Annotated in this window: 51 protein-coding genes, 1 pseudogene and 1 riboswitch (1 of these 53 cut by a window edge); of the genes and pseudogenes, 22 read left to right on the top strand and 30 right to left on the bottom strand. The window is 61.8% G+C overall.

Annotated features, from left to right (window positions below; translation table 11 throughout):
• The 3 genes in view from CO655_RS18590 to CO655_RS18580 are tightly spaced (at most 9 nt apart) and all read right to left on the bottom strand, a layout consistent with a single transcriptional unit that may run on beyond the window.
• Positions 1–750 carry the 5' portion of an MlaD family protein gene (locus CO655_RS18590; RefSeq protein ID WP_097605179.1) on the bottom strand. Its footprint begins 621 nt before the window's first position, so 750 of the gene's 1,371 nt are visible here — the first part of the coding sequence; the start codon lies at positions 748–750; its stop codon lies beyond the left edge, outside the window.
• 9 nt (positions 751–759) lie between these two features.
• The gene (locus CO655_RS18585; protein ID WP_097605180.1) at positions 760–1,599 is read right to left on the bottom strand and encodes an ABC transporter ATP-binding protein; all 840 of its coding nucleotides are present in this window, start codon (positions 1,597–1,599) and stop codon (positions 760–762) included.
• Position 1,600: 1 nt separating this feature from the next.
• On the bottom strand, positions 1,601–2,770 hold the full coding sequence (locus CO655_RS18580) for an MlaE family lipid ABC transporter permease subunit (protein WP_170964933.1): 1,170 nt from the start codon (positions 2,768–2,770) through the stop codon (positions 1,601–1,603).
• Between the two features lie 98 nt (positions 2,771–2,868).
• Between CO655_RS18580 and dgcA the strand changes: the two genes are divergently transcribed.
• Positions 2,869–3,852, top strand: coding sequence for an N-acetyl-D-Glu racemase DgcA (gene dgcA / locus CO655_RS18575; protein WP_097665842.1), 984 nt, complete (start codon positions 2,869–2,871; stop codon positions 3,850–3,852).
• Here dgcA and CO655_RS18570 read toward each other — a convergent pair.
• From CO655_RS18570 to CO655_RS33895, 3 genes are all read right to left on the bottom strand, one after another.
• A complete protein-coding gene (locus tag CO655_RS18570) occupies positions 3,804–5,024 on the bottom strand; it encodes an MFS transporter (protein ID WP_097665840.1) in 1,221 nt (406 codons plus the stop codon). The genes dgcA and CO655_RS18570 overlap by 49 nt on opposite strands.
• Positions 5,025–5,199: 175 nt before the next feature.
• Positions 5,200–6,009 carry a UDP-2,3-diacylglucosamine diphosphatase gene (locus CO655_RS18565; RefSeq protein ID WP_097665838.1) on the bottom strand — a complete coding sequence of 270 codons (810 nt, stop codon included), beginning with the start codon at positions 6,007–6,009 and terminating at the stop codon, positions 5,200–5,202.
• A gap of 5 nt (positions 6,010–6,014) precedes the next feature.
• Positions 6,015–6,296 carry a hypothetical protein gene (locus CO655_RS33895; RefSeq protein WP_176539275.1) on the bottom strand — a complete coding sequence of 94 codons (282 nt, stop codon included), beginning with the start codon at positions 6,294–6,296 and terminating at the stop codon, positions 6,015–6,017.
• On the opposite strand from CO655_RS33895, the pseudogene CO655_RS18560 reads away from it, so the two are divergent.
• A pseudogene (locus CO655_RS18560) lies at positions 6,219–6,969 on the top strand (phosphoglycerate mutase family protein). The gene CO655_RS33895 and the pseudogene CO655_RS18560 sit on opposite strands and share 78 nt — an antisense overlap.
• A 300-nt stretch (positions 6,970–7,269) precedes the next feature.
• Here the strand turns inward: CO655_RS18560 and CO655_RS18555 are convergent.
• Both CO655_RS18555 and CO655_RS18550 read right to left on the bottom strand, forming a co-directional pair.
• Complete coding sequence (locus tag CO655_RS18555) at positions 7,270–10,422, bottom strand: efflux RND transporter permease subunit (protein WP_097665836.1); 3,153 nt, start codon at positions 10,420–10,422, stop codon at positions 7,270–7,272.
• Between the two features lie 5 nt (positions 10,423–10,427).
• Positions 10,428–11,606 (bottom strand): efflux RND transporter periplasmic adaptor subunit, encoded by a 1,179-nt coding sequence (locus tag CO655_RS18550; protein ID WP_170964934.1) that lies wholly within the window; start codon positions 11,604–11,606, stop codon positions 10,428–10,430.
• 217 nt (positions 11,607–11,823) lie between these two features.
• Here CO655_RS18550 and CO655_RS18545 point away from each other — a divergent pair, with 217 nt between their 5' ends.
• A complete protein-coding gene (locus CO655_RS18545) occupies positions 11,824–12,384 on the top strand; it encodes a TetR/AcrR family transcriptional regulator (RefSeq protein ID WP_097665834.1) in 561 nt (186 codons plus the stop codon).
• Positions 12,385–12,481: 97 nt separating this feature from the next.
• On the opposite strand, the gene CO655_RS18540 is transcribed toward CO655_RS18545, so the two are convergent.
• A complete protein-coding gene (locus tag CO655_RS18540) occupies positions 12,482–13,921 on the bottom strand; it encodes an FAD-binding oxidoreductase (protein WP_097665832.1) in 1,440 nt (479 codons plus the stop codon).
• Between the two features lie 256 nt (positions 13,922–14,177).
• Between CO655_RS18540 and CO655_RS18535 the strand changes: the two genes are divergently transcribed.
• The gene (locus tag CO655_RS18535) at positions 14,178–16,490 is read left to right on the top strand and encodes an NADP-dependent malic enzyme (RefSeq protein WP_097605187.1); all 2,313 of its coding nucleotides are present in this window, start codon (positions 14,178–14,180) and stop codon (positions 16,488–16,490) included.
• A 29-nt stretch (positions 16,491–16,519) separates the two neighbouring features.
• Here the strand turns inward: CO655_RS18535 and CO655_RS18530 are convergent, their stop codons facing one another.
• Positions 16,520–17,053, bottom strand: a complete 534-nt coding sequence (locus CO655_RS18530) for a ribonuclease H (protein WP_097605188.1) — start codon at positions 17,051–17,053, stop codon at positions 16,520–16,522.
• Positions 17,054–17,211: 158 nt separating this feature from the next.
• Here CO655_RS18530 and CO655_RS18525 point away from each other — a divergent pair, with 158 nt between their 5' ends.
• Together CO655_RS18525 and CO655_RS18520 are read left to right on the top strand one after the other, a co-directional pair.
• On the top strand, positions 17,212–17,808 hold the full coding sequence (locus CO655_RS18525; RefSeq protein ID WP_097605189.1) for a demethoxyubiquinone hydroxylase family protein: 597 nt from the start codon (positions 17,212–17,214) through the stop codon (positions 17,806–17,808).
• A gap of 204 nt (positions 17,809–18,012) precedes the next feature.
• The gene (locus CO655_RS18520) at positions 18,013–19,113 is read left to right on the top strand and encodes a DUF2865 domain-containing protein (RefSeq protein ID WP_097605190.1); all 1,101 of its coding nucleotides are present in this window, start codon (positions 18,013–18,015) and stop codon (positions 19,111–19,113) included.
• A gap of 3 nt (positions 19,114–19,116) precedes the next feature.
• Here CO655_RS18520 and bluB read toward each other — a convergent pair whose 3' ends face one another.
• Positions 19,117–19,806, bottom strand: coding sequence for a 5,6-dimethylbenzimidazole synthase (bluB, locus tag CO655_RS18515; RefSeq protein WP_097605191.1), 690 nt, complete (start codon positions 19,804–19,806; stop codon positions 19,117–19,119).
• Positions 19,807–19,847: 41 nt separating this feature from the next.
• Positions 19,848–20,035: riboswitch (cobalamin riboswitch) on the bottom strand.
• Between the two features lie 240 nt (positions 20,036–20,275).
• On the opposite strand from bluB, the gene CO655_RS18510 reads away from it, so the two are divergent.
• From CO655_RS18510 to CO655_RS18500, 3 genes are all read left to right on the top strand, one after another.
• Positions 20,276–22,153 (top strand): HAMP domain-containing methyl-accepting chemotaxis protein, encoded by a 1,878-nt coding sequence (locus CO655_RS18510; protein WP_097665830.1) that lies wholly within the window; start codon positions 20,276–20,278, stop codon positions 22,151–22,153.
• A gap of 58 nt (positions 22,154–22,211) precedes the next feature.
• Complete coding sequence (locus CO655_RS18505; RefSeq protein ID WP_097665828.1) at positions 22,212–22,793, top strand: hypothetical protein; 582 nt, start codon at positions 22,212–22,214, stop codon at positions 22,791–22,793.
• A gap of 342 nt (positions 22,794–23,135) precedes the next feature.
• Positions 23,136–24,203: a 3-deoxy-7-phosphoheptulonate synthase gene (locus CO655_RS18500; RefSeq protein WP_097665826.1), complete on the top strand. Its 1,068-nt coding sequence runs from the start codon at positions 23,136–23,138 to the stop codon at positions 24,201–24,203.
• A gap of 49 nt (positions 24,204–24,252) precedes the next feature.
• Here the strand turns inward: CO655_RS18500 and CO655_RS18495 are convergent, their stop codons facing one another.
• The 4 genes from CO655_RS18495 to CO655_RS18480 all read right to left on the bottom strand — a co-directional run bounded on the left by CO655_RS18495 (position 24,253) and on the right by CO655_RS18480 (position 27,904).
• The gene (locus tag CO655_RS18495) at positions 24,253–24,459 is read right to left on the bottom strand and encodes a hypothetical protein (RefSeq protein ID WP_097665824.1); all 207 of its coding nucleotides are present in this window, start codon (positions 24,457–24,459) and stop codon (positions 24,253–24,255) included.
• 110 nt (positions 24,460–24,569) lie between these two features.
• Positions 24,570–24,971: a hypothetical protein gene (locus CO655_RS18490; RefSeq protein WP_097665822.1), complete on the bottom strand. Its 402-nt coding sequence runs from the start codon at positions 24,969–24,971 to the stop codon at positions 24,570–24,572.
• Positions 24,972–25,348: 377 nt separating this feature from the next.
• Positions 25,349–26,179: a TolB family protein gene (locus tag CO655_RS18485; RefSeq protein WP_097665820.1), complete on the bottom strand. Its 831-nt coding sequence runs from the start codon at positions 26,177–26,179 to the stop codon at positions 25,349–25,351.
• Between the two features lie 45 nt (positions 26,180–26,224).
• Entirely contained in the window at positions 26,225–27,904 is a 1,680-nt protein-coding gene (locus tag CO655_RS18480) for an NAD+ synthase (RefSeq protein WP_097665818.1), read from the bottom strand.
• A gap of 190 nt (positions 27,905–28,094) precedes the next feature.
• Between CO655_RS18480 and CO655_RS18475 the strand changes: the two genes are divergently transcribed.
• A complete protein-coding gene (locus CO655_RS18475) occupies positions 28,095–28,625 on the top strand; it encodes a DUF1003 domain-containing protein (RefSeq protein WP_097665816.1) in 531 nt (176 codons plus the stop codon).
• Here the strand turns inward: CO655_RS18475 and CO655_RS18470 are convergent.
• The gene (locus CO655_RS18470) at positions 28,622–29,020 is read right to left on the bottom strand and encodes a GFA family protein (RefSeq protein ID WP_097665952.1); all 399 of its coding nucleotides are present in this window, start codon (positions 29,018–29,020) and stop codon (positions 28,622–28,624) included. The two genes, CO655_RS18475 and CO655_RS18470, sit on opposite strands and share 4 nt — an antisense overlap.
• A gap of 297 nt (positions 29,021–29,317) precedes the next feature.
• Here CO655_RS18470 and CO655_RS18465 point away from each other — a divergent pair, with 297 nt between their 5' ends.
• Positions 29,318–31,153 carry an ABC transporter ATP-binding protein gene (locus CO655_RS18465; RefSeq protein WP_097665814.1) on the top strand — a complete coding sequence of 612 codons (1,836 nt, stop codon included), beginning with the start codon at positions 29,318–29,320 and terminating at the stop codon, positions 31,151–31,153.
• Between the two features lie 438 nt (positions 31,154–31,591).
• On the opposite strand, the gene CO655_RS18460 is transcribed toward CO655_RS18465, so the two are convergent.
• Positions 31,592–32,965 (bottom strand): 3-deoxy-7-phosphoheptulonate synthase class II, encoded by a 1,374-nt coding sequence (locus CO655_RS18460; RefSeq protein ID WP_003579666.1) that lies wholly within the window; start codon positions 32,963–32,965, stop codon positions 31,592–31,594.
• Between the two features lie 227 nt (positions 32,966–33,192).
• On the opposite strand from CO655_RS18460, the gene CO655_RS18450 reads away from it, so the two are divergent.
• Positions 33,193–34,476, top strand: coding sequence for a pilus assembly protein TadG-related protein (locus CO655_RS18450; RefSeq protein ID WP_097605202.1), 1,284 nt, complete (start codon positions 33,193–33,195; stop codon positions 34,474–34,476).
• 11 nt (positions 34,477–34,487) lie between these two features.
• On the opposite strand, the gene gor is transcribed toward CO655_RS18450, so the two are convergent.
• Positions 34,488–35,873, bottom strand: coding sequence for a glutathione-disulfide reductase (gene gor / locus CO655_RS18445; RefSeq protein WP_097665812.1), 1,386 nt, complete (start codon positions 35,871–35,873; stop codon positions 34,488–34,490).
• A 235-nt stretch (positions 35,874–36,108) separates the two neighbouring features.
• Here gor and CO655_RS18440 point away from each other — a divergent pair, with 235 nt between their 5' ends.
• Positions 36,109–36,342, top strand: a complete 234-nt coding sequence (locus CO655_RS18440; protein ID WP_170964748.1) for a hypothetical protein — start codon at positions 36,109–36,111, stop codon at positions 36,340–36,342.
• A gap of 50 nt (positions 36,343–36,392) precedes the next feature.
• Here CO655_RS18440 and CO655_RS18435 read toward each other — a convergent pair whose 3' ends face one another.
• From CO655_RS18435 to rpiA, 3 genes are all read right to left on the bottom strand, one after another.
• Entirely contained in the window at positions 36,393–36,674 is a 282-nt protein-coding gene (locus CO655_RS18435) for an acylphosphatase (RefSeq protein ID WP_097605204.1), read from the bottom strand.
• Positions 36,675–36,764: 90 nt separating this feature from the next.
• Positions 36,765–37,322 (bottom strand): DUF2059 domain-containing protein, encoded by a 558-nt coding sequence (locus CO655_RS18430; protein ID WP_097605205.1) that lies wholly within the window; start codon positions 37,320–37,322, stop codon positions 36,765–36,767.
• A 15-nt stretch (positions 37,323–37,337) separates the two neighbouring features.
• Positions 37,338–38,036 carry a ribose-5-phosphate isomerase RpiA gene (gene rpiA, locus CO655_RS18425; RefSeq protein ID WP_012484046.1) on the bottom strand — a complete coding sequence of 233 codons (699 nt, stop codon included), beginning with the start codon at positions 38,034–38,036 and terminating at the stop codon, positions 37,338–37,340.
• A gap of 233 nt (positions 38,037–38,269) precedes the next feature.
• Between rpiA and CO655_RS18420 the strand changes: the two genes are divergently transcribed.
• Positions 38,270–38,980, top strand: coding sequence for an HAD family hydrolase (locus tag CO655_RS18420; protein WP_097665810.1), 711 nt, complete (start codon positions 38,270–38,272; stop codon positions 38,978–38,980).
• Between the two features lie 156 nt (positions 38,981–39,136).
• On the opposite strand, the gene CO655_RS18415 is transcribed toward CO655_RS18420, so the two are convergent.
• Both CO655_RS18415 and CO655_RS33450 read right to left on the bottom strand, forming a co-directional pair.
• The gene (locus CO655_RS18415; RefSeq protein WP_097605207.1) at positions 39,137–41,044 is read right to left on the bottom strand and encodes a murein L,D-transpeptidase; all 1,908 of its coding nucleotides are present in this window, start codon (positions 41,042–41,044) and stop codon (positions 39,137–39,139) included.
• A gap of 75 nt (positions 41,045–41,119) precedes the next feature.
• Positions 41,120–41,356, bottom strand: a complete 237-nt coding sequence (locus CO655_RS33450; protein WP_141514336.1) for a hypothetical protein — start codon at positions 41,354–41,356, stop codon at positions 41,120–41,122.
• Between the two features lie 91 nt (positions 41,357–41,447).
• On the opposite strand from CO655_RS33450, the gene fumC reads away from it, so the two are divergent.
• Positions 41,448–42,839, top strand: coding sequence for a class II fumarate hydratase (gene fumC / locus CO655_RS18410; protein ID WP_097605208.1), 1,392 nt, complete (start codon positions 41,448–41,450; stop codon positions 42,837–42,839).
• 347 nt (positions 42,840–43,186) lie between these two features.
• Here the strand turns inward: fumC and CO655_RS18400 are convergent, their stop codons facing one another.
• On the bottom strand, positions 43,187–44,014 hold the full coding sequence (locus CO655_RS18400; protein WP_097605210.1) for a VCBS domain-containing protein: 828 nt from the start codon (positions 44,012–44,014) through the stop codon (positions 43,187–43,189).
• 253 nt (positions 44,015–44,267) lie between these two features.
• Between CO655_RS18400 and CO655_RS18395 the strand changes: the two genes are divergently transcribed.
• The gene (locus CO655_RS18395; RefSeq protein ID WP_097605211.1) at positions 44,268–45,875 is read left to right on the top strand and encodes a fumarate hydratase; all 1,608 of its coding nucleotides are present in this window, start codon (positions 44,268–44,270) and stop codon (positions 45,873–45,875) included.
• Between the two features lie 33 nt (positions 45,876–45,908).
• On the opposite strand, the gene CO655_RS18390 is transcribed toward CO655_RS18395, so the two are convergent.
• Positions 45,909–46,088: a hypothetical protein gene (locus CO655_RS18390; RefSeq protein WP_097605212.1), complete on the bottom strand. Its 180-nt coding sequence runs from the start codon at positions 46,086–46,088 to the stop codon at positions 45,909–45,911.
• A 349-nt stretch (positions 46,089–46,437) separates the two neighbouring features.
• Here CO655_RS18390 and CO655_RS18385 point away from each other — a divergent pair, with 349 nt between their 5' ends.
• Positions 46,438–47,505, top strand: a complete 1,068-nt coding sequence (locus CO655_RS18385; RefSeq protein ID WP_097605213.1) for a GGDEF domain-containing protein — start codon at positions 46,438–46,440, stop codon at positions 47,503–47,505.
• A gap of 6 nt (positions 47,506–47,511) precedes the next feature.
• Here CO655_RS18385 and CO655_RS18380 read toward each other — a convergent pair whose 3' ends face one another.
• Positions 47,512–48,123 (bottom strand): pyridoxamine 5'-phosphate oxidase family protein, encoded by a 612-nt coding sequence (locus CO655_RS18380; RefSeq protein ID WP_010034875.1) that lies wholly within the window; start codon positions 48,121–48,123, stop codon positions 47,512–47,514.
• Between the two features lie 37 nt (positions 48,124–48,160).
• On the bottom strand, positions 48,161–49,132 hold the full coding sequence (locus CO655_RS18375; RefSeq protein WP_097605214.1) for an alpha/beta fold hydrolase: 972 nt from the start codon (positions 49,130–49,132) through the stop codon (positions 48,161–48,163).
• Between the two features lie 45 nt (positions 49,133–49,177).
• On the opposite strand from CO655_RS18375, the gene CO655_RS18370 reads away from it, so the two are divergent.
• Positions 49,178–49,648, top strand: a complete 471-nt coding sequence (locus CO655_RS18370; RefSeq protein WP_010034872.1) for a MarR family transcriptional regulator — start codon at positions 49,178–49,180, stop codon at positions 49,646–49,648.
• A gap of 2 nt (positions 49,649–49,650) precedes the next feature.
• On the opposite strand, the gene CO655_RS18365 is transcribed toward CO655_RS18370, so the two are convergent.
• Both CO655_RS18365 and CO655_RS18360 read right to left on the bottom strand, forming a co-directional pair.
• A complete protein-coding gene (locus tag CO655_RS18365; RefSeq protein WP_097605215.1) occupies positions 49,651–50,841 on the bottom strand; it encodes a low temperature requirement protein A in 1,191 nt (396 codons plus the stop codon).
• Between the two features lie 30 nt (positions 50,842–50,871).
• Positions 50,872–51,246, bottom strand: coding sequence for a DUF971 domain-containing protein (locus tag CO655_RS18360; RefSeq protein WP_010034859.1), 375 nt, complete (start codon positions 51,244–51,246; stop codon positions 50,872–50,874).
• Positions 51,247–51,425: 179 nt separating this feature from the next.
• Here CO655_RS18360 and moaA point away from each other — a divergent pair, with 179 nt between their 5' ends.
• Positions 51,426–52,472: a GTP 3',8-cyclase MoaA gene (gene moaA / locus CO655_RS18355; protein WP_097605216.1), complete on the top strand. Its 1,047-nt coding sequence runs from the start codon at positions 51,426–51,428 to the stop codon at positions 52,470–52,472.
• Positions 52,473–52,735: 263 nt separating this feature from the next.
• Here moaA and CO655_RS18350 read toward each other — a convergent pair whose 3' ends face one another.
• The gene (locus CO655_RS18350) at positions 52,736–53,521 is read right to left on the bottom strand and encodes a methyltransferase domain-containing protein (RefSeq protein ID WP_097605217.1); all 786 of its coding nucleotides are present in this window, start codon (positions 53,519–53,521) and stop codon (positions 52,736–52,738) included.
• Between the two features lie 115 nt (positions 53,522–53,636).
• Here CO655_RS18350 and CO655_RS18345 point away from each other — a divergent pair, with 115 nt between their 5' ends.
• From CO655_RS18345 to CO655_RS18335, 3 genes are read left to right on the top strand one after another with little or no spacing between them, the layout of a single operon-like run.
• Positions 53,637–54,773: an ABC transporter substrate-binding protein gene (locus CO655_RS18345; protein WP_097605218.1), complete on the top strand. Its 1,137-nt coding sequence runs from the start codon at positions 53,637–53,639 to the stop codon at positions 54,771–54,773.
• Between the two features lie 6 nt (positions 54,774–54,779).
• Complete coding sequence (locus CO655_RS18340) at positions 54,780–55,850, top strand: iron ABC transporter permease (RefSeq protein ID WP_097665808.1); 1,071 nt, start codon at positions 54,780–54,782, stop codon at positions 55,848–55,850.
• Positions 55,844–56,596 carry an ABC transporter ATP-binding protein gene (locus tag CO655_RS18335; RefSeq protein WP_097605220.1) on the top strand — a complete coding sequence of 251 codons (753 nt, stop codon included), beginning with the start codon at positions 55,844–55,846 and terminating at the stop codon, positions 56,594–56,596. The genes CO655_RS18340 and CO655_RS18335 overlap by 7 nt, the downstream gene beginning before the upstream one ends.
• Positions 56,597–56,668 lie beyond the last annotated feature (72 nt).

The raw sequence follows: 56,668 nt of genomic DNA, 5'->3' as shown, positions 1-56,668 counted from the left end.
GACGTTGGCGGTGATCCTTTCGGCATTCGAGACGATGCGGTCGATCTTCTGGGCGTCCACCGCCTTGACCAGCGATTCCACAGCTTGAAGCGTCGAATCGACCCGGCCCGAAACCGCCTTCACCGTATCGGAGAGCTCGCCGACGCTTTGCAGGAAGGCGTCGATATTGTCGGAATTCTTGGCAAGCGCATCCGAGAAGGTTTCGGCATTCTTGAAGGTCTGGGTCAGCGGCGCCCGCGAATCCTCGATGAACCCCTGAAGTTCGCCGACGGCATCGTTGGCACGGTCGAGGATCTTGTCTGCAGTGGCGAGAAGATTGGTGACGCTCGACTGGTCGGCGACTATGACGGCGCGTTTGTTATTCTCGATCGCATGTTTGAGGATGCTTTCCTCGCCCTTGCGGCCGCCCGACAGTTCGATATAGGCAGCCCCGGTGAGGCCCTGGATTTCGAGGGCGGCCTTGGTCGAGGGATAGATCGGCGCATCGGTGCGCACCTGGGTGAAAGCCAGCGAATATTGCGGATCGTCGGCATCGATCGACAATGTCTGCACCGAGCCGATCTGGATGCCGTTGAAGCGCACCGGCGAGCCGACGCTGAGGCCGTTCGCCGAACCGGGAATTCGCACGATCAGTTCGGTCATCGGGCCGCCGCGGCCATATTCGGCCATCCAGTAGACGAAGCCGAAGGCCGCCGCGATCACCAGCACCGTGAAAAAACCGACAATTGTGTAATTGGCTTTGGTTTCCATCTTATCCGGTCACTTCCCGCTGCTGCCGTGGCGTGCGCCTTCGTCCTGCGGCACGATCGACCGCGCCCGCTTACCTCTAAAATAGGCCTGTACCCACGGATCGTCATAGGCCAGCATGTCGTCGATCGTGCCTTCCACCATTACCCGCTTCTTTCCGAGCACGGCAATACGGTCGCAGACCGAAAACAGGCTGTCGAGATCGTGCGTCACCATATACACGGTCAGTCCCAGACTATCGCGCAGATTGGCGATCAGTTCGTCGAATTCGGCCGCCCCGATCGGATCGAGACCGGAAGTCGGTTCGTCCAGGAAGACGAGTTCGGGATCGAGCGCCAGGGCGCGTGCAAGGGCGGCGCGCTTGATCATGCCGCCCGAAAGCTCGGACGGATATTTGTCGGCGGCATCGGCCGCGAGCCCCACCATGCGGATCTTCAGATGCGCCAGTTCATCCATCAGCGAGCGCGGTAGATCGAGATATTCGCGCATCGGCACCTGGATGTTTTCCTTGACCGTCAGCGACGAGAACAGCGCCCCCTGCTGGAACAGCACGCCGAGCCGCATGTCGAGCGCGTTGCGCTGCGGTTCGTCGAGTTCGTCGAAGTCCTGGCCGAGGATCTTGATCGTGCCGGAGCGGCGCGGCAGCAGCCTCAGCACCGTGCGCATCAGCACCGATTTGCCGGTACCCGACGCGCCGACGAAGCCGAGGATCTCGCCGCGATAGATATTGAGGTTGAGATTGTCGAGCACCACCTTCGAGCCAAAGGCGACGGTGACGTCGCGCGCCGAAAGCACGACATCCCTGCCCTGTCCTTCGCTTTCGATCGCTTGCTCGTTCACGCGGTCCGCCATGCTAGAAGTTGATCGCTGCATAGAACATCGCAAAAAGCCCGTCCATCAGGATGACGACGAAAATCGCCTTCACCACCGAGGCCGTGACGTGCTGGCCGAGCGATTCGGCGCTGCCGCCGACTTTTAATCCTTCGACGGCGGCGACGATACCGATGACGAGCGCCATGAACGGCGCCTTGATCATGCCCGACAGCACGGTCGAAAGTGTCACCGCCTCGTGCAGGCGTGCCAGGAAGTTGGCGAAGGTGATGCCGGAATAGCCCCACGCGACGGCCGCCGCGCCGGCAAGCGAGGCGAAGTTCGCCAAGACCGTCAGCAGCGGCAGCGCGATGGTCAGCGCCACCAGTCGCGGGAAGATCAGCACACCGATCGGGTTCAGGCCCATCACCTTCAGCGCGTCGATCTCCTCGCGCATCTTCATCGAGCCGATTTCGGCGGTGATCGCGCTGCCGGAACGGCCGGCGATCATGATCGAGGTCAGCAGCACGCCGATTTCGCGCAATTGCAGGATGCCGACGAGATCGACGACGAAGACTTCCGCGCCGAAATAGCGCAGCTGGAAGGCGCCCTGCTGGGCGATGATCGCCCCGATCAGGAATGACATCAGCAGGATGATCGGAACGGCGCGAACGCCCATATGGTCGATCTGATTGACGATCGAGGCCGGCGAAACGCCGCTGCCGCGGCCGAACTTCATCTGCGCGCCGCGCACCGCCGAGCCGAGGATGTACATGGCGGCGGCGAGATTGTCCCAGACGTCGTAGGTCATCTTGCCGATCGGCGCGAGGATGCGCGCGGCCAGGGAGACCTTCTCCTTCGGCTCCGGCTCCGGTTTGGCCGGCTCCTCGGAAAACATCACCAGCATTTCGTCGATATGCGGATTGGTGCCTTCGAAGCGGACCGTCCGCCCGGCCGCCTCCGCTTCCTTTTTCAGCCGGCACAGCAGCCAGATGCCCGCCGTATCGATATCGGTGATCTCAGACAGATCGACCGTCAGGTTACCGGACTTCTGGTGCAGGAGTTTTTCGAAATCGCGCAGCACAAGATGCACATAGGCGCTGCGCCAGTTGCCGCTCAGACGCACATGCTGTCCCGAACCATCGGACTGGTCGTCCACGGCAAGCGAGGCAGCGTTGCGATTCTCGGCGTTCAAGATACTTGTGTCTTTCAAGGCTTACAGCGACAGTGCCGACTCGCGAAGCGGTTCGTCGCCCGGCGCGTCAATATACAGAAGCAACGTGCAATTTCCATGCTCGCAGGACAGCAATAATGCCGCGCATCCTTGATATCCAGATGAATTCCTTTCCGATTGCCGGAACCTTCACCATCGCGCGTGGCGCAAAGACGCAGGCCGAGGTCATCACCTGCGCGCTGACGGACGAAGGGGCTGAGGGGCATGGCGAATGTGTGCCCTATCGCCGCTACGGCGAGACGATGCAGAGCGTTCTTGCCCAGATCGAAGCCGCGCGTCCGCTGATCGAGGCAGGCATCTCGCGGCGCGACCTGTTGTCGGCGATGCCGCCCGGCGCTGCTCGCAACGCCGTCGATTGCGCCCTCTGGGATCTGGAAGCCAAACAGACGGGCCAAAGCGTCGCGTCTCGACTGGGCATTGCCGATCCGAAACCGCTGACGACAGCCTATACCATTTCGCTCGGCGAACCGGAGGTGATGGCGGCCCAGGCGCGCGAACATGCCGGCCGCGCCCTGCTGAAGGTCAAGGTCGGCACCGGCGACGATGAAAGCCGCATCCGCGCCGTCCGCGCCGCCGCGCCCGAGGCCGCAATCATCCTCGATGCCAATGAAGGCTGGCCGGAAGCGGCGCTGGAGCGTCACCTCAACATCGCCGCGGAGGCGGGTGTGGCGCTCGTCGAGCAGCCGCTGCCGGCCGGCCGCGACGCCTTGCTTGCCGAGATCCGCCGCCCGCTGCTCGTCTGCGCCGACGAGAGCGTCCACCATACCGGCGACCTCGCAAGCCTTGCCGACCGCTATGACGCGATCAACATCAAGCTCGACAAGTCAGGCGGCCTCACCGAAGCCCTGGCGATGAAGACGGAAGCCGAGCGGATCGGCTTCGCCATCATGGTCGGCTGCATGGTCGGCACCTCGCTTGCCATGGCGCCGGCGGTGCTGCTCGCCCAGAATGCCGATTTCGTCGATCTCGACGGCCCGCTGCTGCTCGCCCACGACCGCGAGCCCGGCCTGCGCTACGCCGCTTCCCTGGTTTTTCCGCCCGAAAGCAGCCTCTGGGGCTGAAGGTAATAGGCCGAGATGACGAGGCCGAGGCCACAGAGCGCGACCAGCGCCATGACGTAAAAGCTGACCACGCCGAGTAAGGCATAGAGATAACCTGCTGCGATGGTCATCAGCGCCATCGCCATGCCGACATAGAAGAAATAGGCGCCTTGAGCCGAGGATTCCTGCGTCTCCTGCACCGTCGCCACGATCCGCCGCTGCACGCCGGTATGCACGAAGGCGTAGGTAAAGCCGTGGAAGCATTGCAGCAGGAAGAAACCGGCTAAGCCCGTGTTCATGGGAAACAGGATCCAGCGGCAGACGCTGACGGCGCAGCCGAAGCGGATCAGCGTCCAGGCATTGAAGCGCCGGTTGAGGCGCTTCGACAGGAAGAATACCGTCACCTCCGAAGCGACACCGGCGCTCCAGAGCAGACCGACCTCAGCGCCGGAAAAGCCCAGCTGATGCCAGTAGATCGACGAGAAAGCGTTGAGCACGGCATGGCTTGACTGCTGGATGGCGACGCCGATCAGGAGCAGCAGCAGATGCGGCTCGCGCAGGCCGCTGCCGGTGGCGGCGGGAATGTTGATCGGCTGGCCACGCCGCCGCGTCGGCCCGATGCGCGGACAAAAGATCGCCATCACGACGGTCATGGCAAAGCCGAACACCATCACCGGCAGCACCATCTCGCCGCCCCACCGGCTGATCAGCTGACCGCCGACGAGCGTCGACACGATGAAGGCGATCGAGCCCCAGACGCGCATCGACCCGTAATCGAGCCCCCAGCGGCGCACGCCGGAGATGACGATCGATTCGACGACCGGCAGATAGGGCGCGAAGGTGGCACCCTGCAGCGTATAGACGATCGTCACCGGCCAGAAACTGGTCGTCCAGTAGAGCGCGATCGCCGTCAGCAGCGACAGGCCGCCCGACCAGAGCAGCACGTCGGCGCGTTCCTTCAAGCGGTCGGCGATCATGGCGACGACAGGCGCCACCAGCACGCGGACCACCATCGGTATGGCAAGGATGATGCCGATCTCATGGTCGCTGAAGCTGTGGGTCGCGAGCCAAACGGGGAAAAACGGCAGAACGATGCCGTTGACCAGCAGCGGCGCACAATAGGAAAGCGCGCTGAGCAGCCGGAAGCGCGGCGGCGCTCCCTCACCCGTCGGGGAATGTTGAGCGGGAATCATGGGTGGACCTGAAGGAAACTGGACGTTGTCCTAACACGCCACCCGGAAGGCGACTATTGCGAGAAATAGCCTCCTGAAACGTTTTAAAAAATAAATTGGGCCTGTCGCCTGACGGGAACGGCTAAATTTCTGTTGCGCGGACGCAGATGCGCCAACGCTGGATCAAACAGGCAAATCAGGCGGCCTGAGGCGCCAGTTCCGCCCCTTCGCGCTCGACCGCCGTCAGCGCCGGCACGGTGCTGGCGAGCGTCCGCCAGGTGATCAATTCGAACGTGCCGTCCTCGTGCTCGGCGACCGCCGTGCAGCTTTCCACCCAGTCGCCGGTATTGATGTAGCGAATGCCGTCCATGTCCTGGATGACCGCGTGGTGGATATGACCGCAGATCACGCCGTCGGCACCGCTCTTGCGCGCCTCTTCGGCGACGACGCGCTCGAATTCGCCGATGAAATTGACGGCATGCTTGACCTGCAGCTTGGCCCAGGCCGAGAAAGACCAGTAGGGCATGCCGAGGCGGCGGCGCACGGCCGCCAGCAGGATGTTGATGCGGATCGCCGTATCGTAGGCCCAGTCGCCGAGATAGGCGAGCAGGCGGGCATTGCGAACGACGACATCGAATTCGTCGCCATGCAGGATCAGGTATTTCTTGCCGTCGGCGCCTTCATGCATCATCCGCTCGACGACCTCGATGCCGCCGAAATGCATGCCCGGGAAATCGCGCAGGAATTCGTCGTGATTGCCGGGGATATAGACGACGCGCGTACCCTTACGCGCCTTGCGCAAGAGTTTCTGGACGACGTCGTTGCAGACCTGCGGCCAATACCAGCTGCGCTTCAGCCGCCAGCCGTCGACGATGTCGCCGACGAGAACGATCGTATCCGCCTCGTGGTAGCGCAGGAAATCCAGCAGGAAGTCGGCCTTCGCGGCCTTCGAGCCGAGATGGACATCGGAAATGAAGAGCGTGCGGAAATGTCTGGGTTCCATCATGTCTATCACGAGCTACGGCTCATGCCCCATCTTTCATATAGCCTTCCAAAACCAGACTCGTGTTTCAGGAAGATGACAGACTGGGGAAAAGCCCCGCAAAAGCCGTGCTGGCGGGACGCCCCGCCGCACGGCGCAGCGACAATCTTGCCCTGCCTGTTGTGCACGTTCATGATGACTGCGATTCCAGATCCGACACTGCGGGATGGCTGATGCGTCTCTTTCTCGTTCGCCACGGCGAATCCCTCGGCAACATCGACGAACGGGCCTACCGCCAATTCGGCGATCACAACGTGCCCCTGACGCAAATGGGGCTACCGGCAGGCGCTGGAGGCCGGCGGTGTGATCGCCGCCTATCTGCAGGCGGCGCCGAGTCCCGGTCTTGGCAAGCTGCACATCTGGTACTCGCCATTCCTGAGGACGCGGCAGAGCAAGGATGCCGTGCTCGAAGCCCTGCCGGCAAGCGTCGTCGGCGATATCAGGGAGGATTATCTGCTGCGTGAGCAGGATTTCGGCCTCTTCACCGAAATCTACGACCACGCCGAACGGAAACAGAAGTTTCCCGAGGAATTCGAAAAATGGGCGAGGCTGCGCAGCAATAGCGGCAAGTTCTACGCACGGCCGCCGGATGGCGAGAGCCGGGCGGATGTGGCCCAGCGGGTGCGCCTGTTTCTCCAGACGGTCATGCGAGACGCCGAAAATGACGATCACGACGTCGCCATCGTCGGCCACGGCGTCACCAACCGGGCAGTCGAAATGAACTTCCTGCACCGCCCTGTCGAGTGGTTCGAGCGCTCCGACAATCCCGGAAATGCCGATATCACCCTGATCGAGGGCACGCGCGCGCAAGGCTACGAATCCATCCTGCTGCACCAGGCCGCCGACCGGCAGCCGGGCCAGGAAGGTCAGTTGCGCGATGCCCATGGTGCCGACGTGACGATCACGCCAAAGCCCAATGGGTAGTGGGGACTCGTATCAGGCCCCTTACCAACAGTTCAATCGATGAGCACGACGTTGCTACATCCCCCTTCTCCCCAGCGGGGGTCCGAAGGACGGGTCGAGACGCGTGGCTCGACCCCGGCGGATGCCCGGCAGGCAGATGAGGGGGGCGAGCGGCAGGGCCGCGAGTGCCCGAGCGCAAGCGAAGGGCAATGAATGCTGTGCCAGGAGGCCCCTCTTCCGACCCTTCGGGCCACCTTCTCCCCACCGGGGAAAGCAAGCGTCAGTCTCGCCCGGCCACAAGCCTCCGCCTTCGCGGATACCCTACGTCGGCGATATCACCGTCGCCGGCGCCTGCCCGATCGGGGCCTCCTTGTTCGCCGTCGCCGGCCGTTTCGTCCTCAACAGACGCAGCACGTAGACGAAGAAGACGGGAACGAAGAAGATCGCCAGAACCGTTGCCGAAATCATGCCGCCAAGCACGCCGGTGCCGATCGCATTCTGGCTCGCCGCACTTGGGCCGGTGGCGATCGCCAGGGGCACCACGCCCAAGGTAAAGGCGAGCGAGGTCATGATGATCGGCCGGAAGCGGAGACGGGCGCCTTCGATTGCGGCGTCCATCAGCGATTTGCCCCCGGCAAAACCGTCCTTGGCGAATTCGACGATCAGGATGGCGTTCTTGGCCGACAGGCCGATGATCGCAATCAGGCCGACCTTGAAATAGATGTCATTGGACATGTCGCGGCTCATCACCGCGAGCACGCAGCCGAGCACGCCGAGCGGCACGACCAGCATCACCGACAGCGGGATGGACCAGCTCTCGTAAAGCCCCGACAGCAGCAGGAAGACGAAGAGGATGCTGAGGCCGAACAGGATAGGCGCCTGTGAGCCCGATTTGATTTCCTCCAGCGACTGGCCCGTCCATTCGAAACCGAAACCGTCGGGAAGTTCGGCTGCCAGCCGCTCCATTTCGGCGATCGCCGCGCCCGATGAATATCCGGGCGCCGGAGCGCCCGAGAGGCGCACAGCCGGATATCCGTTATAGCCGACGATCTGGGCCGGTCCTTTGCGCCATTCGGCGATGGCGAAGGACGACAGTGGCACCATGCCGCCGCTCGCATTGCGCACATTGAGTTTCATCAGGTCTTCAGCCTGAAGCCTGCTCTTGTCCTGCGCCTGAACGATGACGCGTTGCATGCGGCCGGAGTTCGGGAAGTCGTTGACATAGCTCGAACCGAGATTGGCGGTGATCGTGTTGTTGATGTCGGCGAAAGCGACGCCGAAGGTATTTGCCTTCTCGCGATCGATGACCAGAACGAGCTGCGCCGAATCCGGCATGCCCTCCGGCCGGACGCCTGCGATCACAGGGTTCTGTGATGCCTTGCCGAGGAGCATTGCCGCCGCCTCGTTAAGCGCTGCCTGGCCCTTTGCGCCACGATCCTGAAGGCGGAAGGTGAAGCCGTTGGTCGTGCCGAAGCCTTCGATCGGCGGCGGCGACAGGGCGAAGGATGTGGCATCCTTCAACGCGAACAGCTGCATATTGACCCGGTTGGAAATCTCCTGCACCGAATTGCCGGCGCCGCGTTCGGCCCAATCCTTGAGCGTGACGAAAACCAGGGCGGCATTCGGCCCCTGCCCCGAGAAACTGAAGCCCTGAATCGCGACGACATTCTCAACCGCCGGCTCGGTCTTGAAAATCGCCTCGATGCTTTCGAGCGAGGCCACCGTGCGGTTGCGGCTCGCTTCCGGCGGGCCCTGCACGTCGACGATCAGGAAGCCCTGGTCCTCATCCGGTACGAAGCTGCTCGGCAGGTTGACGAAGAGATAGCCGAGGCCGACGACCAGCGCGACATAGACCGCCATGACCCGCCAGGAGCGCTTGGCCAATCCCTCGACGGTGCGGGCATAACGGCCGGTCAGCCGGTCGAAGTTGCGGTTGAACCAGCCGGCAACGCCCTTCTTCTCGTGATGACCCTTGATCGGCTTCAGGAAGGTGGCGCAGAGCGCCGGCGTCAGCGACAGTGCCAGGAAGGCCGAAAACAGGATCGATACGACCATGGTCAGGCTGAACTGGCGGTAAATGATGCCGGTCGAGCCCGGGAAGAACGCCATCGGCACGAAGACGCAGGTAAGAACCAGCGTGATGCCGAGGATCGCCCCGGTGATCTGCCGCATCGCCTTCTTGGTCGCCTCCTTCGGCGACAGCCCTTCCACCGCCATCAGCCGCTCGACATTCTCGACGACGACGATGGCGTCGTCGACCAAAATGCCGATGGCCAGCACCATCGCGAACATCGTCAGTACGTTGATCGAGAAGCCGGCGGCAAACATCACCGCCAGCGTGCCGAGCAGCGCGACCGGCACGACCAGCGTCGGAATGATGGTGTAGCGGAAGCTCTGCAGGAAGACGAGCATGACGATGAAGACGAGCGCGACGGCCTCTGCGAGCGTATGCGCCACCTTCTCGATCGATGCCGAGACGAACGGGCTGGTATCGTAGGGAACGGAATATTCGACGCCCGCCGGGAAGAAGCGTGACAGCTCCTCCATCTTCGCCTTGACCAGATTGGACGTGTTGACGGCATTGCCCGTCGACGACAGCTGGATGGCGATGGCAGCGCTCGGCTGCCCGTTCAGGCGGGTGGAGAAGCTGTAGCTCTCGCTGCCCTCCTCGATGCGCGCAACGTCGCGCAACCGGACATTCGATCCGTCGGCATTGGCGCGCAGCACGATGTCGCCGAACTCCCGGGTGTCGGTCAGCTGCCCCTTGACCAGCACCGTCGCCGTCAGATCCTGCGAGATCGGATTGGGTGCTGCGCCGATCTGACCGGCCGCCACCTGGGCATTCTGCGCCGAGATCGCCGCGCTGATGTCGGATGCGGTGAGGTGCAGGCCGACCATCTTGTCGGGGTCGATCCAGATGCGCATCGCCCGCTGCGACGCGAAGAGCTGCGCGCGGCCGACGCCGTCGAGCCGGCGCAGTTCCCCGATGACGTTTCTGTTGAGATAGTCGCCGAGCGCCACCTCGTCGGTCCTCCCGTCGGTCGAGGTCAGCGAGATGAACATGAGGAAGCCCGACGAAGCCTCTTCGACCGTGATGCCCTGATCCCTGACCGTCTGCGGCAGCCGCGGCTCGACGCGGCGGATGGCGTTCTGGACGTCGACGGAAGCCTGGTCGACATCGGTGCCGGCCGCAAAGGTCGCGGTGATCGTCATCGCGCCTGACGTATCCGATGTCGATTCGAAATAGGAAAGCCCCTCGACGCCGTTCAGCTCCTCCTCGATTTGACGGGTGACGCCCTGATAGATGTCCTGCGGTGATGCGCCGGGATAGCTGGTGCTGATGCTGAGTTGCGGCGGAGCGACCTTCGGGTATTGGGCGACCGGCAGGAACGGAAGCGCGATCAGGCCGGCGATCGAGATGAAGATCGCAAAGACCCAGGCAAGGATCGGGCGATCGATAAAGAAGCGTGCCATTGATCTTACTCCGGCTTCGGGGCGTCGCCGGACGCCACCCGGCCATCGCGCAGCTCGTCCGGTGCAACCTTCGCGCCAGGCTGAAGCTTCTGGCCGCCGTCGACGACCAGGCGCTGTCCCGCGGACAAGCCGCTCTCGACCACCCATTCGTTGCCGGAGGATTGACCGAGCATCACGTCGCGCGGCTGGGCGACATCTCCCTCCTCGACGATATAGACCTGCGCCTTGCCGTCAGTCGTACGGATGACGGCGCGCTGAGGGATGACGATCGCATTCTCACGCACGGCCTGCTCGATGCGAACCCTGACATAGAGCCCCGGCAGCAGATCGCCCTTGGGATTCGGGAACTCGCCGCGAAGGGTAACCTGGCCCGTGGTCGTATCGACACTGGCGCTGCGGAAGAGAAGCTTTCCGGCTCCGCCATAGACCGTGCCGTCGTCGAAGACGAGCTTGATGGCGGCCTTGTCAGGCTCCGTCGATGCAAGGCTGCCGTTCTCGACGGCTCTCTTGAGCGCCAGCAACGCGCCCGAGGATTGCGTGAAGTCGGCATAGACGGGGTCGATCTGCTGGATCTGTGCCAGGGCGTCCCCGGCATCGGCCGTTACCAAAGCGCCTTCCGTCACCAGCGCACCGCCGATGATGCCCGTGATCGGCGCGCGGACTTCGGTATAGCCGAGATTGATCTTCGCTTCGTCGAGGGCTGCCTGCGCCAGCGCGACATCGGCATCGGCCTGGGCAAGAGCGACGGCGGCCGCATCATATTCGACACCGCTTGCGACATCGCGATCGCGCAGCGACTTCTGGCGCTCCAGCTGCTGGCGGGCATTCAGTTGCGTCGCCCTGGCGCGCTCGAGGCTTGCTTCGGCGCTTGCCACGCGGACCCGGAACAGCGCCGGATCGATCCGGTAAAGCACGTCGCCCTGGTGAACGAGGCTGCCCTGTTCGAACACCCGCTCCTGCAGGATGCCGGAAACCCTGGCCCGCACTTCCGAGACCCGGGTCGCGGCAATGCGCCCGGGCAGCTCGTTGACGACGGGAACCGCACGGGCTTTGAGCGTCAGGACGCTGACGGCGACAGGCGGCATCGCTCCGTCTTCCTGAGCGTGAGCCGCCGGGCCGGCGCCGAAGAAAAGCGCCAGAGACAGCACGTAACGCAATGATTTCCTATGAAGATGCATATCCATTAGCCTTCCGGATGGCCACTGCAGTCCAAAAAACACAGCCCGCCGAAATGACGTTCGGCGGGCCTCCTGAGCCGACAGATAGTCGATATTTTTTTGCTTTGCAAGATACCTACCGGTTGGTATGATAGCTTTATCATGTCACGAGTTCCCATGGAACCGTAAGCCCAGGAGTGCTACTGACAGCTGAAAGCTCTTCCTCACCAAGACGGGTCATGCCTTGATAGATAGCCCCCGCAACAGAAAGAAACAGCCTGACGTCGTCCGGCAGGCGCTTCTCGATTGCGCCACGAAACTGGCGCTCGAGCATGGTCTCGCCGCCGTCAGCCTGCAGGCGGTCGCCAGCGCGGCCGGCGTGACCAAAGGCGGACTGTTTCACCATTTTCCCAACAAGCAGGCTCTCGTGGAGGCGGTCTTCGACGGCATGATGGAAAGCTTCGACCGCGAGATCGATGAGGAACTAGACAAGGACAAGGGTGGACGCGGCACCTTCACCCGCGCCTACGTGCGCACGCTCTTTGCAGACCGCGCTCTCAACAGCAGCCCGTGGTCGGCGCAGACCATGACCGTACTCGCTGATCCCTATTCCAAGAGCCTCTGGTACAAATGGATCCATGATCGGCTCACCAGGCACGCCGCGACCGACGCGGGAAGCCGGCTCGAGATCGTTCGCCTGGCCGCTGACGGCGCGTGGCTTACCCATGTTCTGAGGCCGGACGATCAAGCCGGTTCCGACGACACGGCGCTGATGCAGGAATTGATTGATCTCACCGAGGAATGACCGACCATCGCAATGTCACCAGTCAAGGACATGAAACGCCGCGCATCGGACCCGACGCGCGGCTAGGACTTCAACCTTTTGCTATTACCCGATCCCGTCAGGCAGCCCGGACAGCCGCCATCGGCTTCACGTTCTGGTTCATGCGGAACAGATTGTTCGGATCATAGCGCAGCTTGATTTCAGCGAGACGCGCATAATTGGCGCCATAAGCCATCTCGACCCGATCCGTCTCATCCTCCGGCATGAAGTTGATATAGGCGGTACCCACAGCATGCGGCTTGGTTGCCTCGAAGAGTTCACGCGCCCAGCCGATGCAGCTTGCATCCATCCCCGCTTCCCGCCAGCGCGCGTGCACGTTCATGACGAAATGCGAACTGCGCTGCGGAAATGCGGTGGCTTCGGTGGGAATACGCCCGGCGGCACCGCCGACATGGCCGATGAATATTTCGCATTCCGGCCCCGGCAGCTTGCGCACAGCGTTGAGCAGCACGTCGATCGCCGCATCCGAGAGGGAGGAGAAATCCTGGGTCTTCCAGTAATTACGCGCGCCAGGTGTCAGCAGCGGATCGAAGGCCTGCTGCCAGCCGGTGAACGGCACCGGACCGACGACATCGGCAATCGGTTTTCCGATCGCCCGCAATCTGGCCGTCGCCTTTTCCCCCGCCGCAATATCTCCGCAATAGCACATGGCGAGCACCACGATCTCCTTGCCGTGCCATTCGGCCGGCAGGAACGGCAGCGGCGGCGCCTGGCGCATCACCACCCAGCAGGTCAGTTCATCGGGTGCCTCGTCCAGCGCCTGCCGATATTCCTGCAGCACCTTCTCCGCATCGGCGAAAGGATGCACGACCAGTCCGGCGAGTACTTCGGAATGGAGCGGGTTGAGCTGGAATTCGAATGAGGTGACGACGCCGAAATTGCCGCCGCCGCCCCGCAGCGCCCAGAACAGATCCGGTCTTTCCGTCTCGCTCGCCCTCACCAGCTCACCATCGGCGGTCACCACGTCGACCGAAACCAGATTGTCGGTCGTCAGTCCGAATTTACGGGTGAGCCAGCCGAAACCGCCGCCGAGCGTCAGGCCGGCGATGCCGGTCGTCGAATTGATGCCGGTCGGCAGCACCAGGCCGAAGGCCAGCGTTTCCTTATCGATGTCGCCAAGCGTTGCGCCCGGCTCAATCCTCACGCGGCGCGTTTCGGGATCGACCCGCACCGACTTCATCGGCGACAGATCGATGACGACACCGCCTTCGCAGACGGCGTTTCCGGCAATGCCGTGCCCACCGCCACGCACCGAAACGAGCAGACTGTTGTCGCGCGCAAACCGCACCGCGCGTACGACGTCGGCCGCACCAGCGCAGCGCGCGATGAGGCCTGGCCGGCGGTCAATCATCGCATTCCAGATCGCCCGAGCCTCGTTGTAATCCGTATCCTTGCTGGTCAGAAGATTGCCGCGAAATCCAGCGGCAAACGCGTCCATGGCCACGTCATTGACCATCGTCTGCCCGCTTTGCAGGGTCGTCAGGTTCAAATTGTCCATGATTTCCTCCCTGCGACCGGCGCCCCGCACCGTCGCAGGCGGCATTTTGCGCTTGCTGCCGTCGCCAGACAAGTTTCCCCAAAAGGGTTAGCTAGTGCTGCCGCCATCACGGTCGGCCGCGAAAAAAGAACGAATTGGCCGTGCGGTGGGATACCCCCTCGACGAAAACTTCTCCCATCCCCCATTTCCATACTGTCGCCCGTATCCGATTGATGTATGGAGGGAACTCCAGAAAAAGACGTGCACGGAGGCGGCAATGGATCACCCGGATAAATCCAAGACGGACAAGAACCTGACGAGCGGCGATCTCGACGAGCAGGCGCTCTTCTTCCACCGCTACCCCCGCCCCGGCAAGCTGGAGATCCAGGCGACCAAGCCGCTCGGCAACCAGCGCGATCTGGCGCTCGCCTATTCGCCGGGCGTTGCCGCCCCTTGCCTTGCCATCCGCGACAATCCTGAAATGGCGGCTGAATATACGTCGCGCGCCAATCTCGTCGCCGTCATCTCCAACGGCACCGCCGTGCTCGGCCTCGGCAATATCGGCCCGCTGGCTTCCAAGCCGGTCATGGAGGGCAAAGCCGTGCTCTTCAAGAAATTCGCCGGCATCGACGTCTTCGACATCGAGATCGACGCGGCAAGCGTCGACCAGATGGTCTCGACCGTCAGCTCGCTGGAGCCGACCTTCGGCGGCATCAATCTCGAGGACATCAAGGCGCCGGAATGCTTCGAGGTCGAGCGGCGCCTGCGCGAGAAGATGAAGATCCCGGTCTTCCATGACGACCAGCACGGCACGGCAATCATCGTCGCCGCCGCGATCCTGAACGGGCTCGAACTTGCCGGCAAGGCGATCGAGAACGTCAAGATCGTCGCATCCGGCGCGGGTGCCGCCGCTCTTGCCTGCTTGAACCTGCTGGTAACCCTCGGGGCAAAACGTGAAAACATCTGGGTCCATGACCTCGAAGGCCTCGTCTATGAGGGCCGCACCGAGTTGATGGATGAGTGGAAGGCCGTCTACGCCCAGAAGAGCGACACGCGTACACTGGCTGAAAACATCGGCGGCGCCGATGTGTTTCTCGGGCTGTCGGCCGCCGGCGTGCTGAAGCCGGAGCTGCTGGCGCAGATGGCCGACAAGCCGCTGATCATGGCGCTCGCCAATCCGACGCCGGAGATCATGCCGGATCTCGCCCGTGCTGCCCGCCCGGATGCGATGATCTGCACCGGCCGCTCGGATTTCGCCAATCAGGTCAACAACGTCCTCTGCTTCCCCTATATCTTCCGCGGCGCGCTCGATTGCGGCGCCGAAACGATCAACGAGGAAATGAAGATGGCGGCCGTGCGCGCCATCGCTGCCCTTGCCCGCGAAGAACCGTCGGATGTCGCCGCCCGCGCCTATTCCGGCGAGACCCCGGTCTTCGGCCCGGATTATCTGATCCCCTCGCCCTTCGATCCGCGCCTCATCCTGCGCATCGCGCCGGCCGTCGCCAAAGCCGCCGAACAGAGCGGCGTCGCGCGCCGTCCGATCCAGGATTTCGATGCCTATTTCGATCAGCTGAACCGCTTCGTCTTCCGCTCCGGCTTCGTCATGAAGCCGATCTTCACCGCGGCCAAGGCCGCCGAGCGCAAACGCGTCATCTTCTCCGAAGGCGAAGATGAGCGCGTGCTGCGCGCCGCCCAGGTGCTGCTTGAGGAAGGCCTGGCCAAACCGATTCTCATCGGCCGTCCGCAGGTCATCGAAACCCGGCTCAAGCGCTACGGCCTGCGCATTCGCCCGCTGCAGGATTTCGAGGTCATCAATCCGGAAGACGACCCGCGCTTCCGCGAGTATGTCGATCTCTATTTCTCGCTCGTCGGCCGCCGCGGCGTCATTCCGGAAGCCGCCCGCACCATCGTGCGCACCAACACGACAGTCATCGGCGCGCTGGCGCTGAGGCGCGGCGAAGCCGATGCGCTGATCTGCGGCCTCGAAGGCCGCTATGAAAAGCATCTGCGCGATGTGCGCCAGATCATCGGCAAGCGCAAGGACGTGCGTGATTTCTCCGCGCTCAGCCTGATGATCTCGCAGCGCGGCGCCACCTTCTTCACCGACACCTACGTCACCTTCAATCCGAGCGCCGAAGAGATCGCCGAGTCGACGGTGCTGGCGGCCGAGGAAATCCGCCGTTTCGGCATCACCCCGCGCGCTGCCCTCGTCTCGCATTCCAACTTCGGCTCGCGCGAATCCGAAAGCGCCACCAAGATGCGCAACGCCCTGCAGCTCGTCCGCGACGCCGCCCCCGATCTCGAGGTCGATGGCGAAATGCACGGTGAAAGCGCCATCACCGAAGCCCTGCGCAAGCGCGTCATGCCGCACACGACCCTGCACGACGAGGCGAACCTGCTGGTCTTCCCGAACCTCGACGCCGCCAACATCACGCTCGGCGTGGTCAAATCGATGACGGATGGACTGCATGTCGGCCCGATCCTGCTCGGCGCCGCCATGCCCGCCCATATCCTCGCTCCCTCGGTCACCTCGCGTGGCGTCGTCAACATGGCGGCATTGGCCGTCGTCGAGGCATCGCAGCCGGCATAAGCCGGCTGCTCGCAACCCGGCGAGAAATATCAGACAGCCCGGATCAACAGGCGCCCTTTATCCGCGAGCGCATCGGCACGTTCGTTGCCGGCAATGCCAGAATGGCCTTTGCACCAGGTAACGGTCATCAGGGCGTTCTGCGATAGTTGAAGATCGACTGCCTTCCACAGTTCCGCATTGTCGATCGTTCGCCTTCGAGCGTTTCCATTCGGGCTGCTTTTCTTCCAGCCGTTGTTCTTCCAGATATGTCGCCGGCTGTTGCAGCCTTTGACGGCATAGACGGAATCCGACCAGATGGTCGCAGCTTCGCCGGCTGCTTCGCTATTGATCCAGATTGCAGCCTTCAGGACGGCGGTCAATTCCATCGAATTATTGGCCGACTCCTGGACGCCACCGCATCCGGAGGCGATTTCCACCGCATCGCGATAGGCCACAAATGCCCAGCCGCCGTGCTGGGAACCGGGTTCGTAACAACCGTCCACGAAGATGTGAAGGCCGTGTTGAGCTTCGCGCATCCCGCCGGTTGTTGCAGGCGAGCGGAGTTCGCTGAAGATGCCTATCATTCTCGCCCCGCCCTCGCCTTTGCTGCGCCCGCCGCGCGAATAGCGACGGTCTGCGCGCCGCTTGACGCGGAATGCACCCCGTCGATTGTGCCGACCATTGACGATAGTAGCGGCAGTAGTGCCTATTGCCGAGGGGGAACTATGGGGCAGCGTCGATCATGGACAATCCGTTGAGCAATTGCGGTGAGCGCGATCGAAACGTAACCGTTCGTCGTATTCTCAAGGTCAATCATGCTGGCGAATTCGGCGCAATTCGCATCTATGGCGCACAGATCTGGATGGCCCGTAGGCTGTTTCCCGACATCATTCCCGCACTCCGCGAAATGCGAGACGACGAGATCAAGCATTGCCGCCTGTTTCGCGACGCAATGCCGTCCAGGAAGGCCAGGCCATGCCGCGTCATGGCATTCTGGAGCCTCGGCGGTTACCTGCTCGGTTTCCTGACAGCCCTCGGTGGACGTAACATGGTCTGGATCTGTACCGAGGCGGTCGAAAGCACCGTTCACCGTCACCTTGAGGATCAATTGGCTTTTCTGGAGGCCGGTGACCCCGAGCTTCATGGCCTTATCGCCTCCATTCAAGAGGAAGAATTGGCTCATCTCAGGGAGGCCGAGAAAAACCAGACAGCACGCGGAATGAGCCACACACTGCTCCTGCCCGTCGTCGCCGCACTCACCGATCTGATGATCTGGCTCTCGACATGGGGAGACTCAAGCTGGATGCGTGCCGAAATGGCCCGCTCGAAGCAGAGCTGACAGTCCGCGACCGGATCTGTCCGCGAGCGACTTCAGGCGCGACGCGGTCCATCCGGGGAATCGCCGGCCTCTGCTGGATAAGATCACGAAAATACGCTAAGAATTTCTCTGAGCTTATTAAGAGAAACACGCTAAGAGGAAACGCGCGGCGAAGTGACGTCGCACTCGACCCATCGACCGTTTTGCTCATTCCGGGACGACGCCGTGAAACGCCGAAACCTGTCTCTTGCGCTTCTCCTTGCCTTCGCGACGCCCGTCACCGCGCAGACGAGCGCCATCTGCGACGACCTGCGCGGCCGCCTCGCCGACCTGCCGCGATCGATCGGCAACGGTAATGGTCCGGAAGCGCGCCAGTTTGCCAGTGCCATAGCCGAGCAGAACCTCGAGCTGCGCAAGGTCCGCAACGACCTGCGCAGCTACGGCTGCACCTCGGGCAGCATGGTGGTGATCGGCGGCGAGAATGCCGATTATTGTGATGAGCTCTCGCAGGCTGAAGCCCGGATGATCGACAATATCCGGTATCTCCAGGATCGCCGCGCCGAACTGCGCGGTCAGGGCGGCGGTGATGACGGCGGGCGCCGCGAACTGATGGCTGCTCTTGAGCGCAATGATTGCAACAGCGAGAATTTCTACGCCCCGTCCGAGCGCAGCGCCAACGACCCTGCCCCGAGCATCGAGGAACAGGCGATGCGCGCCGACACCTTCATTCCGCTCGGCGGCGGTGAAGAGTTCGACCCGCGTTACGGCCTGCCGAGGACCGAGATGCTTTCGCCGGTCAGCACCATCTGCGTGCGCAGCTGCGACGGCGGCTTCTTCCCGATCAGTTCGAACACCACCTCGGTCGATTTCGGCCGCGATGCTGAGACCTGCGCCAAGATGTGTCCCGGCATCGAGACCGAGCTTTTCTATCGAGACGTGAGGAGCACCGAAGCCTCGAACATGATTTCGGTGGCAACCGGCACGCCCTACAGCGCCATGCAGAACGCCTTCGCCTACAAGAACCGCGCGCCCGGCGAGAAAAATGCCTGCGCCTGCAATCTCGCCGCCTATTACGAAGAGATGCGCGACAAGCAGGCCCTGAGCGAACCGCCGCAGCAGGGATCGATCACCACGATCCGCACCAATCCGCCGGCGAAAGATACCGCGGCTGCGCCAACGGCACCCCAGCCGTCCGTCCCGGAGCGTCCCTATGACCCTGCGCAAAACAAGGTCCGGCAGGTCGGACCGCAGTTTCTGGCGGGCGACCAGGGTTCGATCGATCTCGCCAACCCGGCAACACCGGGCCCGCAGCCGCAACAGCAGTGACCGCTACGGCTCGCTCCGTCCCCAGCCATCGTGGAAGACGAGCTCCTCGAGCGGCAGCCGCTGCCGCCAGCCTTTGACGGAGAGCTCCGGCTCGTCGTAAAGCCGGTCGACGAAGCCGGCGCAGAGCCAGGCGACCACCTCGATATGATCGGGTATGCCGAGAATGGTTTTCAGCTCGCCTTCGCGAAAGATGCTGACCCAGCCAATGCCGATTCCTTCGGCGCGCGCCGCGAGCCAGAGGTTCTGGATGGCGCAGACCGTCGAATAGGAATCCATCCGTGGATTGTGCGTGCGGCCCAGAACGACGCTGCCGCTGCGCGTGGGGTCGCAGGTCACGCATATGCCGAGCGGCGCCTCGACGATGCCTTCGAGCTTGAGGGAGCGGTACGCCTGCCGCCGTTCGCCGTCGAACATCAGTGCCGCCTCCTCGTTGGCCTTCGCAAAAGCGTCCCGGACGCGTGCTCGCACGGCTTCGCTTTTCACCAGGATGAAGTTCCACGGCTGCATGAAGCCGACGGAGGGAGCGTGATGGGCGGCGCTCAGAAGCCGCGCCACGACGTCATCCGGCAACGGATCGGGCAGGAACTGGCTGCGAACATCGCGTCGCGTCATGATCGCGTGATACACGGCCTCGCGTTCGGCGAGAGAAAAACCGGACGCCGCTGAAACGGCATCCTCATCAAAGGGTCGCATCGTCAAATCCCCAACAACGCAACCGCCCGCCGTCCGCGCGGGTTGGGTCTATCTTGCCAGGCCGGTCTTCTGACTTGGCGTCATCCGCCTGCCGCAGCCTTCCCGGCAAAAGCCAGTGGCGTGATGAAGCGGCGGGCGTCAGCCTTACAGCGTTGGGCACGTTCCGGCCTTGCACCGGATTCCCGATTCTCCCGCCTGAAGAGCGGGCACCTGACGAAGCATCTATTTCAGGAAAGCGACGCGGCAGCAAGCACCGGCCGACCGTGCGAGAGCGAAACAACCTGCGTGTGCCCTCGATCCCATTCTACTTTATGATTTATTCACACATCAAATACACACTGTTTTCGCGCGTTTTGGGTTGCAGCTCGGACATGGGCATGATCGCTCTTGATGTAACCGTCAGCGTGGATGCCCGTGTTGATATGCCGGTCGCAAATATCCGACCGAGCCGCAATTCCAGGCCCCGCGGATGTTCCATTTCTTGAAGACGATGCCTCTGACAGCCAAGCTGGCGGCGATTATCGTTGCCGTCAATCTTTGCGGCATATCCGCCTTGGCCACCTATACGTGGATGTATGAAACCCGCGCCCTGATCGACGGCGCCAAGGCAAACTGGTCGAAGGATGTGGAGCAGTTTGCATCTCTGGCCGCAGGCGGCGTGAAATGGGGCAAGGCGAATGCGGTTCGCGAGGCCTATTCGCTCTACCGCGACGATCCCTCGCTCGATCTCGTGCAGTTTGCCGCATTCAACGCCGAGCCCGCTGCCGTCGATACGTGGACACGCGACGGCATTGCCGGTCTGCCCGCGCCAGCCGATCTGGCGAAGCGCCTCGGTGCGAAGCCCGATAAAACGACAATCGACGATAGCGGCATATCCGCCGGTTTGGTCACGATTATCGCACCGCTGCCGTTGGACAAATCAGGCAAGACAACCGGCTACATCGTCACCAACTGGTCTGTCGAAAAGATCGCTTCCGCGGTCAAGCAGAAGGTTCTGGTTTCGCTGCTCACGCAGTCCGTCATCACCGCCCTCGCCGTCATCGCCTTTCTTCTCGCCATGCGCAGCCTCGTTGGCCGCCCCCTCAGAATCCTCAGCGAACGCATCGGGGCGCTGCAGCAAGGCGATCTGGCCTCCCCCGTCACCTATAAGGAGAATGGCGATGAAATCGGCTTTCTCGCGCGGGCGCTAGAGGTGTTCCGTCACGAGGCGATCGCGAAGGTCGAAAGAGAGCAGGCCGCTGCCGAGCAGAGCGCCTCGTTCGACGCCGAACGGGCACGCAACGCATCGTTGACGGAAGAAGCCAGCAGCCGGCAGCGGCTAGTGATGACCACCCTAGCCAATGCATTGGAAAAGCTCGCCGCCGGCGACTTCTCGGTCCAGCTTGCCGATCTCGGTCCCGAATTCGATAAGTTGCGGCAGGATTTCAACAACATGGTCCAGGCCGTTGCGGCCGCGCTGACGGAGATCAAGATCGCCTCTGTCGCGGTTGAAGGCGGATCGAGCGAACTGGCCTCCTCCGCAGATCAGCTCGCCAAGCGGACCGAGCAGCAGGCGGCAGCACTCGAGCAGACCGCCGCTGCACTGGATGAAGTGACCACGACGGTCAAGACATCATCGCAGCGCGCTGAAAAAGCGGGAGAATTGGTCGAAGAGACGAAACGCAGCGCCCACGTATCGGCGACAGTCGTGCGCGACGCAATCGGAGCGATGGACAGAATCCAAACCTCCTCCAGCCAGATCGGCCGCATTATCGGGGTCATCGATGAAATTGCATTCCAGACGAATCTGCTGGCGCTGAATGCCGGCGTCGAGGCGGCGCGCGCCGGCGAGGCCGGCAAAGGTTTCGCGGTTGTCGCCCAAGAGGTTCGTGAACTCGCGCAGCGGTCGGCGAATGCGGCAAAGGAAATCAAGAACCTGATCAACGTGTCGGGCCAGGAGGTTGCCGCCGGCGTCGGACTGGTGAACGAGACCGGCGATGCCCTTCTGAAGATCGAGGAACAGATCAACCGCATCAGCGACAGCATCGCGTCCATTGTTCAGTCCTACCGCGAACAGGCGACGGGATTGCAGGAAATCAATGGAGCGATCAACCAGATGGATCACGCGACCCAGCAGAATGCGGCGATGGTTGAGGAAACCAATGCCGCCTGCCAGGAACTGCTCTCGCAAGGACGCCAGCTGCAGGATTCGGCCGGCAGGTTCGTCGTCGCTGCGTCTGCGGCAAGCCAAGCCAGGCCCGTTTCCCCAAGTGCTCGTCACTCTCGCCCCGAGCCGAGAGCCGTCGCGCCGCGGCATGCAGGAAATGCCGCCGTCGCCACCGCTCCCGGCGCCTGGGAGGAATTCTGACGTCATCCGCGCCGACAAGCTTTATTTCTCAACAACTGATCACAGGAAGGGAACAGTTATGAAAAGAGTTGTGACCGCATTGCTTTTCGCCTCTGCCGCATTCACCGTGCCCATGGGCGTATGCATGGCCGAGGATGCCAAGCTTGCTCCGATCGCCGATTACGTGAAGAGCGACGTCAAGCCCTGGCTCAACGATCCCGCCATCATCGAGGCTATCAAGGCGCAGGACGCTGCGAATGCCAAGCTGAGCGAAGCCGACATCGACGCTCTCGATAAGAAATGGCGCGCCGAAGTCGATGGCTCCGATCACGCGATGATCGACGGCGTTCTTGGCAATGCGCTGTCGAAATTCCTTCAGGAAAAGAAGGAGTCCTCAGGCGGCAAGATTACCGAGATCTTCGTCATGGATGCAAAGGGGCTGAATGTCGGTCAGAGCGACGTCACCTCCGACTACTGGCAGGGCGACGAGGCGAAATTCCAGAAGTCCTTCGGGGCCGGCAAGGATGCCGTTTTCGTCGACGAAATCGAAAAGGACGAGTCGACCCAGACATTGCAGTCGCAGGCAAGCGTCACCATTTCCGACGATGCGGGAACGCCGATCGGCGCCATCACGATCGGCGTCAACGTCGACGCCCTGTGATCGCAGAAGCGGCCTTCATTTTGCGGCAATTTGGACTTGTCGCCCAGAAGCTGCGTGCTTCGGGCGACATATTTTAAGCCCGTCTCCCGCAGAAGCGATGGCCGCCCTCCGGGATGTCCGATTTCAGGCAGAAAATTCTGCGTGACAACAGACAGCCGCGACGCTACATACGCCTGATGTCGACGACTTCAATCCACGCCTCGCGATTTTATTGGTACCGCTGCTCCCAGCGGATGCGGGTCCATGCGTAACTGAAGTCGACGCGACGACAACCCGAACAGCCGCTAGTCTACCTGGCGGCTTTTTTGTTTCCGCACGGTATGACCAAACAGGAGCCACACCGTGTCCGATACCATCGACGATCTGCGTATCCTCGAGATCACCCCGCTGACCAAACCCGCAGATATCATCGCGGAAATCCCCCGAACCGCTGCCGTCAGCGAGACGGTGACCAGCAACCGTCATACAATCCATAAGATTCTCGAGGGAGACGACGACCGCCTGATCGTCGTCATCGGCCCCTGCTCCATCCACGATCCTGCTGCGGCGCGCGAATATGCCGAGCGGTTGGTGCAACAGCGGCAGCGCTTCTCCGGTGATCTCGAAATCGTCATGCGCGTCTATTTCGAAAAGCCCCGCACCACCGTCGGCTGGAAGGGTCTGATGAACGACCCGCATCTCGACGGCAGCTACCGTATCGAGGAAGGGCTGCGGATTGCCAGGCGCCTGCTGCTCGACGTCAATGCGATGGGCCTTCCCGCCGGCGTCGAATTCCTCGAGACGATCACGCCGCAATACATTGCCGACCTCGTCAGCTGGGGGGCGATCGGCGCGCGCACGACCGAAAGCCAAATCCATCGCCAGCTCGCCTCCGGCCTCTCCTGCCCGATCGGCTTCAAAAACGGCACGGATGGCGGCGCACGCGTCGCGCTCGATGCCATTCTCGCCGCCTCGCAGCCGCATCACTTCCCCGCCGTCACCAAGGACGGGCAGGCTGCCATCGCCTCAACAAAGGGCAACGAGGACTGCCACATCATCCTGCGCGGCGGCAAGCGCCCGAATTATGAGGCGGCCGATGTCCAGGCGGTGGTCAGCGAAGCCGTCAAGCTCGGTGTTCTCCCGCGCATCCTTATCGACGCCAGCCATGCCAACAGCAACAAGGACCCGATGAACCAGCCGCATGTGGTCAAGGACGTCGCCGGACAGATCACCGCCGGCAACCGCCACATCAAGGGCATGATGATCGAGAGCAACCTCGTCGCCGGCCGCCAGGATCTCGTGCCCGGCAAGCCGCTGGTCTACGGCCAATCCATCACCGACGGCTGCATCGACTGGGATATGTCGGTCGACGTGCTCGATAATCTGGCCCACGCCGTCCGCGATCGTCGCAAGGCCGCCGTCGCGGCCTGAGCGGCACTATCAAGCGCGGCGGGCAGATATCCCGCCGCCCATTCACAGGTCAATCTTCGTCCAAAAGATGCAGGCCCTCATCGATCCAGAAGCCGCCCCATGGTTCCGGTTTGACCAGACCATAGGAAGCCAGCACTTCGACCGCGTCTTCGCCGGCACTCATGGACTTGTGAACCAGCCCGTTTCGACCATCATCCATATACTGAACACACATGGAGGCCAGAGCCTTAAGGATCGCTCTTTCTTCAAGTGTCATTGAAATTAAGCTTCCTGCTCGGTCAAAACTTGAGACGGTGATTGTTAAAGTACAATCTCGCCACCCACCACCCCGTCATCAATGTTGGCTCGATCGCCGGTGAGGGCTTTTCACGACGTGCGCCTGTGCAGGCACTTAGAGGCGACGACCATATTATAAGCGGTCACGGTTCGAATAGAGTCGAGATATTCATTCTCGTCATAAACGACGTCACTTAAAAACAGGAGCGCAATCTTGTCCTGTGACTGGAGCATAAGCTCCTCTTCCGGCGAAAGCGGCAGGTCATCGAAAAAGCTCATGGCATTATAATTCCTGAAGTACGTCTCGTTACCGCAAGCATATCTCATATCGTGCTGAATATAGAATTTGGCGATGGGAACCGCCATCTGATTTAAAGCTTGAGACTCTTGGTATTTTCCGAACAACAGTAGGTACTCCACCGGAAACACGGCAAAGAATAAAATAGGACAGCAGGTTATGATGGCTAATGTCCCGAACAACACGGCGCGCACGATCGAGTAACTTCCCTTAACCTCATTGGCGGGATCTATCTAGGCCCATTACCATATCAGATGGCGAAGCCCTATAGAGAACATACTGTCCCCACCGCCCCATCATTATCTGGCGCCTTGTGGCATGCTGGCGAGAGCGATTTCACACGTGCCTCGACCACGACCTTGGCTTTCGCCAACGTGTTGTCACGGCACGGAGCCGTTGCCATGCCTGGGAAGCAAAGGATCAGGACAAGAATTATCTGCAGGCGCAGCCGTGTGGCTAATGTTGAAGGCATGTTCGCGTCTCTCCAGGGCGCGGCCAATGCCTATTCCAGAAGGGTTGCGTCGGGCTTAAGGCCACCACCACCCCATAAAAAAATGGCGGTGCGCCGCTCTCAAGATCTCGCCGGGAAATAGCGCACATAGGCAAATTCGTCACCATCTGGTGACCAGCAGGGCACGTTGATCGTGCCCTGCCCGCCGAACAGCTCGAACAACGTCTTCAGATTGCCGCCATCCATGTCCATCAGCCGCAGCCGCACATCGAGATCGCGCGGATGGTCGAAAACCGAGGGGTCGTAGGACAGGATCAGCACCTTGTCGTTCCTGGGCGACGGATGGGCGAACCAGTTGCCCTGATTGTCCGACGTCACCTGCTCCAGCCCGCTGCCATCGGGATGGATGCGCCAGATCTGCATCAGCCCGGTGCGGCTGGAATTGAAATAGATCCATTGCCCGTCGGCGGAATAATCCGGCCCGTCGTTACGGCCCTCGCCATGCGTCAGCCGTGTCTCGACACCGCCCTCGACCGAGATCGTGTAGATGTCGAAGAGATCGTCGCGGATGCCGCAATAGGCGAGCTCGCGGCCATCCGGCGACCAGCCGTGCCAATAGGAGGGCTGATTTTCCGTAACGAGCCGCGGCGTGCCGCCTTCGATCGGCAGGATATAGATCGCCGACTTGCCGAACTCGCTCTTGTCGGAAATGACGATCTCGGTGCCGTCGGGCGAGATGCCGTGATCATTGTTGCAGTTGACGGCAAAGCCGGTATCGACCTGAACAACCTCGCCGCCATCGAGCGGCAGCCGGAAGAGCAGCCCGTCGCCATTCAGCAGGAGATAGGAGCCGTCGGGAGCAAAATTCGGCGCTTCCACCAGCCGATCCGTCTGCCACACCTCACGTGCCCTGCCCGTCCTGACATTGTAGATCTCGACCGAGCTGCGCATGTCTTCTCCTCCCCGATGTCGACGGCGTCAACGATCTCGATCGCTTCAGCGATCCCGGAACCGGTTGGTGATGGGATAACGCCGATCACGCCCGAAATTCTTCTTGGTGATCTTCACGCCCGGCGCCGACTGCCGGCGCTTGTATTCGGCGAGATAGAGCAGGTGCTCGACGCGGTGAACGGTGGCGACGTCATGGCCGCGCGCGACGATCTCTTCGACCGCCATCTCCTTCTCGACCAGGCATTCGAGGATATCGTCGAGAACGGGATAGGGCGGCAGCGAATCCTGGTCCTTCTGGTCGGGGCGCAGTTCTGCCGAGGGCGCCTTGTCGATGATATTCAGCGGGATCACCTCGCCCGACGGCCCCAGCGCAGTCGGCGGCACGTTTTCGTTGCGCCAGCGGGCCAGCGCATAGACCTGCATCTTGTAGAGGTCCTTGATCGGGTTGAAGCCGCCATTCATGTCGCCATAGAGCGTGGCGTAACCGACCGACATTTCCGACTTGTTGCCCGTCGTCACCACCATCGCGCCGAACTTGTTGGAGATCGCCATCAGGATGACGCCGCGCGCGCGGCTCTGCAGGTTCTCCTCGGTGATGCCGCTCTCCGTGCCCTCGAAAAGATCGGAAAGCGCGCTGCTGAAGCCCGTCACCGGCTGCTCGATCGGCACGATGTCGTAGCGGCAGCCGAGCGCCTTGGCGCAATCGGCCGCGTCCTTCAGCGAATCCTCCGAGGTATAACGGTAAGGCAGCATGACGGTGCGTACCCGCTCCTCGCCGAGCGCATCGACGGCGATGGCCGCGCAGATCGCCGAGTCGATACCGCCGGAGAGGCCGAGCACGACCGTCTTGAAGCCGTTCTTGTTGACGTAATCGCGAAAGCCGAGCAGGCAGGCGCGGTAATCGGCCTCCTCGCCCTCGGGGATCCGCGCCATCGGCCCTTCGGCGCAGTGCCAGCCGCTTTCGCCGCGCTTCCACGTCGTCACCGCAAGCGCCGTCTCGAACTCGCTCATCTGGAAGGCAAGCGACCTGTCGGCATTGAAGGCGAAACTCGCGCCGTCGAAGACGAGCTCGTCCTGGCCGCCGAGCTGGGCGGCATAGATCAGCGGCAGACCGGTCTCGATCACCTGCTTCAGCACCACCTGATGACGGATATCGACCTTGCCGCGGTAGTAGGGAGACCCATTCGGCGACAGCAGGATTTCGGCGCCGCTTTCGGCCAGCGTCTCGCAGACGCCGAGCTCGCCCCAGATATCCTCGCAGATCGGAATACCGAGCCTCACTCCACGGAAATTGACCGGCCCGGGCATGGCGCCCTGATGGAAGACGCGCTTCTCATCGAACTCACCGTAATTCGGCAGATCGACCTTGTCGCGCACCGCGATGACTTTGCCGCCGTCGAGCACGGCGACGGAATTATAACGCCCGTTCTCGTCCTGCCGGGGAAAACCGATGATGACGCCCGGCCCGCCATCGGCAGTATCGGCGGCCAGGCTCTCGACCGCCTTCCAGCAGGCGCGGATGAAGGCCGGCTTCAGCACCAGGTCTTCCGGCGGATAGCCGGAGATGAAAAGCTCGGTCAGGACGAGCAGATGCGCGCCCTCCCGGGCCGTATCGGCGCGCGCTTCGCGGGCCTTGACGAGATTGCCGGCGACGTCGCCGACCGTCGGGTTGAGCTGGCCGACGGCAATGCGGAAGATATCAGAGAGAGCGTTTTCCTGTGTCATGTCATTTATTTAGCTTGCAGCATCCGCAACGGCAACATGTTCGCGACGAAAGCTGCATCCTGCGGTGACGAAATTTTTATGACCGGACGCGCCGCGGCCTCGCGGCATAGACACTCATTGCAATTTGCCGGAGGAGCGGAATACTGCCCCAAAAGGCGACTGCATCGATAACGGACACCGGAAACAGGCCATGTCTAATATTTCGAACTTCATGCACCATCATTTCGACAAGCCGGCCGATGAACTCGGCGACATCGAAAAACGCGTGCTGGCGAAGACCCATGAGCGGAAGGTCATCTCGACCGACGTCAATGCCGCCTTCTCCGCCGAAGCTTCGTTCGGCGAGCGTGTCGCCGACGGCATCGCCCGTGTCGGCGGCTCCTGGTCCTTCATCATCGCCTTCCTGGCATTCCTCGCCGTCTGGACGATAATCAACACCATACTCCTGGCGACCCGCGCCTTCGACCCCTACCCCTTCGTCTTCCTGAACCTGATCCTGTCGATGCTCGCCGCCATCCAGGCGCCGATTATCATGATGTCGCAGAACCGCCAGGCCGAGCGCGACCGCTTCGAGGCCGCAAAGGATTACGAAGTCAATCTCAAGGCCGAGCTCGAAGTGCTCTCCCTGCATCAGAAGATCGATATGCATGTGCTGACCGAGCTGACGGCATTGCGCGAGGACGTCGCCCGCCTCACCGCCGCGCTTTCAGCCAGAAGCTAGACCGGAAACCTGTCATATTGCGGCAGGCCATCCGTAATCTCGTAGAAATCGCCCTTGTCAGTGCAGTAAATGTGGTGACCGAAGGAAAGGCCAGTGGGCTCGTCGAAGCTTCCGGCCAGGACCGAAACCTCCGGCGATTCGTCGCCCTGCCAGAACAGTGCCGAGCCGCAATTCCCGCAAAAGCCGCGCTGCGCCTCGCCGCTCGACCGATACCAGCGGACCGCTTCGGCGCCCTGCACCGAAAGAGCAGTGCGCGACACGTTGGCCGCGGCATAATAAAATCCCGTCTGCCGGCGGCACTGCGAGCAATGGCAGCCGACGACAGGTCCGGGCTCGCCCGCAATCGAATATCGCACGGCGCCGCAAAGGCAGCCGCCTGTATGCCGTTCGGTCATGACCACTCCTCCATTTTGCAGGAGGTTGCCGCCGATCGCCGCGGGCGTCAAATCCATTCCGTTCAACGAGAGATCAGAAAATTTGAAGCACGCTCGCCTCGCATGGACTTGGCCGGTACGCGACCTTCCGCTGTTGCCTGTCGACAACACCGATCGATCTCCTCACGTCACCAAGTTGAATTGATCCGGCTTCTCGGCGATACTGAGGGTTCAATTCATTCAACCCTGGGGAGACTGTCATGAGAGCGATCCTGTCCAAACAGAAAGGAAACATCGCCCACAAGGACATTCTGCCTCATGAATATTCCGTTCTCCCGCGCGCGGAAAAACGCGCGACGCCATAACGCCTTCCTCACATTCTTCCTGGACGACCCCGCCGCTGACCGCGGCCGGCGCTGGTCGCGCATGCGAAAATTTCTTTCCTACTACCGCCCGCATCTGCCTCTGCTGCTGGCGGATCTGCTTTGCGCTATCCTCGTTGCCGGCACGGCGGTCGCCCTGCCGCTCTGCGCCAATATCGTCACCAGCCGCCTTCTGGCCCTGCCCGATGCGCCGCAGGCCTTCACCCAGATCCTGGTGATGGGCGGCGTCATGCTGGCCGTTCTGGCAGTCCAGATCGCCGCGATCTTCTTCGTCGATTATCGCGGCCACGTCATGGGCGCCCGTATCGAAGCGACGGTGCGGCAGGAACTCTTCGAGCATTGCCAGAAACTCTCCTTCAGCTTCTACGACCGCCAGCGCACCGGCCAGCTGATGAGCCGCATCACCAACGACTCCCTCTGGCTCGGCGAACTCTTCCACCACGGCCCCGAGGATCTTGCCATCGCCGTGCTGAAATATGCCGGCGCCATGCTGGTGCTCTTCTTCATCGACCCGCCCTTGGCGACCCTGATCCTGCTGCTCACGCCGGTCGCGGTCGCTTATGCGCTCTATTTCAACCGGCGGATGAACCGCGCGCTCGAAGCCAGCAAGCGGCAGATCGCCGCCGTCAACGAGCGCGTCGAGGACGCTCTGGCAGGTATCCGCGTCGTCCAGTCCTTCGCCAACGAGGCGCTGGAAAGGCAGCGCTTCGACGAACAGAACCAGCGCTTCCTGCAAAGCCGCGCGGAGGGCTACCGAAGCGAAGCCTGGTTTTCGGTCGGCACCGAAACCTTCGCCCAGCTCGTGACGATATTGGTGATCATCGTCGGTGGCCTGCGCATCCTGTCAGCGGATCTCACCGTCCCCGATATGCTGACCTTCCTGCTCTGTGTCGCCGTATTGGTCGATCCGGTGCAGCGGCTCGCCAATTTCGTGCGGCTCTGGCAGGAGGGCTATACCGGCTTCATCAGGGCTATGGAAATCCTGGAGATCGCGCCCGATATCACCGATCGGCCGGACGCCCGTCCGATGCCCGTGCCTAAGGGCGAGATCAGCTTTTGCGACGTCGCCTTCGGCTATGAGGCCGATGGCCCCAGCGTTCTGGAGCGGCTGTCACTGACCATCGCCCCCGGAGAGTTCGTCGCTCTGGTCGGCCCCTCCGGCGTCGGCAAGAGCACGCTCTGCGCCCTCATCCCGCGCTTCTACGATGTCGCGGCCGGGGCGATCCGGATCGACGGCACCGATATTCGCGACGTGACACTCGCCTCGCTTCGGCGCCATGTCGGCGTGGTTCAGCAGGATGTCTATCTCTTCGCCGGCACGGTTGCGGAAAACCTGCGATACGGCAGGCCGGGCGCGACCGATGCCGAGCTCGAAGCGGCTGCCCGCGCCGCCAATGCGCACGATTTCATCATGGCCTTGCCCAATGGCTATGACACCGATATCGGCCAGCGCGGCGTAAAACTTTCGGGCGGCCAGCGCCAGCGCATCACCATCGCCCGCGCCTTCCTCAAGGATCCTGAGATGCTGATCTTCGACGAGGCGACCAGCGCGCTCGACAATGAGAGCGAACGGGCGGTGCAGCAGGCGCTGCTGAGCCTGGCGAACGGCCGAACCACCCTGGTCATCGCCCACCGCCTGTCGACCGTCCGACATGCCGACCGCATCCTGGTCCTGACGGGCGACGGCATCGTCGAACAGGGCACGCATGACGATCTGATGGCGCAAGGCGGCGTTTACGCCAACCTGCACAGCGTTCAGGCCAGCATTTGAGTGCAGCAAACGGCTGTCGGGGAGAAAGCGTATGCCGCATGCCTCTTCGTGCCGCGTACGCTTCTCATCCGGGCCACCTGCATTCGGCATGTTATGCCGATCTGCCCGGTGGAGGATCTGGCGAAAGCGTCCTCACACACTCCCTCATTCCTGTGCCTGTCACAGGAATCCAGCCACGGCGCGTCTGCGCCGTGATTGAATCAATACCCAAGGAAAAGAGTCTTTCGCGCCCAAGGACTTGGGCGCACTGGATTCCTGTGACAGGCACAGGAATGAGGGAGAAGATAAGCAGCGGGCATATGGCACCGATCTGCTTTGCCGAGGACACGTCCCATTTCCCGCAAGGGAGTACCCGCAGGAAAGCGCAAGACGAGTAGACCAACTGTCAACAAAAAAGCCCGGGCGAACCGGGCTTTTCTCCATCCATATCAACCGGCCTCAGCCGTTGGCGACCATGCGCTTCTCGTCGCGGCCGCCCTTCATGCGCTCGGCAAGCAGGAAGGCGAGTTCGAGCGCCTGGTCGGAGTTAAGGCGCGGATCGCAATGGGTGTGGTAGCGATCCTGCAGATCGTCGGCGGTGACGGCGCGGGCGCCGCCGGTGCATTCCGTCACGTCCTTGCCGGTCATTTCGACATGGATGCCGCCGGGATGCGTGCCTTCGGCGCGGTGGATCTGGAAGAAGCTTTCGACTTCCGACAGGATCCGCTCGAAGGGACGGGTCTTGTAGTTGTTGAGCGTGATCGTGTTGCCGTGCATCGGGTCGCAGGACCAGACGACCTTGCGCCCCTCGCGCTCGACGGCGCGGATGAGGCGCGGCAGGTTTTCGGCGACCTTCTCATGGCCGAAACGGCAGATCAGCGTCAGCCGCCCGGCTTCGTTAGCCGGATTCAGGATATCGATCAGCTGCAGCAGATCGTCGGCCTGCAGCGATGGGCCGCATTTAAGCCCGATCGGGTTCTTGATGCCGCGGCAATATTCGATATGCGCATGGTCGGCCTGGCGCGTGCGGTCGCCGATCCAGATCATGTGACCTGATGTGGCGTACCAGTCGCCCGAGGTGGAATCGACGCGGGTCAGCGCTTCCTCGTAGCCGAGCAGCAGCGCCTCGTGGCTGGTGAAGAAATCGGTCTCGCGCAGGCTCGGGTGGTTTTCCGAGGTGATGCCGATCGCCTTCATGAAATCCATGGTTTCGCTGATGCGGTCGGCCAGCTTGCGGTACCGCTCGCCCTGTGGGCTGTCCTTGACGAAGCCGAGCATCCACTGATGCACGTTTTCGAGGTTGGCGTAGCCGCCCATCGCGAAGGCGCGCAGAAGGTTGAGCGTCGCGGCCGACTGGCGATAGGCCATGGCCTGGCGTTCCGGGTTCGGGATGCGCGACTCCTCGGTGAATTCGATGCCGTTGATGATGTCGCCGCGATAGGCCGGCAGCGTCACGTCGCCCTGCTTCTCGACGTTCGATGAACGCGGCTTGGCGAACTGGCCGGCAATGCGGCCGACCTTGACGACCGGCAGCTGCGCGCCGAAAGTCAGCACGACGGCCATCTGCAGGAAGGCGCGGAAGAAGTCGCGGATATTATCGGCGCCGTGTTCGGCGAAGCTTTCGGCGCAATCACCGCCCTGCAGCAGGAAACCGTTGCCTTCGGCGACATTGGCGAGATGCTTCTTCAGCCGGCGCGCCTCGCCGGCGAAGACGAGCGGCGGATAGCTGGCGAGCGTTGCTTCCGTTGCCGCCAAAGCGGCTGCATCCGGATATTCGGGAACCTGCAGGATCGGTTTCTGCCGCCAGCTGCTCGGGGTCCAATTCTCTGCCATGTCACTCACCTGTTCTCGCCCCAGTTCCTGGAATGCGGCCTAGCCTTGATAATCCGGCGGCTTATAGACCTTTAGATCCGGCTTGCAAAGATCAATCGCCCAAAGCGTCTCGTCTGGCCGCCGCAGTCGGCCAGTGCCCGGTTAAACCGGCATATACCATGTCGATTTCCCCATATTTTAGACTTTGAATGTAGAACCGGAAAGAGTTTCAACATCGGGGACATGGCATGGCGATCCTTCCGCCCGGTTTCATATCGGACCGCTCGGGCAATTTCGGCATCATGACGGCATTGCTGATGGTGCCGCTTGTCGGGACGGCAGGCATGGCGGTGGACTTCGCCCATGCGCTGAGCCTGAGAACCCAGCTCTATGCCGCAGCCGACGCCGCCGCCGTCGGTTCGATCGCCGAAAAATCCAGCGCGGTCGCAGCCGCGATGGCGATGAACGGCAACGGCACGATCTCGCTCGGCAAGACCGACGCGCGCAACATCTTCATGTCCCAAGTGTCGGGGGAACTGGCCGAGGTTCACGTCGATCTCGGCATCGACGTCACCAAGACCGCCAACAAGCTGAATTCGCAGGTTTCCTTCACAGCGACGGTGCCGACGACCTTCATGCAGATTTTTGGCCGGGACTCGATTACGATCTCCGGCACGGCGACTGCCGAATACCAGACCGCCGCCTTCATGGATTTCTATATCCTGCTCGACAATACGCCCTCCATGGGCGTCGGCGCGACGCCGAGCGACGTTTCAAAGCTGGAGGCCAAGACAGGCTGCGCCTTTGCCTGCCACCAGATGGACAAGAGCACCAACAACTATACCATAGCCAAAAGCCTCGGTGTCGCCATGCGCATCGACGTAGTGCGCCAGGCGACCCAGGCGCTGACCGATACGGCCAAGACCGAGCGCATCAGCAGCGACCAGTTCCGTATGGGCGTCTACACTTTCGGCACCAAGGCCGAGGACGCCAAGCTGACGACGATCTCCGGCCTCACCTCCGACCTGACGAAGGTGAAGAACTATACCGACGCGGTCGATCTGATGACCATTCCCTATCAGAACTACAATAACGACCAGATCACCAACTTCGACAGCGCCATGACGCAGATGAACACCATCATCGACCCGGCCGGTGACGGCACGTCGAACACCAGCGCCGAAAAAATCCTGTTCTTCGTATCCGATGGCGTCGGCGACAGCTACAAGCCGTCCACATGCACCAAGAAGACGACCGGTGGCCGCTGTCAGGAACCGATCGACACCTCCTTCTGCAAGCCCCTGAAGGATCGCGGCGTCAAGATCGCCGTGCTCTATACCACCTATCTGCCGTTGCCGAGCAACAGTTGGTACAATACCTGGATCAAGCCCTTCCAGAGCGAGATCCCGACGAAAATGCAGGCATGCGCCTCGCCCGGTTTCTATTTCGAGGTGTCGCCGACCGAAGGTATCACCGATGCGATGAAGGCGCTTTTCCTCAAGGTCATCCGCGCGCCACGGATCACCAGCTAAAGAACTGGGACTTAGACGCGCTTTCCCTCGCGAATCCGATAGCTCGGCGCATACATGGTGACCAGCTCCTCGGCTGCCGTCGGATGCAGCGCCATCGTCTGGTCGAAATCATCCTTGGTGCAGCCGGCCTTGAGCGTGACGCCGAGCAACTGCGCCATTTCCCCGGCATCGTGGCCGAGGATGTGGGCGCCGACCACCTTCCGGCTCGCCGCATCGACGATCAGCTTCATGATCATCCGCTCGGACCGGCCCGAAAGCGTGGCCTTCAGCGGCCGGAACTGGGCACGATAAACCTCAAGCTCGCCGTAACGCTTGGCCGCCTCCTCTTCCGAGAGACCGACGGTGCCGATCTCCGGCTGCGAGAAGACAGCGGTCGGGATCAGCTCGTAGTCCGGCCGCGTCGGATTGTTCTTGTACTCGGTTTCGATGAAGCACATTGCCTCGTGGATCGCCACCGGCGTCAGCTGTACCCGGTTGGTGACATCGCCGAGGGCATAGATGTTTTCGATGTTGGTACGGGAATAGTCGTCGACGATGATGGCGCCGCGCTCGTCGACAGCGACGCCGGCCGCCTCCAGACCGAGCCCCTCGGTGTTGGGATCGCGCCCGAGCGCCAGCAGGACGACGCCTGCCTGCAGCGTGCCATTATTCATCGTCTCGAGAGTGAGCCCGTCCTCGCCTTTGGAGACCTTCTGCAGCGTGTCGTGGCAGAGAATGCGTATGCCCTTGGCGACCATCGCCTCGTGCAGCCCGCGCCTCAGATCCTCGTCGAAACGCGACAGGATTTCAGCGCCGCGATAGATCAGCGTCGTCTCGACGCCGAGACCATGGAAAATATTGGCGAACTCGACGGCGATATAGCCGCCGCCAGCGATCACGATCGATTTTGGCAGCTCTTCGAGATGAAAGGCCTCGTTGGAGGAGATGCAGAATTCGTGACCGGGAAGGGCCGCATGCGGGTTCGGCCTTCCGCCGGTGGCGATGATGATGGTCTTGGCCGTCACCGTCTGTCCGGTTTTCATCAGCCGGACCGTATGAGCATCGACCAGTTCGGCGCGCGTTTCCAGGATGTCGGCATTGGCGCCGCTGAGGCCCTTCTTGTAGAGGCCTTCCAGCCGCGCGATCTCGGCATCCTTGGCCGCGACCAGCTTCTTCCAGTCGAAGCTGCTTTCGCCGACCGTCCAGCCAAAGCCCTCCGCATCCTCGAAATGTTCATGAAACTGCGAGGCATAGACGAAGAGCTTCTTCGGCACGCAGCCGCGGATGACACATGTGCCGCCATAACGATATTCCTCGGCGATCGCCACCCTCTTGCCGAGCGAGGCGGCAACGCGGGCGGCGCGCACCCCCCCGGAACCGCCGCCGATGACGAAGAGGTCGTAGTCGTAGGAAGACATGAGGAACTCCGGAAGGGAATCGCAGGAAAGGACGTTCCTGATATAGGGGCGATCCTCATGAAAACAAAAGCCCCGCCCCTGCCTCTTCCCGCTCTCCATTGCCGAATCTTGATCTGAACCCTCGCTCACCGTTTACGGTTGAGCACGGTCACCGTTTCCGGTTGACCCGGTCACCGTTTCCGGTTGACCCGGCCAGCTGAGGCTGGCAGGGCAATGGTTGTTGAGACGGAAAAGGATGCCGGAGCAAAAGATGGATCAAACTCTGTTCGCGAAGCTGTGCAAGGCCGGCAAATTCAAGGAGGCGCTCAATCTCGCCATCGAGGGCCACGAAGACGAGAAATTCACGCCGAGCCGCTTTGCGATGGACAAGAAAACCGGACTGCCGATTTTCTACCGCGGCAACAAGCGCGTCGAGCCGGACGAGACAGGCGCATGGCAATTGGCCAAGAGCTCGAAGGATTGGGGCTGAGCGTCAGGCGCATCGGCATAAGCCCGTCCCTTGCCGGATTACCGCTGTCATCAGGTGATGCGGAAATCTGTCGGCATCTTCTCAAGCCGGGTCGCTTCCGTCTCCACGCCAGAAACCGATGCTCCTGCAGGCCCGCGTCTCAAGCGCTCGATCATCGTCGAGATCGCATTGTCCGGCCCTGCGACCAAGGCAGCGACGGATCCGTCCGCCTCGTTGCGCACCCAGCCGGTCAGCCCGAGCCGCAGCGCCTCATCGCGCGTCCACATGCGAAAACCCACCCCTTGGACCCTGCCTGATATTCGTACTCGCACAGCCTCGTAACGATCGGACATATCTGCCTCACCTTCGGCATCATGCTCTGGTGCATCATAACAAAAAAGCCCGGACGATGCCGGGCTTTCGCGAATTCTGGCGGGCAGTCGTTACTGCTGGGCGGCCGGTGCCGGAGCAACCGGGCTGTCGGTTGCCGGCGGCGGTGCCTTGATAACCTTGGAAAGCTCGGCGTTGCTCTGCTTTTCCAGATCGCGGGAAATGCCCTGACCCCAGATATCGGCGGCCTTCCCCATCTCGCGCAAGGCGACCGGGCCGTCACGCAGCAGCTTCTTGCCGACGTCGGAATTGTAGAAATCGGCGATCGTCTTCAGCTCTTCGAGAGTGAAGGTCTTGGCATAGATAAGTGCGGCTTCCTTCTCGAGATCGCCGCGACGCGGCGCCAGTGCCAGCGCCTGCGCATCGACCGTCGACGAGATGATGTCCTGGTAGTTCGGCGAGTCCTGAATCAGGCCGGCCTTCAGGCGCTCGGCCAGACCCGGCAGGATGTTGTCGAAGGCGGCGGTGGCGCCGATCGAAGTGACAGCGGCGCGCGCGGCCTTCAGCTGCTCGTCGGAAACCTCCTGCGCCTTGACGGCGGAGCCGAAGGCAAGCCCGGAAAGAACGATGGTCGCAGCGGCAAAACGGCCAAGACCTGCAATGTTCATCATGAGTGTATGCTCCTGTTATCTGTTTGCCTGCAGCGTGCGCGCACCCGCAGGACCGGCAATGATCGCAAGTGCCGCCATATTGATAAAGAGCCCGTGTTCGACGACGCCGGGTATGGAATTCAGCTCGCTCGAAAGCGCCTCTGCATCAGGAATGCGGCCAAAAGATGCATCGATGATGTGATGGCCGCCGTCCGTGGTAAACTCTCCGTCACCCGACTGGCGCAGGCTGAGTTCGCCGGAAAGGCCGAGCCGGGCCGCGACTTTCTCGATCGCGATCCGCGTCGAGACGAGGCCGAACGGATTGACTTCGATCGGCAGCGCGTAGGCGCCGAGCGTATCGACCAGCTTGCTTTCGTCGGCGATGACGATCATCCGCTCAGAAGCGGCGGCGACGATCTTTTCGCGCAGCAGCGCGCCGCCGCCACCCTTGATCAATCTGAGCGCCGGATCGACCTCGTCGGCGCCGTCGACCGTCAGATCGAGCGCCGGCAGTTCGTCAAGCGATTTCAGCGGCACGCCGAGTTCGACACAGAGCCGCGCGGTTCGTTCGGACGTCGGAACACCTTCGACCCTGAAGCCGCCCGCAACCTTTTCCGCCAGCAGCCGGACGAATTCTTCCGCCGTGCTGCCCGTCCCGATCCCGAGGCGCATCCCGTCTTCGACATGGGCGAGTGCGGCCTCGGCGGCCTTGATCTTCATTTCGCGGGCATCCATGCGCCGCCAGCTCCGATTTATTGCGTTGGATGTGCTGTTTACACGGCTCGCCTGGCAAACGAAAGTCAAAATCATCACGGAAAATGAAAAGCCGAAACAAATGCCTGCGGCCGCCCCGGCCATCACCGGACGTTGCTTTCCGCCGCGTGATCGCCTACCTCAGGCACGATCCCTCGTCCCCGGGCGCGACCCGTCGCTTCCCGGAAGACCCATTCGCTCAAAGAGGCAAGCCCTTGACCCCTGCCCCCGTTCGCCCGGCGCTCATCGTCTTCGATCTCGATGGCACCCTTCTCGATACTCATGCGGACCTGGTCGAAAGCCTGAACCATACGATCGCAGCCCTCGGCCTCGAGCCGGTCAGCTATGACGACCTCACCCACCTCGTCGGCCAGGGCGCGCGGGTGATGATCGAACGCGCCTGCCGGCTGCGCGGCCATCCGCTCGAAAGCGACGCCGTCCCGCCGCTGGTCGAACGTTTCGTCGCCCATTATGCCGGCAATATGCCAGGCCACACCGAACCCTATCCCGGCCTGGTCGCCGCAATGGACCGGCTGAGATCAGCCGGCTACCGCCTCGCCGTCTGCACCAACAAGATGGAAAGCCTAGCCTTCGGCCTGCTCGACAAGCTCGACCTCGCCGGCTATTTCGATGCCATCACCGGCGGCGATACTTTCGAATACCGCAAACCCGACGCCCGCCATCTCACCGGCACCATCGACCGCGCCGGCGGCGACATCGCCCGCACCGTGATGATCGGCGACAGCATCAACGACATCGCGGTGGCGAAGAATGCCGCCGTCCCGTCGATCGCCGTTCCCTTCGGTTACTCGGATGTGCCGGTTTCAAGCCTCGATCCGGATGTGATCATCATGCATTACGATGAGTTGATGCCAGAGCTGGTGGAGCGGTTGTTGCGGGAGTATCCGGAGAAAGTCGCGGTCTGAGGAGTCCGCTCATTTCTCCCCCTCATTCCTGTGACGTGCAAAGGAATGAGGGACGAGTTTGTGGCGCCAGTCTGCCAAACTCAACACTCCGCTACTCGCCCCAAAACAAAACGGGCGGCCCGAAGACCGCCCGTTCCAAAACCCGTAAAACCTGCGTCAGATCTGCGCGCCGCGCGCCTTTGTCGTCGCGTCGAAGGCCTTTTTGACATAGGTGTCGCGGCCGTAGACGTCGTCAAAATATTCCACGACGCCGTCCTTGTTCGGCCAGGCGGTGAAGTAGGACACGTAAACCGGGACCTTCTGCGGCACCTTCACCGCATGGTTCTGCCCGTTGGCGATCTGCTTGGCGACATCGTCGACGGTCGTGCCGAGCACGGCCGCTGCCATCGCGCGCGGATTGGAAAGACGCACGCAGCCGTGGCTGAGAGCGCGCATATCACGCTTGAAGAAACTCTTCGACGGCGTGTCGTGCATGTAGATCGCATGGCTGTTCGGGAACAGGATCTTGAGTTCGCCGAGGGCATTGTCGCTGCTTGGCGGCTGGCGGACCGAAACATTGTCGGTCGAGCCGTACCAGTCGACGCTGGACGAGGCGACGGCATGGCCGTTCACCTCAACCTCATAGCCGAGCTGGTCGAGATAGTTCGGATCCGAGCGCAGCTTCGGCAGCATTTCATTGATAATGATCGACTGCGGCACGCCCCAGAACGGGTTGAACTCCACCGTCTCGATCTCGTCGTTGAAGAAATAGGTCTGATTGTTCTTGCCGCCGACGACGACACGCATCGACAGCTGTTCCTTGCCGTCGTTGTGGTAGTAGGCCATGTAGGCCGGCTGGTTGATCATGACATAGCGCGAACCGAGATCTTCCGGCAGCCAGCGCGCCTGTTCCATGGCGACGGCGAGCTTGTCGATTTTCGAGGCATTGGTGTCACCGCCGGTCATGGCGCGCACCGTCGCCTGACCGATGACGCCGTCGGCCTTCAGCCCGCGCTCCTTCTGGAAATCCTCCACCAGCGCGACGATATCCGGCGAATAGTCGCTGCTGCCCGCGTAGGCTGCAAAGGTCGCGGCGTGATCGGTCCTCAGCGTCTCGGAACCGTGCTTCTGGACGGCCTTGACGATATTGGCGATCTCGGGCGAGCTGTCGCCGGGCTTCAGCAGGCCGCTGAGCGAAACCACGATCTGCTCCTCGTTGCCGCCATCGGCGGCGTGAAGCTTGGCAAGCTCCGCCTTCAGCGCCTCGAACTGCGGACTATCGGGCGAGCGGCTGGCGATATAGGCGCCGGCATCGGGGCTCATGCGGGCAAGCTTCAGGACCGGCGCCAGATTGACCACCTTGCGCTGGAAATCGTGATAGCCGGAAATCTTGTTCGGATCGATGCGGCCGCGCACCGTGTCCTGCACGAAGGCCAGCACCTTGGCCGAGAGTTCGAGTTCGAACTGGGTCAGCGCCCGGTCGCGGACGGCCGGATCGGGATTGGCCGGATCAATTGCCGGTGTCTGGATGGCGTAATCGGCGGGATCGAGGCCGACGGAGGCCGCATCGGCAAGTGCGCCCATCACCGATTTGGCGCGCTCGTTGATTCCATTGCCTTCGACCCAGACGAGCGGATTGCGGCTGTCACCGTAATAGGCCTCGAGCGCCTTGGCGACGTCGGCATTGGCGCGCACCTTGGCCTGCGCCAGCAGGCGGCGCTGCACGACCGGTTCGGCGCCGGCCTCACCGCTCGGCGAAACCTCGGCGACCGCGCCGGTGACGACGGGATCGGCAAACTTGCTGGTGTCGACGAACTGCAGCGTTTCGGCTTTATAGGTGTAGTAACGCGGACCGCTGACCTTCGGCAGCGGCGCCTCCGGATCAAGCCCGCCGAGCGAGCCGCCGGCGGCGCCACGCGGCACCGGTCGGCCCGGCGCCTGATCCATGAAGATGGTGCTCTGGCTCCGCTGCCTGTCGCCCCGCAGCATATCCATCAGCGTGTAGGCATGTGCGGGAGCGGCCATCACTGCCAGGCCGCAGGAAACTGCCAATGCGGATACCGCGCTTTTCAAAACGAACGTCATATATATTCCAGTCCCGATGTCATGCTGTTCTCAGCTCAAATCCCGCGAAACTCACGCAGCGTAGGGCCTCATTGATCAGAAACCGGCCTTCGCCGCCAGCGCCGGCGGACTCACTTCTCTGTGACGGAAATGCTGCACGGCGCCGCCCAGCAGTTCACACAAAATTATGAAATTATTAGTTAATTTTTTACTGAATTTTTGCCGCCAGACCAGTGCGGCAAAAACCTGCCGATGCATAATATTTTCAAAGTGGCCGAAAAAGCACGGCCGCCAGCCGGCGCAAACCTGACTGGAATTTTCAATATTTCGCACGGCATCCGGTTTTCTTGTCCTGGTTTCCCACCTATAAAACCTCATCTTTCGAAAATGCCCGAAACAGCATGTGACAGGAAGGCAAACCCCAATGACCGCAACCCGCACCGAAACCGATACTTTTGGCCCCATCGACGTCGCCGCCGACCGATATTGGGGCGCCCAGGCCGAGCGTTCGCTCGGCAATTTCAAGATCGGCTGGGAAAAGCAGCCGCTCTCGATCGTGCGCGCACTCGGCATCGTCAAGCAGGCCGCGGCACGCGCTAACATGGCGCTTGGCCAGCTCGATCCTGGCCTCGGCAAAGCCATCGTTGATGCGGCCCAGGAAGTGATCGACGGCAAGCTCGACGACCATTTTCCGCTGGTCGTCTGGCAGACCGGCTCCGGCACGCAGTCGAACATGAATGCCAACGAAGTCATCTCCAATCGTGCCATAGAAATGCTGGGCGGCGTCATGGGTTCCAAGAAGCCGGTGCATCCGAACGATCACGTCAACATGAGCCAGTCGTCCAACGACACCTACCCCACGGCCATGCACATCGCCTGCGCCGAACGTATCGCGCATCACCTGCTGCCGGCCCTGAAACACCTGCATGCCGCTCTCGACATGAAGGTCACGGAATTCAGCCACATCATCAAGATCGGCCGCACCCACACCCAGGATGCGACGCCGCTGACGCTCGGCCAGGAATTTTCCGGTTACGCCGCCCAGGTCGGCTCCGCCATCAAGCGCATCGAGATGACTTTGCCCGGCCTCTGCGAGCTCGCCCAGGGCGGCACCGCCGTCGGCACCGGCCTCAACGCGCCGGTGGGCTTTGCCGAAAAGGTTGCCGGCGAGATCGCCGCTATTTCGGGCCTGCCCTTCGTCACCGCGCCGAACAAGTTCGAGGCGCTTGCCTCACATGACAGCATGGTCTTTTCCCATGGTGCCATCAATGCCGCAGCGGCCGCTCTCTTCAAGATCGCCAACGACATTCGTCTCCTCGGCTCCGGCCCGCGCGCCGGTCTCGGCGAACTGGCGCTGCCGGAAAACGAGCCCGGCTCCTCGATCATGCCCGGCAAGGTCAACCCGACCCAATGCGAAGCGCTGACGCAGGTCTGCATCCACATCTTCGGCAATCACGCCGCCCTGACTTTCGCCGATAGCCAAGGCCATTTCGAGCTCAACGTCTACAATCCGATGATGGCCTATAATTTCCTGCAGTCGGTACAGCTGCTTGCCGACGCCGCCGTCTCCTTCACCGACAATTGCGTCGTCGGCATCGAGGCGCGCGAAGACAACATCAAGTCCGGCCTCGAACGCTCGCTGATGCTGGTGACGGCACTCGCGCCGAAGATCGGCTACGACGCTGCCGCCAAAATCGCCAAGACAGCGCACAAGAACGGCACGACGCTGAAGGAGGAAGCGCTCGCCAGCGGCCTCGTATCAGCTGAGGATTATGATGCGATCGTCCGCCCGGAAACGATGATCGGCCCGAAATAGGACGGTTGAGGCGGGCCACACGCACGCCGTCCATCGTTGCCCTTCGCTTGCGCTCAGGCTCTTCTCTCCGCTGGGGAGAAGAGGCAATTGGTGACGCCGCATGCCTCTCTCTCATCCGCCAAGAGCGAGAGGAAGAGGACAGCTAGCCACTTGCTCCCTCATTCCTGTGCCTGTCACAGGAATCCAGCCACGGCGCATCCGCGCCGTGAATGAATCAACACTTCAAGAGAAAGAATCTTTCGCGCCCAAGGACTTGGGCGCACTGGATTCCTGTGATGAGCACAGGAATGAGGGAGAGTGTGTTGGCGCCTCCCCCAAATTTTCTGCCGACGCACACTCACCAAACCTCACACCAACAGCGAAAAATTGTCCATCACGACAGAATTGCCCATAAAGTCGAAGCGGACTTCGTCGATATCTTCGATGCTGACCTCGAGACTGGGACCGGTGACCTCAAGCTCCTGCTGATAGACAATCTGGCCGTCGTTCAGGGCAGTGAGCGTCAGGTGAAAGGGCGATGCTGACAGTTCGGCGATCGAGACGCTCTGAAAGGTGAACTCCCCGCCATCGACCATTTTCAGGGTTACGGGCGCAGAACCCGGGGATAGTACGGTATCGCTGAAGCCGTCCTCGGTGATGGCGTCGACGCCCGGGATGGTATCGTAAACAATACCATTCAGAAGCGTCAGTTCCTGACTGCCGTTCACGGAGAGCGCAAAGCCCCGATAGTCGGGAAGGAAGAAATTATCCGCCCTCGACGTGACGCCCATATCATCGAAATCCAGGACTTCGTGGTATTTTTCGTCTTCGTTGACGCCGTCGATCGCAAGGGTCAACACGCCGAGGTCCGTGCCCCCCGAGCCATCCGACATCTTGTAGCTCAGCGTTTCGATGAGCTGATCGTACTTGCCCAAATTCTTCACCACGTCGAGCGTATGGTCCAGCTCGTATGTGAAGTGGCCGTCAGGTTTCACTCTGAAGGTTCCGTACTTGCCCTCAATGATCGTTTCATGGTCAGACCCATGTTTGGCGTCGATACGGATGCCATTGACGAAGCGAGCATACATGTCCGCTCCTTCGGGATCGCTGGCGAGGCGCAGCAGATCGCCCCTGATCCAGTCGTGTTCGAAAAAAACGAGAAGATCGTCGACAGCAGTTGGCTTTGCATTTGTCACTGGAAGCCCCGGCAGGTTAACGCTGCCGGGAATATGAACCGGGCTTGAACTGAAGGCAACCTGAGGTCGGTCGTTTCGCGACAAATGTCGATATCCCCTTCTTTCACTCGCTTATCGCGTGTGACATGCCGACTACAAAATGCGGCACGACATGGCCCCACCTCCAAACTCGCCGCATGCAGATTGCTTTTGCCCGACAGGAGATTTAGACCGGTTCCAATTTCTCGACGCGCCCACCAGAAAGGTCACTTCGATGGCTGACGATCTCTTTCCGCTCGGCAAGGATGCCACCCTCTATCGCAAGATCAGCAGCGATTACGTCTCGGTCGATAGCTTCAAGGGTCAGGAAATCCTGACCGTCGAGCCGGAAGGCATCCGCCTGCTCGCCGAAACCGCCTTTGCCGATATCAACCATCTGCTCCGGCCCGGCCATCTGAAGCAGCTCGCCTCGATCCTCGATGATCCAGAGTCGACCGATAACGACCGCTTCGTCGCCTACGACCTGTTGAAGAATGCCAATATCGCCGCCGGCGGCGTGTTGCCGATGTGCCAGGATACCGGCACGGCGATCATCATGGGCAAGAAGGGCCGCAGGGTCTGGACCGAGGGCGGCGATACGGCAGCGCTCGCCCGCGGCGTCATGGATGCCTATGAGAAGAAGAACCTGCGTTATTCGCAGCTCGCGCCGGTGAAGATGTTCGAGGAGAAGAACACCAGGAACAACCTGCCGGCGCAGATCGACATTTACGAGGAAGGCACCGACGCCTACGAATTCCTCTTTGTCGCCAAGGGCGGCGGCTCGGCCAACAAGACCTTCCTCTATCAGGGCACGCCCTCGCTCCTGACGCATGACAGGATGATCGACTTCCTCAAGGAGAAGATCCTGACGTTAGGGACGGCGGCCTGTCCGCCCTATCATCTGGCGATCGTCATCGGCGGCACCTCGGCCGAGATGAACCTGAAAACGGTCAAGCTCGCCTCGACCCGCTATCTCGACGAGCTGCCGACTGAAGGTTCGGAAAGCGGCCACGCCTTCCGCGACCTCGAGATGGAAAAGGAAATCCACAAGCTGACACAGCAGATGGGCGTCGGCGCCCAGTTCGGCGGCAAGTATTTCTGTCATGACGTGCGGGTCATCCGCCTGCCCCGCCACGGCGCCTCGCTGCCGATCGGCCTCGGCGTCTCCTGTTCCGCCGACCGCCAGGCCAAGGGCAAGATCACCCGCGACGGCATCTTCATCGAACAGCTGGAAACCGATCCGTCGAAATACATGCCCGAGATCGACGAGGCGAAACTGTCGGAATCGACCGTCCGTGTCGACCTCAACCGGCCGATGGCCGAGGTGCTTGCCGAACTGTCGCGGCATCCGGTCAAGACGCGCCTGTCCTTGACCGGGACGATCATCGTCGCCCGCGACCTCGCCCACGCCAAAATCCGCGAACGGCTGGAAAAGGGCGAAGGCATGCCCGATTACCTGAAAAACCACCCGGTCTACTACGCCGGCCCGGCCAAGACGCCGGCCGGCTACGCCTCCGGCTCCTTCGGCCCGACGACGGCCGGCCGCATGGACAGTTACGTCGACCAGTTCCAGTCCTTCGGCGGCTCTATGGTGATGCTCGCCAAGGGCAACCGCTCGCGTGCCGTGCGCGAGGCCTGCAAGAAGCATGGCGGTTTCTACCTCGGCTCGATCGGCGGCCCCGCGGCCCGCCTCGCGCAGGACTGCATCCGCAAAGTCGAAGTATTCGAATATCCCGAACTCGGCATGGAAGCGGTCTGGAAGATCGAGGTCGAAGACTTCCCCGCCTTCATCGTCATCGACGACAAGGGCAATGATTTCTTCCAGGAATTGAACCTGGGGTGATTGCGGCAGGCTCGATGGCCGCGGGCGGACTTTCTACCGCATTGTTCCGCCCGCAATATCCGCAGCATTCACCACATCGCCGTCATCCACCCTTGCCAGGATTTCCGTGCGGAAAGCTCCGGCAAGGAAGCCGGTATGGTTCATCAGCAAGGCGCCGGCGGTGATGGCGGCGACGGCCATGATGGCGAAGGAAGTGTGACGAGACCTTCCCATAATCTTACGCCTGAATTTGCAGACTGCGACCGGGTCGGCCGTCAGGAAGTATCGTTGCAAAATACTCGTTCTGAAATAGCGGGCGCCCAAAACCAACTGTCGACAAGATGAATACGATCCCCAGCACAAGAAGAACTGTAAGTTTTTCAGACACCATTCCCGCACAACGGGTATGCATTGTCTCGCTAAAAATGCGTTTTTTGATGAAGAATCATAGGCCTGCAGGAAGTATTGCTCCACCGGGAACTTGTCATATGTAATCTTTGGTATATGTCGCTTTAATCTTTTCCCAAGAAATTTAAGCTAACAACTAAAATATTGCCTTTGAATATATGAGGAGTATCGCCGGATGAATACGGCTGTCGCGCCCAAGGTGCAGGTTCCCGATGTCGCGGGTCAGATCACCTATGCCATGCGCTCGATGGGCGTTGCCCCGATACCCCGTAACTACGAACTCTTCTACGAGGCCTATATCGGCTCCAATCCTGCCCTTACCCGAGAGCTTGCGGCCCTCGGCGCCCATGCGACACAGGCCGAACTCGACGCGCTCGGCGCGCAATATTTCAACACGAGCCCGGCCCGGGTCTTCGACGACGCCCACACCCGCATATCAGGCGAACTCGACGGCTTGCTGCGAATCCTGAGGCAGGAGCAGAGCTCGCTCGAAAGCTATACCAGACTGCTCGGCGAGACCCACAAGCGAATCACCTCCAAGAGCAATGCCAGCGTCGAACTGATCGAAAACGCGATTGAGCTTTTAAGCCAGGCGACTGGCGATACCATGGCGCATGGCGAACGCACCGTCGAGGACGTCGTCCAGCGCTCTCAGGAAATGGATCAAGTCCGCAAGGAACTCGACGAATATAAGCGCATCGCCAACACCGACTCGCTGACGCGCCTTTCCAACCGCCGCGCCTTTGACGACCGCCTTGCTGCCGTTTTCAACAATCCAGGCATGCGGCCGGTGACGGCCCTGCTGCTCGCCGACATCGACAATTTCAAGAAAATCAACGACACCTACGGCCATCCCGTCGGCGACAAGATCCTCGCCACAGTCGCCTCGGTGATCCGCAGCAACGTCCGGCGTGACGTCTTCGTCGCCCGTGCCGGCGGTGAGGAATTCGCGCTGATCATCGAGGGCAACACAGTCGAGGAAGTGACGGCGATCGCCGAACGCATCCGCCGCACGCTGGAAACCACCCCGTTCAAAAACTCCCGCACCCGGGTGAACTACGGCCCGATTACCGCCTCGATCGGCATCTGCATGGCCTCGAATGCCGAGGATGCCGGCGAGCTTTACAGCAAGACCGACATCGCCCTTTACGGCGCCAAGAATGCCGGGCGCAACTGCATCGTCCTCTATCAGGACGGGATGCAGAAGGACTTCAGCAAGAGCTGGCTGATCTACAAAGCCTGACGGCCTTCACCACATCGTCTTCGCCGCGCGACCGGGCCATTCCCGGTCGTAGGTTTCCTGGTCGAAATCGCCGACGGCCGCCTTCAGCATCTGTCCCGGCGTCGGCAGGCCGGCGGGATCGGTGAACTGTTCGACGTTCCACAGTTCGGCCCGCATCACGGCGCGCGCGCACTGGAAATAGACCTCGTCGATCGAGATGACGACGACCGTGCGCGGATGTTTGCCGTCCATCTCAAAGCCCCGGAGCAACGTCTCGTCATTGGAGACGACGCCGCGGCCATTGATGCGCATCGTCGTGTTCGAGCCGGGGATCAGGAACATCAGCGCAAGCCTGGGATCACGCACGATGTTGGAAAGCGAATCGACGCGGTTGTTGCCGCGCCAGTCCGGCAGATGCAGCGTCTCGTCGTCGACGACACGCACCACGCCGCCGAGATCGCCGCGCGGCGAACAGTCGAGCCCCTCCGGCCCGACGGTCGCAAGCGCGGCAAAAGGCGAGATCTCGATCATCTGACGGTAAAGCGGCGTCAGTCGCTTGGTCACCTTGTCGACCGAGGCCTGCGACAGGCCTGCGCCATAGATCGTATTGAGCTCTTCGATGCTGCTGATGATTTTCATGGGGCGTCCCGCCGCGGCTTGATCTTCGCGCCGGACGCTACAATGCCGCGCGCCGCGCCGGAAGCTCAAAAATCGGAATGATCTCCGCATCTTTTTTGATGCATTCGAGCTCCTTATGCGCCTCCTCTTCGAGGAAGGCCGCGACTGCTCCAAGGACTGGAGCCGCGCCGACGATGCGCCGGTGCCCGAAGCCGTTCGCCCAGAACAGCCGTACACGCTTGCCCGCCGCACCATAACGCCTGGCATGCGCCGACGATACTTCCTTGTCGTCCTCCGCGTGAACCACCAGCACCGAACTCGAGATCGTACCTGCCGTATTGCCGGCGTCGAAATCCTCGAGTCGCCGCCCGGTGACACGTTGAACCTCATTCTCCAGCGCCGCCTGCGCAGCGGCGCCAAGGCCGATCAGCCGGCCGAAGTCGGTGAACAGCCAAGCCATCTCGCTGGGCGCGCCGATCAGCACCAGTCGCTCGCCAGTGACGGATGCCGCATCTGGCAGGAGGGCGGCGGCCGAGACCATCAGCGCTGCACCGCCGAAGGAATGGCCGATCGCCGCATCGAATGCCCCGAACCGCTCCCCTGCCGCCGCGATCGCCTCGACAGCAAGCCCCATATGCAGGAAGCGTCCGCGCGCACGACCGTGACCGGGAAAGTCGAGCGCCACGACCTCGGCACCCGTTGCCGCCAACGTCGAAACGAGATCGGCCATATAGATCGCACTGGAACCCCAGCCATGGGTGACGAGATAGCGCTTGCGCTTCCCCAGCGCCCCGCCATTCAGCCGGTAAGCATGGGCTTTGGCGCCGCTGGAAAGCTTGAGGACGAAGCGCTCGGCGCCCGCAAGCCGTGCCGCACCAGCCGCATGCGCCGCCTTCGCCTTGCCGCCCTTCGGACGCTGCGATGGCGTGCGGCAGAACAGCAGAAACGCCGCCCTGCCCGCCAGCTGGGGAGAAACCGCTTGCAGAACCGAAAATCCTAGGCGGATGACCTTGAGCGCGAAATTTGCCATAGTGGGAATCCAAATACGTTCAACACTGAACAATAAAGTACAACGATGAACAAAAATCAATCCCTTCCCTGGGATCATCCGCGTTTTCGCAGCTGGATCGCGGTGGCGCGCGCCTGCCAGCTGATGCAGCAGTCGCTGACCCGCTCGCTGGCCGATCTCGACATCAAGCCGCCGCACCTCGACATTCTGGTCAATCTCTACCGTTTCGAAGGCATCTCGCAGCAGGAGCTGGCGCGCAAGCTCCTGGTCGGCCGCTCCAATATGAGCATGCTGCTGCCGCAGATGGAAAAGCGTGGGCTGATCGAGCGTCGCGGAGACGCGCGCGACAAGCGCGTGCTGCGCCTTTATCTCACTGGGGAAGGCCGCCGGCTGACCGAGGCGGCGATGGCGATTCAGACCGATCTCATCGAACGCACGCTCTCCGACGAGCCGATCGAGCAATGCATGGCGACCGCCGATTCAATGGAGCGCATTATCACCGTGCTGCTCAAGGATCTCAGCGACGACGACGATTGATCTCAATGCAGCGTCGGCGCAGCCGATGTGCCGGTCAGCGAGCGGTATTCCCAGGCCGCGACAATGATCAGCACCAGCGTCGCCAGAATGCCCAGCAGATAGAGCTCGATCAAGGGTGCTGCGAAGGCAAGCAGGATCACGACCACCAGACCGGCGAGATGCGACAACGGCATCCGCCCGCTGGTCGCGCCCTTGAACCAGAGATTGCCGATCAGGAACAGGCCGGAGCCGCCGAGCACCGCCGCGGCGATGCCGAGATCGCCCGTCTCATGCGGATGCGAGAACATGAATTCGACCGCCACCGCATGCACGATGATGCCGGCAAGGATCGGGATGTGCCCATAGGTGAAGGCCAGCCGCGCCAAAGCTCCCGGCGTCTCCTCATGTTCGATGCGATGGGCGGCGCGCCCGTGGCCGAAGCGGAAATAAAGCCACCACATGGCAACCGTGCCGACGAAGCCGGTGACGAAAACGATGCCCGTCAGCCCCGACACCGGCAGCTCCGAAAAAGTGCGGCCGGACACGAGGATCGCCTCGCCGAGGCAGATGATGACGAAGAGCGCGCAGCGCTCGGCCATATGCGCGCCAGACACGTCCCAGTCGCTAGGCCTCGAGCGGCCGAGCCCGGGCACGGCAAAACCGGCCGCCGGACCGGCATATTCGATCGCCAGCGCGATCACCCAGGCGATCAGCCGGGCTTCATGCTCGAGCAGCCCGCCGGCGATCCAGAAGACGCCGGCCACCGCGAGCCAGGTGCTGATGCGGATGAAATTCAGCGTGTTGGCGCGGTCGACGCGCGTCATCGCGTAGGTCGTAAACAGCGAGCGCCCGACCTGCATCGCGACATAGGCGCCGGCAAAAAGCAGCCCCTTGTCGCCGAAAGCCTCGGGAATGGAGGCTGACAGCACAAGCCCGAGCATCATCAGCGTCACCAGCATGCCGCGCACCGGCATCTTGTCGGGATCGAGCCAGTTCGTCACCCAGGCGGTGAAGATCCACACCCACCAGACGGCAAAGGTCATCAGCGCCGCTTCGGCCGCACCGAGCGGCGTGTAATGGGCGGCAAGCGCATGCGAAAGCTGCGAGATCGAAAAGACGAAGACCAGATCGAAGAAGAGCTCGAGGAAGGTCACCTTGCTGCCGGCGGAGCTGCCTTTGGCGCGCAGCCAGTTCTTGCTATTCGCTTTCGCCATAACTCCCCCGACGGCCGGTTATTTTTCAGTTCAGCGCGGCTTTTCCGCCGTGTCGCGGTTCATACCCTTTTCCCTGAGCTCGTCCTCATAGGCCGAAAACAGCTCCGCCCCGCGTTCGCCGAGCTCACGCAGATAGGTCCAGGTGTAGATGCCGGTATCGTGCATGTCGTCGAATCCGATCCTGACGGCGTAATTGCCGGTCGGCGTCATCGAGATGATTGCCACGTTGCGCTTGCCCGGCACCGTCACCTTCTGCCCCGGCCCGTGGCCCTGCACCTCGGCCGACGGCGACAGCACGCGCAGGAGTTCGGCCGACAGGTCGAAGCTCCGGCCGTCGTCGAAGGTTATCGCCAGCCTCTGCCGGTCTTTCGAAACACGAAGTTCGCTCGGCCAGGTATCGCTCATCTCTATCACCCTCTTTCCCCTGGAGAAGTAGGCGTTCGCCTTTTTCGAGGCAAGCGCAAATTAGCGTGTGCGAAATCCGTTTCCCTTGACGGCGCAATCACATATGCACAGATAGAAAGATATCGCTTGAAAACAGGCATTCGATCTGGCGCGTTTCAGATCCGCTAGCGGAGGAATTGGTGAATACGAGAGTCGGAACGCTAGGCAACGCAGCGCCGCTGGCGGCGGATGCACATCCGATGATCGACCCTTTCGGCCGGGCGGTCACCTATCTCCGCGTCTCCGTCACCGACCGCTGCGATTTCCGCTGCACCTATTGCATGGCCGAGAACATGACCTTCCTGCCGAAGAAGGACCTGTTGACGCTGGAAGAGCTCGACCGGCTCTGTTGCGCCTTCGTCGCCAAGGGCGTGAGGAAGATCAGGCTGACCGGCGGCGAGCCGCTGGTGCGCAAGAACATCATGTATCTGGTCCGCCGGCTCGGCGAGAAGATCGGCTCCGGCCTCGACGAGCTGACCCTGACCACCAACGGCTCACAGCTGTCGCGCCATGCCGAGGAACTTTATGAGTGCGGCGTGCGCCGCATCAACGTCTCGCTCGATACACTCGATCCCGACAAATTCCGCAAGATCACCCGCTGGGGCGATTTCGCCAAGGTCATGGAGGGTATCGATGCCGCTCAAAAGGCCGGGCTGAAGATCAAGCTCAACGCCGTGGCGCTGAAGGATTTCAACGATACCGAGATGCCCGATCTCCTGCGCTTCGCCCATGGCCGCGGCATGGATCTGACAGTCATTGAAACCATGCCGATGGGCGAGATCGACGAGGACCGCACCGACCAGTACCTGCCGCTCTCCGAGTTGCGCGCGGATCTGGAGAAACAATTCACGCTAACCGATATCGACTACCAGACCGGCGGCCCGGCGCGTTACGTCAGGGTCTCAGAGACGGGCGGCCGCCTCGGCTTCATCACGCCGATGACCCATAATTTCTGCGAGAGCTGCAACCGTGTGCGCCTGACCTGCACCGGCACGCTCTATATGTGCCTCGGCCAAAACGACGCCGCCGATCTGCGCGCCGCACTGCGCGCCACCGAAGACGACGCCCTCCTCCACGCCGCCATCGACGAAGCCATTACCCGCAAACCCAAGGGCCACGACTTCATCATCGATCGCACGCATAACAGGCCGGCCGTGGCGCGGCATATGAGTGTCACCGGTGGGTGATGGATCTCCCTTCTCCCCAGCGGGGAGCAGGTGGCCCGAAGGGTCGGATGAGGGGGCCACACGGCACGCCATTAATTGCCCCTTGCTTGCTCAGGACACGCGGTCTTGCCATTGGGCACCCCCTCATCCGGCTGCCGCCACCTTCTCCCCGCTGGGGAGAAGGGACATGCGGCACCGTTGCCCGGCCCTTCGCTTGGGCTCAGGGCGTTCGACACTGCGATCGATTCACTGGATCGATCGCTCCCGCTTCGCGGGACCGTGTCTCACCCAGGCTTGCGCGCACAGATCGCAAACCGCTCCTGCACCATACGCTCAAGTCCACGCAGGAACGGCATCTTGCGCGCCTGCGCCCAATGAATGTCGCCGAGCTTGCGGTCGACCACGATGTCCACGAAACCGGCCTTACGCAGAAGATCGACGACCGCTTCGGCCGGCATCTCATGCGAAAAATGCACGCGCGACCGGATCTTCTGGTGCCGCGCCATCATCTCCGGCGACATATGGCTTGCCGCAGCCTTACCGGTGATCTTCGTCCAGAGCTTCTGCAGACCCTTGACCCAGGTCTCCTTGCCCATATTGCCGTCGAGGATCAGCACCTTGCCGCCCGGCTTCAGCACCGCGAACCATTCCTTGAAGGCCGAAGCCGGATCGACCAGCGTCCAGACGAGATGCCGGTTAGTGATGACATCGTAGCTGTCGCGCGGCTCCATCGTGTTTTCGGCGTCGCCGGAAACGAAACGAATATCGGTGCCGCGCCTCTTCGCCTTGGCGCGCGCCTGCGCCAGCATCGCATCCGACCAGTCGAGCCCGGTGACCTTGAAACCGACATCGTTCATCAGATGCGAGATCACGGCGGTGCCGCAGGCAAGATCGAGCGCCGCGCGTCCCTGCCCCTCGCCGAGATGCTTCCGGATCAGCCGCTGCCAGCCCTTCCGCTCGCCTTCCGAAAAGATTTCATGGCCGACGCTCTGGTCGAAGGTCGCCGCCCTCTCCGACCAGAAATCGCGGATTTCATCGCGGATCGAATAATTTGTATTCATCGAATTCATCTCAAGTGCCCCGACATCGGATCAGTTTGGAAACGCTCTAAAACATATAACTTGATTCATAAAGTCATATTTCCTATGCCTGCGGACATTATTCAGACGTCAGGGGAATTTCCAGATGAATTTCGTGAAAATGCTCGCAGTTTCCGCCGCTGCGATTGCCGGCTTGATGCCGCTTTCGGCCTGGGCGCAGTCCTTCACCATCAAGGATGTGGCCGGCCGTGAAGTCAGCTTCGAAAAGCCGGTCGAGCGTGTGATCCTTGGGGAAGGCCGCATGCTCTACGCCGTCGCGCCGATCGAGAAGGAAGATCCCTTCGCCAAGATCGTCGGCTGGCGCAACGACCTCTGGACCACAGACAAGGATGGCTTCAATGCCTATGTCGAGAAGTTTCCCAAAGGCAAGGACCTGCCCTTTCTCGGCAACCTGACCGACGGCACGCTGCAGGCCGAGACGGTCGTCAAGCTTGATCCCGACGTGCTGCTGCTGCCGATCGGCAACAAGACCGCCGCCGACGAAGTCAAGCTCGAAGAGATGCTCGCCGGCATCGGCGTGAAGATCGTCTATATCGATTTCCGCGAGCATATTCTCGCCAACACCGAGCCGAGCCTGAAGATCCTCGGCAAGCTCTTCGGCCACGAGGACCGCGCCGATGCCGTCGCCGCCTACTGGAAGGAGCAGATGGCGCGTGTGACCGACAAGCTCAAGGCCGCCAACCCGCCGAAGCCGAAGGTCTTCATGTACCGCGCAGCCGGCTTGGTGGAGTGCTGCGGCACCTTCGGTCCTGACAATTTCGGCCTGATGGTCGATTGGGCCGGCGGCCACAATCTCGGCTCCGATTTCCTGCCGGGCTATACCGGCTCGATCAACGCCGAACAGGTCGTCGCCTCCAATCCTGAGGTCGTCGTCGTCACCGGCTCCAACTGGAGCCAGACCAAGAATGCCAAGGACTATGTGAATGTCGGCCCGAGCGCTGCGTCTACCCTCGGCGACAGCCGTAAGGTGCTGAACACGCTGATGGAAAACCCGGCCTTCACCGGCTCCAAGGCGGTCGCCGGCGGCAATGTCCATGCGATCTGGCACCAGTTCTACACCAGCCCCTATCAGTTCGTCGCCGTCCAGCAGCTGGCAAAGTGGTTCCACCCGAACCTCTTTGCCGATCTCGATCCGGATGCCACCTTCAAGGAATTCCATGAAAAGTTCCTGCCGGTCGCCTATCAGCCGGGTTACTGGGTCGACGCCAAGGCGAGCCAGTAGTCGGAAATGGCCGAGATCGCCGCCACATCGATTGAAGCCGAAGCCGGGAGGGAGCGCTACCGCGCCCTCGCCCGGCGCAAGCTGCTGATCCTTGCCGCCATGACGGCGGCGCTCTGTCTATCCTTTGCTGTCGATCTCGCCTGGGGGCCGGCCCGCTACAGCCTCGGCGAGGTTGTCGCCGCCCTCCTCGACCCCTCCTCGGTCTCGGATCAGGTGCGGGCCGTCGTTTGGAATATCCGCATGCCGGTCGCCGTCATGGCGATCGTCGTCGGCGCCTCACTCTCGGTTGCCGGCGCGCAGATGCAGACGATCCTCGCCAATCCGCTCGCCAGCCCCTTCACGCTCGGCATCTCGGCGGCTGCAAGTTTCGGCGCGGCGCTGGCGATCGTCACCAGCGTTCCGCTTCTGCCTGTGGCAGCCGGCCTGCTCGTGCCGGTCAATGCCTTCATCATGGCGCTGATCGCCACGCTCTTCATCCATTTCGTCTCGCAGGCCCGCGGCGTATCGGTGCAGACGGTCGTCCTGCTCGGCATCGCGCTGGTCTTCACCTTCAATGCGTTGCTCGCCTTCCTGCAATATCTCGCTTCCGAACAGGCGCTGTCGGCCGTGGTCTTCTGGACGATGGGCAGCCTGACCAAGGCGACATGGCCGAAAATCTGGGTGACGCTCGCCGTTCTGCTGATCGCTTTGCCGCTCTTTGCCCGCAATGCCTGGGCGCTCACCGCCATCCGCCTCGGCGAGGACAAGGCCGCAAGCTTCGGCGTCAATGTCCGCCGCATCCGGCTGGAAACCATGCTTGTCGTCTCGTTGCTTGCCGCAGCCCCCGTGAGCTTCGTCGGCACCATCGGTTTCGTCGGCCTCGTCGGCCCGCATATCGCCCGGATGATCCTCGGCGAGGATCAGCGCTTCTTCCTGCCGGGCTCGATCCTCTCGGGCGCGCTGCTGTTGTCGCTGACCTCGATCGTCTCGAAGTCGATCATCCCGGGCGTCGTCTTCCCGATCGGCATCATCACCGCGCTGGTCGGCGTGCCCTTCTTCTTCTCGCTCATCCTCTCGAACAGGAGCCGGTCATGGTAGCGCTTCAGTTGCAATCGGTCGGCGCCTATCACGGCCGCAAGCTCTTCGTCGAGAACGTAACGACGCCGGTGATGAAATCGGGTGAGATCGTCGCGGTCATTGGCCCGAACGCCGCCGGCAAGTCGACGCTTTTCAAGCGCATCACCGGCCTGCTCAGGGGCCCGGGCGATGTGGTCGTCGAAGGCTCGAAGGCAAAAAACGCCATCAGCTACATGCCGCAGGATACCTCGGCCAATGCAGTGCTGACCGTCTACGAGTCCATCCTGCTCGCCCGCAAACAAGGACAGTCCTGGGCGGTCGGCGATGGCGACCTGCGCTTCATCGACGAGATCATGGCAGCTCTCGATATCACCGCGCTGGCCTTCCGCGATCTCGGGGCGCTGTCCGGTGGCCAGCGCCAGCTCGTCTCGATCGCCCAGGCGCTCGTCCGCGAGCCCGAGATCATGCTGATGGACGAACCCACAAGCGCGCTCGACCTCCACCGCCAAGTCGAGGTCCTCGATTTCATGCGGCGCCAAGCGCGCAGCAAAGGCATGATCGTGCTCATCGCCATCCACGACCTCAACCAGGCGCTCCGCTTCGCCGACAAAGTCCTCGTCATCGCCAATGGCCGTATGCACGCCTGCGGCGCCCCAAGGGACGTCGTCACCGCCGAATTGCTGCGGGAAATCTACAGGGTCGAAGCCCGAGTGGAGAGGTGCTCGATGGACCACGATCATGTCATCGTGGATGGGACCGCGCATTGACGCGAGGGAGCCTATCCTGAGGCGCCAATACCCAAGAGAGCCTCATCCTGAGAGCCTGTGAATGTTTGGTGG

Origin of the sequence: Rhizobium sp. M1, from assembly GCF_002531805.1 — a bacterium.
GTDB classification, from domain to species: domain Bacteria; phylum Pseudomonadota; class Alphaproteobacteria; order Rhizobiales; family Rhizobiaceae; genus Rhizobium; species Rhizobium etli_C.
Note: the sequence above shows the minus strand (reverse complement) of the source record. Positions and strands in the feature narration are given on the sequence as shown.

What these genes read in the sequence shown, in the direction of transcription:
- CO655_RS18345 (WP_097605218.1), top strand. Translation starts at nt 53,637, where the DNA reads ATGAATTTCGTGAAAATGCTCGCAGTTTCCGCCGCTGCGATTGCCGGC.
- CO655_RS18475 (WP_097665816.1), top strand. Translation starts at nt 28,095, where the DNA reads ATGTCTAATATTTCGAACTTCATGCACCATCATTTCGACAAGCCGGCC.
- CO655_RS18395 (WP_097605211.1), top strand. Translation starts at nt 44,268, where the DNA reads ATGGCTGACGATCTCTTTCCGCTCGGCAAGGATGCCACCCTCTATCGC.
- rpiA (WP_012484046.1), bottom strand. Translation starts at nt 38,036, where the DNA reads ATGGATGCCCGCGAAATGAAGATCAAGGCCGCCGAGGCCGCACTCGCC.
- CO655_RS18390 (WP_097605212.1), bottom strand. Translation starts at nt 46,088, where the DNA reads ATGGGAAGGTCTCGTCACACTTCCTTCGCCATCATGGCCGTCGCCGCC.
- CO655_RS18525 (WP_097605189.1), top strand. Translation starts at nt 17,212, where the DNA reads ATGGACAATCCGTTGAGCAATTGCGGTGAGCGCGATCGAAACGTAACC.
- CO655_RS18450 (WP_097605202.1), top strand. Translation starts at nt 33,193, where the DNA reads ATGGCGATCCTTCCGCCCGGTTTCATATCGGACCGCTCGGGCAATTTC.
- CO655_RS18540 (WP_097665832.1), bottom strand. Translation starts at nt 13,921, where the DNA reads ATGGACAATTTGAACCTGACGACCCTGCAAAGCGGGCAGACGATGGTC.
- CO655_RS18385 (WP_097605213.1), top strand. Translation starts at nt 46,438, where the DNA reads ATGAATACGGCTGTCGCGCCCAAGGTGCAGGTTCCCGATGTCGCGGGT.
- bluB (WP_097605191.1), bottom strand. Translation starts at nt 19,806, where the DNA reads ATGCGACCCTTTGATGAGGATGCCGTTTCAGCGGCGTCCGGTTTTTCT.
- CO655_RS18480 (WP_097665818.1), bottom strand. Translation starts at nt 27,904, where the DNA reads ATGACACAGGAAAACGCTCTCTCTGATATCTTCCGCATTGCCGTCGGC.
- CO655_RS18370 (WP_010034872.1), top strand. Translation starts at nt 49,178, where the DNA reads ATGAACAAAAATCAATCCCTTCCCTGGGATCATCCGCGTTTTCGCAGC.
- CO655_RS18585 (WP_097605180.1), bottom strand. Translation starts at nt 1,599, where the DNA reads ATGGCGGACCGCGTGAACGAGCAAGCGATCGAAAGCGAAGGACAGGGC.
- CO655_RS18380 (WP_010034875.1), bottom strand. Translation starts at nt 48,123, where the DNA reads ATGAAAATCATCAGCAGCATCGAAGAGCTCAATACGATCTATGGCGCA.
- dgcA (WP_097665842.1), top strand. Translation starts at nt 2,869, where the DNA reads ATGCCGCGCATCCTTGATATCCAGATGAATTCCTTTCCGATTGCCGGA.
- fumC (WP_097605208.1), top strand. Translation starts at nt 41,448, where the DNA reads ATGACCGCAACCCGCACCGAAACCGATACTTTTGGCCCCATCGACGTC.
- CO655_RS18550 (WP_170964934.1), bottom strand. Translation starts at nt 11,606, where the DNA reads ATGGATATGCATCTTCATAGGAAATCATTGCGTTACGTGCTGTCTCTG.
- CO655_RS18365 (WP_097605215.1), bottom strand. Translation starts at nt 50,841, where the DNA reads ATGGCGAAAGCGAATAGCAAGAACTGGCTGCGCGCCAAAGGCAGCTCC.
- CO655_RS18360 (WP_010034859.1), bottom strand. Translation starts at nt 51,246, where the DNA reads ATGAGCGATACCTGGCCGAGCGAACTTCGTGTTTCGAAAGACCGGCAG.
- CO655_RS18510 (WP_097665830.1), top strand. Translation starts at nt 20,276, where the DNA reads ATGTTCCATTTCTTGAAGACGATGCCTCTGACAGCCAAGCTGGCGGCG.
- CO655_RS18535 (WP_097605187.1), top strand. Translation starts at nt 14,178, where the DNA reads ATGGATCACCCGGATAAATCCAAGACGGACAAGAACCTGACGAGCGGC.
- CO655_RS18340 (WP_097665808.1), top strand. Translation starts at nt 54,780, where the DNA reads ATGGCCGAGATCGCCGCCACATCGATTGAAGCCGAAGCCGGGAGGGAG.
- CO655_RS18440 (WP_170964748.1), top strand. Translation starts at nt 36,109, where the DNA reads ATGCCGGAGCAAAAGATGGATCAAACTCTGTTCGCGAAGCTGTGCAAG.
- gor (WP_097665812.1), bottom strand. Translation starts at nt 35,873, where the DNA reads ATGTCTTCCTACGACTACGACCTCTTCGTCATCGGCGGCGGTTCCGGG.
- CO655_RS18415 (WP_097605207.1), bottom strand. Translation starts at nt 41,044, where the DNA reads ATGACGTTCGTTTTGAAAAGCGCGGTATCCGCATTGGCAGTTTCCTGC.
- CO655_RS18350 (WP_097605217.1), bottom strand. Translation starts at nt 53,521, where the DNA reads ATGAATTCGATGAATACAAATTATTCGATCCGCGATGAAATCCGCGAT.
- CO655_RS18505 (WP_097665828.1), top strand. Translation starts at nt 22,212, where the DNA reads ATGAAAAGAGTTGTGACCGCATTGCTTTTCGCCTCTGCCGCATTCACC.
- CO655_RS18495 (WP_097665824.1), bottom strand. Translation starts at nt 24,459, where the DNA reads ATGACACTTGAAGAAAGAGCGATCCTTAAGGCTCTGGCCTCCATGTGT.
- CO655_RS18375 (WP_097605214.1), bottom strand. Translation starts at nt 49,132, where the DNA reads ATGGCAAATTTCGCGCTCAAGGTCATCCGCCTAGGATTTTCGGTTCTG.
- CO655_RS18530 (WP_097605188.1), bottom strand. Translation starts at nt 17,053, where the DNA reads ATGATAGGCATCTTCAGCGAACTCCGCTCGCCTGCAACAACCGGCGGG.
- CO655_RS18460 (WP_003579666.1), bottom strand. Translation starts at nt 32,965, where the DNA reads ATGGCAGAGAATTGGACCCCGAGCAGCTGGCGGCAGAAACCGATCCTG.
- CO655_RS18465 (WP_097665814.1), top strand. Translation starts at nt 29,318, where the DNA reads ATGAATATTCCGTTCTCCCGCGCGCGGAAAAACGCGCGACGCCATAAC.
- CO655_RS18335 (WP_097605220.1), top strand. Translation starts at nt 55,844, where the DNA reads ATGGTAGCGCTTCAGTTGCAATCGGTCGGCGCCTATCACGGCCGCAAG.
- CO655_RS18565 (WP_097665838.1), bottom strand. Translation starts at nt 6,009, where the DNA reads ATGATGGAACCCAGACATTTCCGCACGCTCTTCATTTCCGATGTCCAT.
- CO655_RS18430 (WP_097605205.1), bottom strand. Translation starts at nt 37,322, where the DNA reads ATGATGAACATTGCAGGTCTTGGCCGTTTTGCCGCTGCGACCATCGTT.
- CO655_RS18555 (WP_097665836.1), bottom strand. Translation starts at nt 10,422, where the DNA reads ATGGCACGCTTCTTTATCGATCGCCCGATCCTTGCCTGGGTCTTTGCG.
- CO655_RS18570 (WP_097665840.1), bottom strand. Translation starts at nt 5,024, where the DNA reads ATGATTCCCGCTCAACATTCCCCGACGGGTGAGGGAGCGCCGCCGCGC.
- CO655_RS18485 (WP_097665820.1), bottom strand. Translation starts at nt 26,179, where the DNA reads ATGCGCAGCTCGGTCGAGATCTACAATGTCAGGACGGGCAGGGCACGT.
- CO655_RS18470 (WP_097665952.1), bottom strand. Translation starts at nt 29,020, where the DNA reads ATGACCGAACGGCATACAGGCGGCTGCCTTTGCGGCGCCGTGCGATAT.
- CO655_RS18435 (WP_097605204.1), bottom strand. Translation starts at nt 36,674, where the DNA reads ATGTCCGATCGTTACGAGGCTGTGCGAGTACGAATATCAGGCAGGGTC.